Source organism: Sphingomonas sp., from assembly GCF_017304635.1.
Lineage (GTDB): Bacteria > Pseudomonadota > Alphaproteobacteria > Sphingomonadales > Sphingomonadaceae > Sphingomonas.
Genome location: NZ_JAFKMA010000001.1, coordinates 283901 through 341571 on the forward strand (window position 1 = coordinate 283901; position 57671 = coordinate 341571).

The window sequence follows — 57671 nt, forward strand, 5'->3', positions numbered from 1 at the left end:
CGGGATCGACGAGAAGCGCGTGCAAGAAGGTCGCGTTGGTACGTAACGGCCAAATCTGCGCATCGGCGACCAAGCGGGCCAAACCGAGCGCAGCCGAGCGGCGGTCAGGTGCATGGCAAATGATCTTGGCGATCATCGGGTCATAGAAGGGTGAAACCGTATCGTCCTGCTGGACACCGGTTTCGATGCGGCCGGTGCCGGGATAGTCGTTCTCGTGCTCGATGCCGCGCACCTCGTCGCGCCAGCGCGTCGGACGGATGCGGTTGGTGAGTTTGAAGCGATCGAGTCTCCCCACCGAAGGGAGGAAGCCGTTTTCGGGATTTTCCGCATACAGCCGCGCTTCCATTGCCCAGCCGTGGATGCTCAGCTCGTCCTGCCGCTTGGGCAGGGGCTCGCCCGATGCCACCCGCAGTTGCCACTCGACGAGGTCCTGCCCGGTGATCTCCTCGGTCACCGGATGCTCGACCTGGAGGCGGGTGTTCATCTCCATGAACCAGATGCGGTCGGCGCGCAGGCCCTCGCTCGCGTCGGCGATGAACTCGATCGTGCCCGCACCGACATAGTCGACCGCGCGCGCGGCGTTGACCGCGGCCTGGCAGACAGCGGCGCGCGTCCCCTCGTCCATGCCGGGGGCGGGGGCTTCCTCTATCACCTTCTGGTGGCGGCGTTGCAGTGAGCAGTCGCGCTCGAACAGGTGGACGACGTTGCCGTGGGTGTCGCCGAACACCTGCACCTCGATATGGCGCGGGCTCAGGATGTATTTCTCGATCAGCACGCGGTCGTCGCCGAAGCTCGCCGCCGCCTCGCGCTGGCACGAAGCGAGCGCGTCGCGGAACTCCTCGCCCGCATCGACGCGCCGCATGCCCTTGCCGCCGCCGCCCGCGACCGCCTTGATGAGCACCGGGTAGCCGATCTTGTCGGCTTCCGCCTTCAGGTGATCGGGCCGCTGGTCCTCGCCGAGATAGCCCGGCGTCACCGGCACGCCGGCGGCGATCATCCGTTCCTTGGCGGCGTCCTTCAGGCCCATCGCGCGGATGCTGGCGGGGTTGGGGCCGACCCAGATCAGCTCCGCATCCTTCACCGCCTGCGCGAAGTCTGCATTCTCGCTCAGGAAGCCATAGCCGGGATGGATCGCCTCGGCCACCGTCGCCTTGGCCGCGGCGATGATCTTGTCGCCGACCAGATAGGATTCGAGCGCCGGGGAGGGGCCGATATGCACCGCCTCGTCGGCCTGGCGGACGTGCAGCGCGTTCGCGTCGGCATCCGAATAGACCGCGACGGTGCGGATGCCCATCGCGCGGGCGGTGCGGATGATGCGGCAGGCGATCTCGCCGCGATTGGCGATGAGGAGCGAATGGATCATGCGGCGGTCTCGTCTGGGCGTCTCAACACAAGGATACGATCGGATGCTGGCTGGCGGCGATCAGGACCTTGCCCTTGTCGTCGGTCAGGCGGGTGAGATGGACGCCGCGGTAGCGGGCGGCGGCGACGGCAGCGTCGATGCCGCCGTGCCGTGCGATCGAGCTTTCCAGCCGCTGGCTCATCGTCGCTGATCCGTCGGCCACCGCGTCGAGCCACGCATCGATCCAGTCCTTCCCGTCGCTCATCGCCTCATCCCTGGCACCCGGTCGTCCGTTGCGACCACGTCACGTTGAGGACCTTCCACGCGCCACCCTCCCGCACCAGGTCGAACAGGTCATAGCCGCAATGTTCCGGCGCGCCGTTCTTCATCACGGTGTAGCGCGCCCAGACGAACGCGACGTCGCCGTCGATCTCGATCGCGGGGTCGAACAGGCGCTCCTCGTAGCGGTTGCCGTCGGGCTTGAGCCGGCTCGCGAAATCGGACCAGCTCAGGTGGCGGACGCCGCGGCGGCCATCGGGCGCCTCGAGCGCGACCGCGACGACCCCTTCCGGTCGGGTCGCAGCCAGCACGGCGCCGCCGTTATTGGTCTCCAGCGCCTTCAGGATCGCCGTGACCGGCGCCATCACCTGTCCCTCTTCGCTGGTCGGCGGGGGGAGAGGGGTGGCCCGGGGCAGCGGCGCGACCGGCGTGGTCTGGGCGAGCGCGAGCAGGAAGGGCAGCGGCGCGACCGGCGTGGTCTGGGCGAGGGCGAGCAGGAAGGGCAGCATCATCATGGTCTCCATCACATCCGGAACACGCCGAAGCTCTGGCGCTCCGGGATGGGTGCGTTGAGCGTGGCGGCGAGGGCGAGGCCGAGCACGTCGCGAGTCTGCGCGGGGTCGATGATGCCGTCGTCCCACAGCCGCGCGGTCGCGTGCCAGGGCGAGCCTTGCGCTTCGTAATCGTCGCGGATTGGTTGCTTGAACGCTTCGGTCTGCTCCGGCGTCCACGTCGCCGCGTCGCGGTGGACCGTCGCCAGCACTGATGCGGCCTGCTCGCCGCCCATCACGCTGATCCGGCTGTTGGGCCAAGTGAACAGGAAGCGGGGGCTATAGGCGCGACCCGCCATGCCGTAATTGCCCGCGCCGAAGCTGCCGCCGATCAGCACGGTGATCTTGGGCACGGTCGCCGTCGCGACCGCAGTGACGAGCTTGGCGCCGTGCTTGGCGATCCCCTCCGCTTCGTATTTGCCGCCGACCATGAAGCCGGAGATGTTCTGGAGGAAGAGGAGCGGGATACGGCGTTGCTGCGCGAGTTCGATGAAGTGTGCGCCCTTGACCGCGCTTTCGCTGAACAGCACGCCGTTATTGGCCAGGATCGCGACCGGCATGCCCCAGATGTGCGCAAAACCGCAGACCAGCGAACTGCCGTAGAGCGCCTTGAACTCCTGGAACTCCGACCCGTCGACCAGCCGCGCGATGATCTCGTGCACGTCGTAGGGCGCACGGACATCCTGCGGGATGATGCCGTAGAGATCGTCGGCGGCGAACTTCGGTGGGCGTGCCTCGCGCAGATTGACGTCGGCGCCGGTCTGCTGCGGTAGCATCGAGACGATGTCGCGGACGATGGTCAGCGCATGTTCGTCATTCTCGGCCAGATGATCGACCACGCCCGACTTGCGTGCGTGCAGGTCGCCGCCGCCCAGATCCTCGGCCGAGATCACCTCGCCGGTCGCGGCCTGGACTAGCGGCGGGCCGGCGAGGAAGATCGTGCCCTGGTTGCGGACGATCACGCTCTCGTCGCTCATCGCCGGGACGTACGCGCCGCCCGCGGTGCAGCTGCCCATGACGCAGGCGATCTGCGGGATGCCCTTCGCCGACATGTTGGCCTGGTTGAAGAAGATGCGCCCGAAATGGTCGCGGTCGGGGAATACCTCCGCCTGATGCGGCAGGTTGGCGCCGCCCGAATCGACCAGGTAGATGCACGGCAGCCGGTTCTGTTCGGCTATCTCCTGCGCGCGCAGGTGCTTCTTGACCGTCATCGGGTAATAGGTGCCGCCCTTCACCGTGGCGTCGTTGCAGGCGATCATCACCTGCCGCCCCGACACACGGCCGATCCCGGCGATGATGCCCGCGCCCGGCACTTCGCCGTCATAGAGGTCGCAGGCAGCGAGCTGCCCGATCTCCAGGAACGGCGAGCCGGGATCGAGCAACCGCTCGACCCGGTCGCGCGGGAGCAGCTTGCCGCGCGCGGTATGGCGCTCGCGCGACTTCGCGTTCCCGCCCAGCGCCGCCGTCGCGACGTCTGTCCGCAGCCGCGCGGCAAGTGCCTGATTGTGCGCGACATTGGCGCGGAACTGCTCGCTGTCGGATGACAGCTTGGTGTCGAGGACGGGAGCGCTCATGCCCGCCTGCCTAGCCCCGCGGTGCGGCCAAGGGAAGCGCTGGTACCGATCGGCACGTTGGTGTAGCCAATCGGTCATACACCGATAGGAAGAGGTCACCGATGAAGCGTTCCATCCTTGCCGCCATGCTGCTCGCCACCACCGCCGGAGGCGTCGCGGTCTGGCAGGCGCCGGCGATCGCGCAAAGCGTCGGCGGCACCATGTCGGGCGTCGACCAGACGCTCATTGACCGCGCCGCCAGGCCCGGCGACGATTTCAACCAATATGCCAACGGCACGTGGCTGAAGACGGCGGAAATCCCCGCCGATCGCTCGTCGGTCGGGGTCGGGCTCGACGTTTCGAAGGTCGCCGAGGCGCGCAACGCCGACATCATCAGGAATGCGGGCGCCGCGCGCGCCAAGCCCGGCAGCGACCTGCAACGGATCGCCGATTACTATGCGGCCTATCAGAACACCGCCGCGATCGACGCGCGGGGCCTCGTGCCGGTGCAGCCGATGCTGGCGAAGATCGCCGCGATCTCGACTCGCAGCCAGCTGTCGGCGGCGATCGGCGGGGCGATGCTGGCCGACACCGATCCGTTCAACAACAACAATTACGCGTCGACTAACGACCTGTTCGGGCTGTTCGTCAGCCAGGATCTCAACCGCCCGACGGTCAACGTGCCGTATTTGATGCAGGGCGGGCTGGGGCTGCCCGATCGCGACTATTACCTGTCCGACAGGAAGGAGATGGCGCAGATCCGCGACGCCTATAAGGCGTATCTGGTGGGTCTGTTCACGCTGGCGGGGATGAGCGATCCGCAGGCGCGCGCGAACCGCGTCTTCGCGCTGGAAACGAAGATCGCCGCGGCACAGACCGACATCGTGACCGCGCAGGACGCGCACAAGGGCGACAATCCGTGGAAGCGCGCGGACTTCGCGACCAAGGCGCCGGGGATCGACTGGGCCGCGTTCTGGACCGCCGCGGAACTGCCGCGCCAGCAGGATTTCATCGTCTGGAACCCGGAAACCACCACGAAATTGTCGGCGCTGGTCGCCAGCGAGCCGATCGGATCGTGGCGCGACTGGATGGCGTTCCACAAGCTCAACGGCCTGACCTCGGTCCTGCCCAAGGCGTTCGACGACGCCTCGTTCGAGTTCAACGGCAAGGAACTGAGCGGCGTGCAGGCGCAGCAACCGCGCGAGCGGCGCTCGATCGCCGCGGTCGGCGGCGCGCTCGGTTACGAGGTCGGCAAGATCTACGCCGCGAAATATTTCCCCGCCTCGTCGAAGGCGGCGATCCAGGCGATGGTCAAAAACATCGTCGCCGCGTTCGACCGCCGCATCGTCGCACTCGACTGGATGAACCCGGCGACCAAGGCGGAAGCACGCAAGAAGCTGTCGGTACTGATTGTCGGCGTCGGCTATCCCGACCGCTGGCCGGTGCGGCCGTTCTTCGCCGTTCGCGCCGACGATCCGGTCGGCAATCTGGAGGGCGCGCGGCGCTCAAGCTATCGCTACGCCATCAACAAGCTCGGCCAGAAGCCCGATCGCGGCGAATGGTGGATGACGCCGCAGACTGTGAACGCGGTCAACCTGCCGTTGCAGAACGCGCTCAACTTCCCGGCGGCGATCCTCAACACGCCGTATTTCGATCCGCGGTTCGACGCGGCGGCGAATTACGGCGCGATCGGCGCGGTGATCGGCCACGAGATCAGCCACAGCTTCGACAATCTGGGCAGCGATTTCGACGCGACCGGCAAGCTCAACAATTGGTGGACGCCGACCGACCTCGCGCGGTTCGAGGCATCGGGCAAGGCGCTGGTCGCGCAGTATAACGCGTACGAGGCGCTGCCCGGGCTGCACCTCAACGGCGAGCAGGAACTGGGCGAGAACATCGCCGACACCGCCGGGCTGACCGCGTCGTACGAAGCGTATCACGCCTCGCTCGGCGGCAAGTCGGCGCCGGTGATCGACGGCTTGACCGGCGACCAGCGCTTCTTCCTGGCCTTCGCGCAGAGCTGGCGGACGAAGATGCGCGAGCGTTCGCTGCGCGCGCGGATCGCGACCGACGTCCATGCGCCGGCACCCTGGCGGATCGAGACGGTGCGCAACCTCGACGCGTGGTACGACGCGTTCGCGGTCAAGCCGGGCGACAAGCGCTACCTGGCGCCGAAAGACCGCGTGCACGTCTGGTGAGCTGAAAACACCCTCTCCCGCCGGGAGAGGGTCGAACCACGCAGCGGCGAGGGGTGAGGGACAAGTCGAAACGCTTTCGACCCAGTCCTCACTCTTCCGGCGCTGCGCGCCTCCCTCCCTCTCCCGATGGGAGAGGGATTTACGCCGCTCCGATCAATTCCCGGCCGATCAGCATCCGCCGGATCTCGTTCGTCCCCGCCCCGATATCGAGCAGCTTGGCGTCGCGCAGGAAACGCTCCACCGGCCAGTCCTTGGTATAGCCGGCACCGCCCAGCGCCTGGACCGCTTCGCCCGCGACCTTGAACGCATTCTCGCTCGCCAGCAGGATCGCGCCGGCCGCGTCGAACCGCGTCGTCTTGCCCGCGTCGCACGCCCGCGCGACCGCGTAGACGTAGGCGCGTGCCGAGTTGAGCGCGACGTACATGTCGGCGACCTTGGCCTGCATCAGCTGGAACGACCCGATCGCCTTGCCGAACTGCTTGCGCTCACGCAGATACGGCACGACCACATCAAGGCACGCCTGCATGATGCCGAGCTGGATGCCGGCGAGCACGGTGCGCTCGTAATCGAGCCCCGACATCAGCACGCCGACCCCGCCGTTCAGCGGACCCATCAAATTCTCCTCGGGCACTTCGCAATCGTCGAACACCAGCTCGGCGGTCGGGCTGCCACGCATGCCCATCTTGTCGATCTTCTGCCCGATCGAGAAACCCGGCATGCCCTTCTCGATCAGGAAGGTGGTGATCCCGCGCGAGCCCTCGCCGGTCTTGGCGTAAACCACCAAGGTATCGGCGTAGGCCGCGTTGGTGATCCAGAACTTCGTCCCGTTGAGCACATAGCGGTCGCCCTTGTGCTCGGCGCGCAGCTTCATCGACACGACGTCGGAGCCGGCATTGGCCTCCGACATCGCCAGGCTCCCGACATGCTCGCCGGAGATCAGCTTGGGGAGGTACTTCGCCTTCTGCTCGGGGCTCGCCCAGCGGCGGATCTGGTTGACGCAGAGATTGGAATGGGCGCCGTAGCTAAGGCCGATCGAGGCACTCGCGCGCGACACTTCCTCGCACGCGATGACATGCTCGAGATAGCCGAGCCCGAGCCCGCCATATTCCTCCTCGACGGTGATGCCGTGCAGTCCGAGCTCACCCATCTGTGGCCACAATTCGGTCGGGAACCAGTCCTCGTGGTCGATCTTCGCGGCGAGCGGTGCGATCCGGTCGGTCGCGAAGCGCTGCGTGGTCTCGCGGATCATGTCGGCGGTCTCGCCGAGCGCGAAGTCGAGGGTGGCGTCCATCATTCTCTCCAAAATCCGCGGCCGTCACCCCGGCCTTGTGCCGGGGTCCACCGTAAGGCACATCCGCTGTGCGTTGCGCTAGAACAACGGTGGATGCCGGGACAAGCCCAGCATGACGGGCAGGGGTATGCATGTCGGGACTTTTTCGTCGCAAGATCATCGTCGAACAACCGCCCGAGCAGCAGCTTGCGCGGACGCTGTCATGGCCGCACCTGGTCGCGCTCGGCGTCGGGGCGATCGTCGGGACGGGCATCCTGACGCTGATCGGAGTGGGTGCCGACCGCGCCGGGCCGGCGGTGTTGCTGAGCTTCGTGGTGGCGGGGGCGATCTGCGCGGCGGCGGCTTTGTGCTATGCCGAAATGGCGACGATGATCCCGGCCTCGGGCAGCGCCTACACCTACAGCTATGCAACGTTGGGGGAGGTGATCGCCTGGGTGGTCGGCTGGTCGCTGATCCTCGAATATTCGCTGGTGGTCGCAACCGTCGCGGTCGGCTGGTCGGGCTATGCGGTCGGGTTCCTCAAGGGGCTCGACATCGTGCTGCCCGACTGGATGACGCATGGGCCGGGACTGGCCGGGAGCCTGAGCGAGGGGACGCTGCACCTGACCACGCCGGGGATCAACGTGCCGGCGATCATCATCATCGCGGTCGTCGCCGGGCTGCTGATGCTCGGCACGCGGGAAAGCGCGCGGATCAACACGGCGCTGGTCGTGCTGAAGATCGTGACGCTGGCGCTGTTCGTCGCGGTCGCGCTGCCGCATTTCGACGCGAGCCACTTGCATCCGTTCGCGCCGCTGGGTTACGGCAGCACGCCCGGCGAGGGCGGGGTGAAGTACGGAATGATGGGCGCGGCGGCGATCATCTTCTTCGCCTTCTACGGCTTCGACGCGATCTCGACCGCGGCGGAGGAAGCCAAGCGGCCCGAGCGCGACCTGGCGATTGGCATCGTCGGATCGATGCTGGCCTGCACCGCGATCTACATGATCGTCGCGGTCGCCGCGGTCGGCGCGCTGAGCTATACCCGTTTCGCCAACAGTCCGGAGCCGCTGGCGCTGATTCTGCGCGAGATCGGGCAGGGCAAGGTGGCGACGATCGTCGCGGCGGCGGCGGCCATCGCGCTGCCGACCGTGATCCTCGGGTTCCTTTATGGGCAGAGCCGGATCTTCCTGGTGATGGCGCGCGACGGCTTCCTGCCGCCCGCTTTGGCGAGGCTGTCGCCGCGTGGCACGCCGGTGCGGATCACGGCGATGACCGCCGTGCTGGTGGCGGTGCTTGCGGCGCTGGTGCCGCTCGACGTGATCGCCAGCCTGGCCAATGCCGGAACGCTGTGCGCGTTCGTCGCTGTGGCGGCGTGCGTGCTGGTCTCGCGCCGCCGCGATCCCGGTGCCCGCCGCCCGTTCCGCACGCCGCTGGCTTTTATCGTCGCGCCGATCGCGATCCTGGGGTGTCTCTACCTCTTTACCAGCCTCCAGACGGTGACTCAGGTCTCGTTCTTCGTCTGGAACGGCATCGGCCTGCTGGTCTATTTCCTCTACGCCCGCCGCCGCGCGATGGTGTGACGCCGCGTCGGAAGGCTGGACGCAGCGCGGGCACGGCGGGGCCAGTATATGGCGCTGCGTCAACATAGGTTATAGATATCGCCACGCTTTTCCGGCTCATCGATGGCGCGCGGGTCCGGGAGATATCGTCATGGCCTTTGCCTCGGCGGCCGAGCCGCTTTGCGAATTTACCGACAAGATCCGGCTGCGCTCGGTGCTGTCGGACGCGGACGTCGCGGCGATCCACGCGCTGCCCGTCGTGCCCTGTCAGGTCGATGCGCACCGCGAGATCGTCCACCTCGGCGAGCGGCTCGATCATTCCTGCCTGGTCGCGGACGGCGTCGTCGCGCGCTTTTCGCAGACGCATGACGGACGGCGACAGCTGTTGGCGCTGTTCATCCGCGGCGACATGGCGGACCTGCCGTCCTTCATGCTGCCCGACGCGCCGGCGCCGATGGTCGCGCTGACCGAGGTCACGCTGTTCCAGATCGCGCATACCGACATCGCCGAGCTGATCGATCACCATCCCAATATCGGGACGGCGCTGTGGCGTGAATCGGTGATCGACACCGCGATCGTCGGGCAGTGGCTGGTCAATGTCGGGCGCAAGTCGGCCCGCGCGCGGCTGGCGCACCTGATCTGCGAGCTGGCGTGGCGATATGCGCGGTCCGAGCCGATCACGGCGGGTCAGCTTCCGATGCCGCTGACACAGGAGCAGATCGCCGACGCGCTCGGGCTGACGTCGGTGCACGTCAACCGCTCGCTAAAGGGGCTGCGCGACGATGGGCTGGTCGTGGTCGGGCGGCAGGAAGCGACGATCCTCGACTGGGACGAACCTGCCGCCGAAGCCGAGTTCGATCCGGCCTATCTCAACCTGCCGCTGGCACCGGCCGAACCGGAGCGCGTCGCGGTCTAGCGTTCCACGAATTACGCTGCCATCGCCAGCAGGGTCTGCGGCCTAACCGGCCTTTCGCAGCGGAGGACGTCGGCGAATTCTTCGGGGATCGACGCGCGGTCGTATCCGGTGACGAAGCGAATCCTCGTGAACTACGAGAGACACGCGCATTCGCTCAATGTAGCTGTTGAAATGGTTGTTCCAGAAATTCGCTGTCCAAAGCTCGGGCTTGTTTTCGGTCCTGCGGACGTCGACATTACCTTAGGGGTTCACGACTGTAATTGAAAAAAATCGTACGGTACCAGTATAGTCTGAAGTCGCGAAAGAGCTCGATCTCATCCTCAGCGCGTCCTTAAATGTCGCCTGCTCACGGAAGATGCGCTTGAGTGCAGGTTTTGCGTCATCATGCAGTCCGCGATGCGCCTGCGCGCTAATGACGGCCGAGGATACCACTGTGACCGCGCCGAGTTTGCCGGAGGTCCAACTTCTGAGAAGGTGGAACCTGTATGAGCAAGACGACGAGCAGATCTGCGCCCGAGGTCCGTGAGCGGTAGGCGACGGTGCCCGCACCGTTCAGAACGGCACAGTTTCGTCAGTTACCGCGAATGGTGACCCCTACGGGAATCGAACCCGTGTTTCAGCCGTGAGAGGGCCGCGTCCTAACCGCTAGACGAAGGGGCCGCGCGAAGCGAAGGCGGGGCACTAGGCGGTGGGTCGCGCAACGTCAAGCGGGTTGCTCTGGATAGGCGTCGGCATCGATAGGTAAGCTGCCGATACGTTAGGCCGATCGTCTACATCCTATCCAAACCGCTCAGCGTTATCGGCATGGCGTCGATAAGCTATACGACAAATTGGGAACCCTGAAGGCGTCTGCGCGTCTTTCCGTTCCTGTAGCGTAACTTTTTTTGGCCATGGGCCGATCGCTGCTACAAAAGGGAAGGGAAAAGCCATGTTGTGGACGATCGTCGTCATCATTCTGATCCTCTGGCTGCTTGGGTTCACCGTGCTGCACGTGGGTAGCCTGATCCACATTCTGCTGGTGGTCGCGCTCGTCGTGATCGTGATCCGCCTGCTGCAGGGCCGAAGCGCACTTTAGGGGAAGACGGGCAGGGCGGCGGTCACGCCGCCGCCTTCGCGCGCTCCTTCAGTTCCGCGTTGAGCATTTCCGCCAGCAGGAACGCGAGTTCGAGGCTTTGGCTCGCGTTCAGGCGCGGGTCGCAATGCGTGTGGTAGCGGTCGGCGAGGCTGAGTTCGGTCACGTCGACCGCGCCGCCGGTGCATTCGGTGACGTTCTGGCCGGTCATCTCGGCATGGATGCCGCCGGCGACCGTGCCCTCCGCCCGATGCACCGCGAAGAACCCGCGCACTTCGGCAAGGATGCGATCGAACGGCCGCGTCTTGTAGCCGTTGGTGGCCTTTACGACGTTGCCGTGCATCGGGTCGCAACTCCACACCACCGGATGCCCTTCGCGCTTCACCGCGCGGACCAGCTTGGGCAGGCCGTCCTCGATCTTGTCGTGGCCATAGCGTGTGATGAGCGTCATCCGCCCCGCCGCGCGGCCCGGGTTGAGCGCGTCGAGCAGGCGCAGCAACAGATCGGGCTCCAGGCTCGGCCCGCACTTGACCCCGATCGGGTTGCCGATCCCGCGCAGGAATTCGACATGCGCGGAGCCGTCGAAGCGCGTGCGGTCGCCGATCCACACCATGTGCGCCGACGTGTCGTACCAGTCGCCGGTCAGCGAATCCTGCCGCGCCATCGCCTGTTCGTAGGGAAGCAGCAGCGCTTCATGGCTGGTGTAAAATTGCGTCTGGCCGAGTTGCGGCACGGTGTCGGGGTTGATCCCGCACGCCTCCATGAACTCGAGCGCCTCGCCGATGCGGTCGGCGGTTTCCTCGTATTTCTTGGCCCAGGGGCTTGAGCCGAGAAAATCGTGCGTCCAGCGATGGACCTGGTGCAGGTTCGCATACCCCCCTTGCGCGAACGCGCGCAGCAGGTTGAGCGTCGCCGCCGATTGCAGATACCCCTGTAGCATGCGTTGCGGATCGGGCACGCGCGCCGCCGGGGTGAAGGCGATGTCGTTGACGTTGTCGCCGCGGTAGGAGGGCAACTCGACGCCGTCGATCGTCTCGGTGTCGGCGCTGCGCGGCTTGGCGAACTGGCCCGCCATGCGGCCGACCTTCACCACCGGCAGCTTCGAGGCATAGGTCAGGACGACCGCCATCTGCAGGATGACGCGGAACGTGTCGCGAATGTTGTTGGGGTGGAATTCGGCGAAACTCTCCGCACAGTCGCCGCCCTGCAACAGGAAGGCCTTGCCCTCCGCCACCTTGGCCAGGTCGGCGGTCAGGTTGCGCGCCTCGCCGGCGAAGACCAACGGCGGATAGCTTGCGAGCTGCTGCGTCGCGGCGTCGAGTGCCGCGGCGTCCGGATAGTTCGGCAGCTGGCGCGCCTCGTGATTCTTCCAGCTGTCGGGGCTCCACGCGGATGCCGCGCCGGCGGCGGCCGGGATCGACACGTACCAGTCGGCGTGGTGCGCGATGCCGTTCGCCGCGATCTGGTTGAGTACCTTGGCCGAGGCGCGCTTGCCGTCCTCTTCCCAGCCCTGAACGGTGCTGCCGGCGGTCTCGTACCACGCACCGAACGCAGCGCGGGTGAGGGAACGCTCCTCGCGGAAGCGGCGGATCTTGGCGCCTGCCAGTGTCGTCGTCATGCGGCGCCGTTACCCTGATAAGGTAATTTAGGCAAATGTTTCTCGATGCGTCGTATGAAGCCAGGCGATCTCTGGGTAAATCGACTTAATAGCCGGCGTCGAGATCGACCACATTCTCCATCGGCTCGCCAGCGACGAACGCCGCGATGTTGCGCAGGAACAGTGCCGCGGCGCGCGGGAACATCTTCGTCTGGCTCCGTCCCGACAGGTGCATCGTAATCATGCAATTGGGTGCATCCCATAGCGGATGGTCGGGCGGTAGCGGTTCGGGATGGGTCGGATCGAGGAACGCGCCGGCGATCCTGCGGCCGTGCAGCGCGTCGAGCAACGCGGCTTCCTCGATCATGTCGCCGCGGGCGATGTTGATGAGCCACGCGCTCGGCTTCATCGCCGCCAGTTCAGCGGCGCCGATCATCGCCTTCGTCGCATCGGTCGACGGCGCGGCGAGGATCACCCAGTCGAACTCGCCGAGCCGTGCCTGCCACCGATCGGGTGTCAGCGTGCCGTCGCGGCCCGATCGCGTGACGCCGGTGACCGCCACCCCGAACGCCGCCAGTCGCTCGCCGATCAACGTGCCGATCGCACCCATCCCGACGACCAGCGCCTCCGTCTCGAACAATTCGACCTTGCCGGGCGAGTCGTTCGGCCAGTCGTGGCGGTCCCGCGCGCGGATCACCTCGTCGAACCGTTTGGCGGCGGCGAGCACGCCCATCACGGCATATTCGGCGACCGCCAGCGCATTGATCCCGACGCCATTGGTCAGGATGGTGCCGCGCGCCTTCAGCAGGTCGAGCGGAAAGGCGTCGAGCCCGGCATAGATGGTCGACACCCATTTGAGCCGCTCGCCGTGGCGGATCGCCTGCGCGGTCAGCGCGGTCGGCTGCATGTCGACCCAGGCGATGTCCGCATAGGCGATCATCGCATTGGCGTCGGCGGGGGAGGTGAACCAGGCGGGCTCGACCCCCGCAGGCAGTTGCGGCTCCAGCAACGGGCGCGCGAGCGCGGGCAGGACCGCCTTCACCGCGGCCGATCGCGCCGATGGAGATACGCGAATTCGGCGTCCGACATCATCAGGTAGCGGATCATGTCGATGAACGCCCAGATGCCCGTCGCGATCGCCCCGACCAGCGTGCAGGTCAGCAACAGCATGACGATCCCGCTGCCGATCTGGCCGAGATAGAAACGGTGGACCCCGAAGATGCCGAAGAAAAACGCGAGGAGCGCGGCGACGTACTTGTTGCGGTCGGTTTCCGGGGGCGCTGCCGTCGCGACATGGGTGCCGGGCTGGCGATAGATGCGCCGGGCGTGGCGGTCGTCGGCCTCGAAATCGATCAGCGCGCCGACCGATGGCCCCCCGCGGTCGCTCCAATCCTCCGGCCGGAAGACGTAGCGGCGGCCATCGTCACCCGAAATCTGTCCCTCGCCGGTCGCCGTATCGACCCCCAGCACCTGTCCGCGCATCGTCGTCCCCGATTCTGATCTGGCGGCAATCTAGCGGTGCGGATTCCGCGTTCAAGCGACCTTCACCATCCCGGCGCGCGGCACACCGTGACCACCGCGGCCGCGGCGTCGAGATCGCCCTTGTCGAGTGCCAGCTTGCGCGCGTCGTCGCAGCGGCCCTGGAGGATCAGCCTGGCCGCCGCCTGCGATATCGACTGGTGATCGCTGCCGCCGCTGGCCAGCGGCGAATCGTAGCGGGGCAGGCCGGCCGGCGGGTCGAACGGAAAGCTCGGCTTGCCCTGCGGGTCGACGAAATCGATCCGCGTGACGCCGCGCGCGAACAGCTTCGATGCGATCTTGCGGACGCAGGCGAGGTCGGCGTCGGCGCGCGAGATTACGCGGACGGGCTTGCCGCCCTTCCACTCGGCGGCGCGCGCGTTGAACTCGGCGTCGGTCATCGCGCGGTCGGCGAAGCGGACGGTGCAGGCGTCGCGAGTCGCGACGACGACGACGTCGTCGGGGATCGGTTCGTTCGCCGCCGCTTGCGCGAGCGCCAATAGCAGAGCGATCATAATTGCGGCCTCCAGTCCCAGCCCAGCGGGTCGCCGTCCATCACCTCGACCCCGGCGGCGGCGAGTTCGTCGCGGATCGCGTCGGACCGGGCGAAATCCTCGGCGGCGCGCGCCTCACGGCGTTCGCTCAGGTGTGCAGCGATGGCGGTGGCGTCGATCGCAGCACCGGCCGGCCGGACGCGCAGGTCCTCGCGCGTCAGCGTCGCCAGCCCAAGCCCGAGCACCGCGTCGAAATCGCCGAGCGCGGCCAGCCGGTCGGCGGGTGCGATCCTCTTGTCGGCCAGCAATTCGTCGAGCGCGACGAGCGCCTTCGCCGTGTTGAGGTCATCCGCCACCGCCAGGTCCAGCCGCTCGCGATACGCGTCGCCCGATCCGGCCGACGGGGCAGGCGGGCGATCGCGCAGCTGCGCCACGGTGATCGCCAGCCGCTTGAGCCGGGTCAGCGCCGCCAGCAAATTCTCCTCAGAGAACTCCAGTTCCGACCGGTAATGCGCCTGGAGGCACATCAGGCGATAGGCGAGCGGATGAACCCCGGCGTCGATCAGTGTTTGCAACGTGCGGAACTCGCCGGACGATTTCGACATCTTTCCAGCACGTTCGACCAGGAAGTTGTTATGCATCCACCAGTTCGCCCCGGTGTCGGCGCAGCCACAATGCGCCTGGTTTTGCGCGATCTCGTTGGGGTGGTGGATTTCGCGATGATCGATCCCGCCGGTGTGGATGTCGAACGGCGAGCCGAGATATTTCTCGCTCATCACCGAACATTCGAGATGCCAGCCCGGCGCGCCGCGACCCCAGGGCGAATCCCATTCCATCTGCCGGTTCTCGTGCGCGCCCGACGCGCGCCAGATCGCGAAGTCCTGCGGATGCCGCTTACCGGCGACCGCATTGATCCGCCCCTCGCGCACATCGTCCTGCGCACCCGCCAGCCGGCCGTAATCGGGCACGGTCGAGACGTCGAAATACAGACCCGATTCCAGCTGGTAGCAGTGCTTTGCTGCGATCCGTTCGCCAAAGGCGATCATCTCCGCGATATGATCGGTCGCGAGGGCCCAGCGCGTCGGCGGTTCGATGTTCAGGTCGGCCAGGTTCTGCTTGAACGCCGCCGTATAGTGCGCGGCGATGTCCCAGATGCTCTTCCCGCTGCCCCGCGCTGCCGCTTCCATCTTGTCGTCGCCGGCATCGGCGTCGCTGGTCAGGTGCCCGACATCGGTGATGTTGATGATGTGGGTGAGCGGATACCTTTTCCACCGCAGCACCCGGCTCAGCGTGTCGGTGAAGACGTACGCGCGCAGATTGCCGATATGCGCGTAGTTGTAGACGGTCGGCCCGCACGAATAGACGCGCACGTTCGCCGGATCGATCGGCACGAAGGTTTCGAGGCTCCGCGTCAGGCTGTTGTAGAGGGTGAGAGGGGTGCCGTGCGCCATGCGCGGCGGCTTAGCCAGCGAAGCGGCGGGAGGCAAACCGCGGCGATCGGGCGGCTACCCCCGCTCCGCCATCTTCGGCGTGCCGATCCCGGCGATGCTCGAGACCGCCGCCGCCGTTTCCTACCGACCACGGTCGTGGTAAGCAGCCCGCGCTTTTTGGGGTCGTCGTCACTCGCCGTTTGCAGCGTCAGCCGCGAAGAACTGCTACCCCCGTCAAGTTTGTCAATTTTGAGTAAGGCGTGCCCACGCTTGCCTTTGGTGCCCCACGCTGATAGGGGCGCCGGCCTGACGTCCGGACTTGCGTCCGCTGGCGACCATATCCTTTTGATTCGGAGTTGACGGATTTTATGCAAATCATCGTGCGCGATAACAATGTCGATCAGGCGCTTCGGGCTCTCAAGAAGAAGCTGCAGCGCGAGGGCGTGTATCGCGAGATGAAGCTGCGCCGTCATTACGAGAAGCCCAGCGAGAAGCGCGCCCGCGAGCGTGCCGCCGCCGTCCGCCGCGCCCGCAAGATGGAGCGCAAGCGGATGGAGCGCGACGGCGTCAAGTAAGCCGTCCTCCGCGGGGCTTGCGAGCCGCGGTCCCGCGACCTACCCAGAACAGCGTGTCCGGCCGCGGTCGTCGCGCGGCCCTCTTCCGTCGAGGCCCTTCGCATGACCGTGACCGCCGTTCCGCTTCAGCCCGTCAAGCGCAGCTACCTCACGTGGCTGTGGGTCGCGATCGCCGTGCTGGTCGCCGCGGCGTTCCTGCTGGCGCGGCAGGGTGACGATTTCTGGACGAAGTCGCTGCGCGAATCGGGCATCCAGACCACCGCGTCGGGCCTGCGCTACAAGGTCCTGACCCCCGGCACCGGGCCGCACCCGACCGATTCCGACGTCGCGTTGATCGGCTATGAGGGACGGCTCGCCAACGGCCGCACCTTCGACAAGCAGAAGCAGGCGCCGATGCCGGTCGCGGGCGTGGTGCCCGGCTTCAGCGAAGCGCTGAAGCTGATGAACCAGGGCGAGAAGATCCGCGTCTGGATCCCCGCCAAGCTCGGCTACGGCACCGAGGACCAGCGCGATCGCCAGGGCGTCGTGGTTATCCCGGGCAATTCCGACCTGGTGTTCGACATCGACATGATGGCCTTCATCTCGCAGCAGCAGTACCAGCAGTTCATGATGCAGCAGCAGATGATGGGCGGCGCGGGTGGTCCGGGCGGCCCAGGTGGTGCGCCCGGCGGCGCGCCGGGTGGCGCTCCCGGTGGCGAGCAGGCGCCGTCGTCGCGGCAGTAAGCCGGCGGCAGGCGCCCTTGCGCCGCGCCGCACAGAGTGACAGGCGGGCGGCATGACGCCCGCCCAATCCAGCCTGATCGACGACGTCCGCGCGCGGTTCGGCGCCAAGGCGGCGATCGTCGATCGCGATGCGATTGCTCCGTGGGAAACCGACTGGCGCGGCAAATATCACGGCCATGCGCCCGCGATCTTGTCTCCCGCCGATCGTGACGAGGCAGCGGCGATCGTCGCGATGGCTCATGCCACCAACGTCGCACTGGTGCCGCAGGGCGGCAACACCTCGATGGTCGGCGGGGCGACCCCGCCCGTCGATGGCAGCGCGCTGATCCTGTCGACGCGACGCATGAACCGCATCCGGTCGCTGGATGCCGATGCCGGACTGGCGGTGGCCGAGGCCGGCGTGATCCTGTCCAACCTGCACGATGCGGCGCTCGCCGCCGGGCGCCGCTTTCCGCTGACGCTGGGCGCGCGGGGCAGCGCGACGATCGGCGGGCTGGTGTCGACCAATGCCGGCGGTACGCAAGTGCTGCGCTGGGGAACGATGCGCGGATTGGTCGCGGGCGTCGAAGCGGTGTTGCCGGACGGGTCGCTCTACGAGGGGCTGGCGGCACTCAAGAAGGACAATCGCGGCTACGACCTCAACCAGCTGCTGATCGGCGCCGAGGGCACGCTGGGGCTGGTCACGGCCGCGACGCTGCGGCTGGCGCCGGCGATCCACGGTCGCACGGTCGCCTGGGCGGGGCTGGACAGCCCGCATGCCGCCTTGACGCTGCTCCGCCGGTTGCAGGCCGCGACCGATGCGGTCGAGAGCTTCGAGATCCTGTCGGGCGACTCGCTGGGGCGAGTGCTGCGTCACATCCCCGCGACTCGCGCGCCGCTGGCAAGCGAGCACCGATGGCATGTGCTGATCGAGGCGGTGGCGGCGAATGCCGATGACGAGCCGCCCGCCGCCTTGCTCGAACGCCTGCTCGCGCCGGCGCTGGCGGAAGGGGTGGCCGGCGACGCCGTCATCGCCGCCAGCGAGGCACAGGCCGAGGCGCTGTGGAAGATCCGCGAATCGCTGCCTGAGGCGGAGCGCGCCGCCGGGCCGGCGTCGCAGCACGACGTATCGGTACCAGTCGCCGCCATGCCCGATTTCATGATCGACGCCGCCCGCACGGTCGAGGCGCGCTTTCCCGGCACCACTGCGACGGCGTTCGGGCACCTCGGCGACGGCAACGTCCACTTCCACGTTCGCGCCCCCGCGGGGACGAGCAAGGAAGCGTGGGAGGAGGGCGACGCCCCGGCGGCGACGCGGCTCGTCCACGACCTCGTGGTGGCGGCGGGCGGCTCGATCTCCGCCGAGCACGGTATCGGCCAGATGAAACGCGCCGAGCTCGAACGCCTCACGCCGCCCGCCCGCCTCGCCGCGTTGCGCGCGGTCCGGCACGCGCTGGATCCGGCGGGGCTGTTCAATCCGGGAAAGCTGGTGACTTAATGCTTCGGTACCGCCCCGACTTATAGGTCCTCAAGAACCGAGCTTGGTCGACAAAGCTTTCGTAAATTGAGCCGATCTGGCAACGGGCCGCGGAGTGCCGGGACTGCGGCGACAGAGGTCGATCAATCTGTAGGGAATGAGGTTTTTCCATGAATGTCTTCATATCGCTTGCATACGGAATATTGCATGAGCTCTGATCGGACGCCAAAGGTCTCGGTTATCGGTCTTGGCTATATCGGCTTGCCGACGGCCGCGGTGATTGCTGCCGCTGGCTGCGAAGTGCTAGGGATTGACGTCAATCCGGATGTCGTTGCGACTGTCGCCGATGGCCGTATCCACATTGAAGAAGCTGACCTCGACGAGGCCGTATCGACGGCCGTTCGTAACGGTCGCCTACGCGCCGCCATCGCGCCACAGCCGGCGGATGTCTTCCTTATCGCAGTTCCCACGCCGTTCGGTGCGGGATATGTACCTGATATCAGCTATGTTTTGGCGGCTACGCGTGGCATTGCACCTGTCATTAAGCAGGGGGATATCGTCATTGTCGAATCGACATCTCCTGTCGGAACGACCGAACAAGTGCGCGATCTGCTGATGGAACTTCGCCCCGATCTGGTATTGCCAGCGGCGGCTCATGCCGAGGCCGACATCGCGGTCTGCTATTGCCCGGAACGCGTTCTCCCCGGACGAATCATGGTCGAATTGGTCGCCAATGATCGTTGCATCGGTGGAATCACGCCCGCATGCGCCGAACGAGCGGCGACCTTCTATCGTCGGTTCGTCAAAGGCGAGTGCGTGGTCACGACCGCGCGAACTGCCGAAATGGTCAAGCTTACTGAAAACGCGTTTCGCGATGTGAACATCGCCTTCGCAAACGAATTATCGCGCGTCTGCGATACGAGCACAATTGATGTCTGGGACGTAATCGGTCTGGCCAATCGGCATCCGCGGGTGAACATCCTCAACCCTGGGCCAGGCGTGGGAGGGCATTGTATCGCCGTCGACCCCTGGTTCATCGTGCATGCCGATCCCCAGAACACGCCGCTCATCCGAACTGCGCGCGAGGTGAATGACGGCAAGATCGAATATGTTATTGAAAAAGCTAGCGCGATGGCAATCGCCCAGCCTGGGGCACGGATTGCTTGTTGCGGGCTCGCATTTAAGGCGAATATCGACGATCTGCGCGAGAGCCCAGCGCTCAAGATCGCGACCAGACTTGCTCGTGATTTCGGCGATCGCGTCGATATCGTGGAACCGTATATTACGTCGTTACCAAGATCGCTCGCCGGATCGGGCGCTGTGCTAGTTGATCTGGACGACGCGCTCCGACGTTGCGACATCGTATTGTTGTTAGTTGACCACGATCAGTTTAAGTCCGTCTCGTCCACGGATCGGACTGGCAAGTCATGTTATGACACGCGCGGCATCTGGCGCGATTAGTACGCTAATACCACGACTCCCGCCGTCGAAACAAACGATGTGAAGCGCGTGAAGCCGGAGCGGTCGAGCGCGTTTTGCTGAATGGCGACGACACTTGTGGACAGGCCACTTGAAGCAGTTTCGCGAACGAAAAAGACTAGACCGCTCGTCAGATCAAGCATGATATCTCCTGCTTTGATCGGCGCTGTGGTGGCCGGCAGGGTAAATCGCCATTCTGGTGCCGCATATTGGACTTGCTCGAACGCTGCCTTATCGAGATTGCGGATGCGCTCTTCGCCGCGAGTGGCAGCCGGGCTATACACTGTCGCGCTATTCGCGATGGTCTCGATCGTCCGTTTCGTCGGGTCGGTGTAGCGGAGGTCTGCATCAGCAACGGGTAACGTGAGGCCTGCGGTAATGAGTCCTCCAGCCATCGATCGCAGCGCTTCGGTGCGCCAAGGTTCCTGTGGCTTCCCTGCAATCGGATCGATTAAGGCATCGGTGAAGCGTGTTGCGGCCAGTAATGTCAAAACTGGTCCGAAATCGGCGAAACGGCATCGTTCGAACCGTATGCGACCTTGCGCTCCCCCTGGGCCATAGCCTGAATTCTGCTCGCACCCCAACAGGAACCGCGGGATCCCGCGTGGCCCGACAAGCTGAAAACCGAGCTGGCAGTCGACAAATGCCAGAGCGGAATCGGCCGTACTCCCAGCGCCGAGTGTTCCGAGGCGATAGACCGCCTCGCAATATAGGTTTTCGAAGATCGCGGGCCCAACGGTCGCAAGCCCGTTGCTGAAATTGAAAATGCCGATCGCATTGCTGACCGATAGTAAGGTCACTCGTCCTTGCAGGCACCCATTACGGGCGCCGTGTGCGGCGGTATCGATTACCGTGTGCAAGCCATTCGCGGTGCAAGTATGCAATTCGACTGCGCGTGACTGCGAATTACCGATGCTCCACCCGTGGACGCAACTGTTGGCCGAGCAATCACGAAATCGTATGAAATCGCCATTGCCGTCGCTTGCGCAAGGCTGAACAGCGAAAGCGGTATTGAAGCCGCGTACGGCTACCCTTTCGATCGCCAGTTCAGTGCTTGCGAACTCCTGACCGTAGTGATCGGCAGTTCCGAGCCAGCGCGGCACGTCGCTTTCGACGTCGTACCCATTCGGCGGACGTTTGCCGCGAAAAGGATCGATGGCGATGCCGGCATATGGCGCATATCGGCTTTCGGCTTGGCGCGGCGTTGCTGGGTTGGACCACGTCGACAAAGATACGTCGTCGACCGATGGCGTTCGCCCGAGTTGGCCGAGGCCGTTGGAATCGATCCAATGACCGCTGCTCCCGAATATCCCGAGATCGCGGACGCCGCCGCGCAGGATGCCGCTGAGTGCAAGCGCTGGCCCGGCATCGTGATCCGCAAACAGCTTGGTACCAGCAAACCCGGGGCCGAACGGAACACCTTCGCCGACGATCGTGACGCTATGATAATCGGTGTTTCGGCCGACATATATCGGGCGCGTAGTCCGATAGGCGCCGCCGCCGATGCGGATGACCGCAGTCTTGCGATCCCAGAACAAGCTCCAGTCGACCAACGCTTGCAACGCGACCGTGTCGTCTGTTCCTCGATACAGCCCGGAGACGGCGTCATAGGTCGCGTCGCCGACTGCGCCGAAATGTCCCGCGGTCGGATCGGTCTCGTTCAGCACGAACCATCTACCGTCTGCACTGCGAGCGCGAAAGCGACTTTCAAACTGTCGGACCTTTTCGGTCGCGTATTCAATATCGGACTTCTCCACGCCGCGCGACCGCAAGCTGGCAAGCAGCGCTTGACCCGCGATCGAGACGTCCTCCTGTCCGCGGTCGACCACATAGGCCGCCGCATAGCGGCCCACCGCTGCATAACCCGCGCTGTATACCCGTTGCACATTCGGACCGAAATGCGCGGCCGCGAATTCCTTGAACAGGACGGTGGAAGGTGGTGGTGTCGAGTTCGATTGGCCAGCCGCCACCAGCAGGGGCGCGCTGCCGACGAAACCGATCAACGCACGCCTGTCTATCACCGCAAGAAGCCCAGCGGGGGGAGTCGGCGATGCAGTTTGATATGGCGGGCGTTGAACATAGATGGACAAGCAGTTAGCTGATCGCTTGCCGCCCGATCCAGGGGCATATTGGCGAGAATCGAGTAATTGTGCAGCGTTATGTCCATGTTCCGCGTGCAACCCCGTTTGCGCGGATTCGCGTGCAGCTCCCCCTTGGCCTGCTGCTAGCATGCTTCCTACCTTTTTTCGTCCGCATCGCGTTCGGTGGCGAACCAGCTTCCAACGTAATTACCCTGACTCTGATAGTCAGCATCGCAGGACTGATTCTTGGATATTATTTCATACGCAGTATGGCAGTTTTCCCAGCAATAGAGGTAAGTTTTTACGTTATTCCATCGTTTATTGCTTCCTATCTGTTGTGCATAAGCTTTCTTATCATCTCAAGGATGGATTACAGTCGGTCCATTCTATTTGCAAGTTTCGTAATTGCCGTCATATTTTATATAATAATATTTGGATGGTTGAAGCGGCTTGGTCGAAAACGTATCGGTGTTGTACCGTTCGGCAGAACCGAGGAATTGCTTGATATAGCTGGGATTGAGTGGATTAACTTGATAAATCCACAGGATGTATACGATTCGTTTGATGTTCTCGTGGCCGATTTTCATGCCGACATTCCCAAAGACTGGGAGCGCGTCCTTGCGGACAGGTCGTTACAGGGCGGAATAATTTTCCACGTCAAGCAACTCGGCGAATCGTTGACCGGCCGCGTTCAGCTCGAACACCTCAGCGAGAATAATTTCGGATCGCTCGTTCCGCTTCAGCCCTATGTGAAGTTGAAGGTGCTGCTGGATTTTCTCGTTGCGCTAGCCGTGCTGCCCGTCGCGATAGTGGTGATTGGTATCGTCGTGGTCGCGGTGAAGCTGGACAGTCGTGGACCTGCAATCTTTCGGCAGGAGCGCATCGGTTATCGTGGCCGGCCGTTCACGGTCTACAAGATCCGCTCGATGATCGACAGCGCGAGTGAGTCGGGCAGCCGGCGCCAGTCAATGACGATTCAGGGGGATGCCCGCATCACGCGCGTAGGTCGGTTTATTCGTCGGACGCGGTTGGACGAGTTGCCCCAAATTTTCAACATTTTGCGCGGTGAAATGAGCTGGATCGGCCCCCGGCCTGAGGCCTTGTCCCTGTCGGAATGGTATGAAGCCGAGCTTCCTTTCTATCGCTATAGGCATATCGTTCGACCCGGCCTGACAGGCTGGGCACAGGTGAATCAGGGCCACGTTGCCGAAATCGCCGAAGTCAGGGAGAAGCTGCAGAACGACTTTTTTTATATCAAGTTCTTCTCGCCTTGGCTTGATATGCTGATCGTGCTGAAGACGATCGCTGCGGTGCTTACCGGCTTCGGCGCGCGCTGAGCGGCGGCCATCACTTGGCGAATTGCTGGACAGCAGCGGCGGACTGGGGCATCCGCGCCTTCTCTCAATCTGGATACCTAGCTTAATGCGTTTTGATCGCCATCTACTCGTTCGCCTATTCGGATTTCGCGGCGCGTTTCTCCACGGCGATACGTTGGTCGCCGATCGCTGGCGGTTCCTTCGTCGGCACTTGCCGCTCACGCGTAACGGTGAAACGCTCCTTGACGTCGGGTGTGGTTCGGGATTGTTCACGATTGGCGCGGCGAAGCGCGGATATCAGGCGACCGGGCTCAGTTGGGACGAGCGAAACCAGCAGACTGCGCAAACCAGGGCGCAGATCTGTGGCGTCCCCGGAACTTCGTTTCCGATCCAGGACTTGCGCGACCTCGATCGCAGGGACGATCTGAAAGAGCGTTTCGATGTCGTGCTTAATTGCGAAAATATCGAGCATATCCTGAACGATGACAAATTGATGCGCGATATTGCCGGCTGTCTTAAGCCCGGCGGCCGGTTGCTCTTCACGTCACCGTTTTATTATTACCACGCCTTGTCTAGCGCGGATTATGGACCATTCTCGACAGAGGAGGACGGCGGACATGTGCGTCGTGGCTATACGATCGGCATGTTGCGCGAACTGTGCGACTTGTCCGGTTTGATGATCGAGGAAGTGACGACCTGCAGTGGTTTTTTCAGCCAGCAGGTCTGCAAGGTCCACCGTCTGTTCCTCGGAGCGGGGTGGCTGGCGATCATACCGCTGCGCTGGATGCCGCGCTTGTTTGATTCTGTACTGATGCGGTTCGGCTTGCGTGGCTATTCGATCTGCATGGTCGCCTATAAGCCTCGTTTCGGCTCTAGCGAGAGCCAAGTGAAGACAGCTAACGCCGCGCAAATCGACGTGGCCAACATATGACCCGCAAGCGCGCCATCATTACCGGCATTACCGGCCAGGACGGATCGTACTTGGCCGAGTTACTTTTGCAAAAGGGATACGAGGTCCACGGTATCCGCCGACGCTCGTCGTCGTTCAATACCGAGCGCATCGATCACCTATACGAGGATCCGCACGCACCCGATGTGCGCATGTTTCTCCACTACGGTGATCTGACCGATGCGAGTGCGTTGAGCCGGATCATCGCGGTCGTCGAACCCGATGAGGTCTACAACCTGGCGGCGCAGAGCCATGTCGCGGTGAGTTTCGAAACGCCCGAATACACAGCGAATGCCGATGCGGTCGGCACGATGCGGATATTGGAGGCGATACGGTTGCTCGGCATGGCGGAGAAGACGCGGTTCTATCAAGCGTCTACGTCGGAACTGTACGGCATGGTGCAAGAGGTACCGCAAACCGAGCGAACGCCCTTTTATCCGCGCAGTCCGTATGCCGTGGCGAAGCTGTATGCTTACTGGGCGACTGTGAACTATCGCGAGGCGTATGCGATGCACGCGTCGAACGGCATCTTGTTCAACCACGAGAGTCCGCGGCGCGGCGAGACGTTCGTAACGCGCAAGATCACACGCGCCGTGTCTGCGATCGTCCATGGAATGCAGGACTGCCTGTATCTCGGGAATTTGGATGCGCAGCGCGATTGGGGACACGCGCGCGATTATGTCGAGGGGATGTGGCGCATGCTGCAGCAGCCGAGTGGCGGCGACTACGTCTTGGCGACCGGCGAAACACATAGCGTACGCGAATTCACCGAGCGCGCATTCGCTTGCGCTGGCGTCGAGATCGCTTGGTCCGGTAGCGGCATTTCGGAGATAGGTCGCTGCACCGATACCGGCAAAACTGTCGTACAGATCGATAAGCGCTATTTCCGTCCGACGGAGGTCGATTTGTTGATCGGCGATGCTAGTAAGGCGCGAGCCGACTTGGGCTGGACCCCGGCCGTCACGTTCGAAGAGTTGGTCCGCGACATGGTGGAGGCCGACCTGAAAGCCGTTGCACGGGCAGGGTGACCGCTATGCCGACGCGTCGCCCGTTGCGGATTCTATATCTGTTGTCGGATGGTTTTGGCGGCCATGGCGGTATCGCGACCTACAACCGCGATGTCCTAACTGCGTTGTGTGCAGACCCAGACTTAACGGAGGTTGTCGCGCTGCCTCGTCTGGTGTCTCGCGACATGGAGCCATTGCCGGCAAAGTTGCGGTACGAGGTTTCCGCCGCGCTGGGCATGTCCGCCTATCTGAGAGCACTTGTAGCGGCATTGCGCCAAGGCCCATTCGACCTCGTCTATTGCGCGCATGTCAATCTCGCGCCGCTCGCTCGCGTCGCTGCATGGTGGAGCCGCGCGCCATGGTTGCTTGCGATCTACGGCATTGATGCATGGAAGCCGAGCAGTCGGCGGTCGGTCGACCGAGCGGTACGACATGCGAACCACATTTTTTCTATCAGCCAAGTGACGCTAGACCGATTCCTTGGTTGGAGTGCCTACGACCGCGCTCGGACCAGCTTGATGCCGAACGCTATCCACCTCGATCAATTTGGTTCCGGAACCCGTGATCCGGCGCTGGAGCGGCGATATGGCCTGGCCAAAAAGCGTGTCCTGATGACGTTCGGACGCATGGACGCATCGGAACGCTACAAGGGCTTCGATGAGGTTCTCGATCTGCTGCCCGCCCTAGATCCAGACATCGTGTATCTGTTGGCCGGGGACGGTAACGACCGTGCGCGGCTCGAAGCGAAAGCCGTCGAGCTTGGCGTTGCGGATCGCGCGATTTTTGCCGGTTATATCGAGGAATCGGAAAAGGCCGCGACCTATCGACTCGCGGACCTGTACGTCATGCCGAGTTCAGGCGAGGGTTTCGGCTTCGTTCTGATCGAGGCGTTGGCCTGCGGTACGCCGGCACTCGGAAGTCGGATCGACGGCGGGCGAGAGGCGCTTCTAGGTGGTGAACTCGGCATCCTCGTCGATCCTACCGATCGCGGCGCGTTGCATGATGCAATCGTCCACGGCCTGATGCAGCCGCGGGGCGTCCCTCCCCGATTATCCTACTTCGCTTTCCCAGAATTCACGCGACGACTGCAAGCGCTCGTTCATCGCGTCGCAGAGCGCCGATGACGCGCGTACTGATCGTCGGTATCGGAGGGCAAGATGGCGTCTACCTCGCCCGACACTTGGTCGACTTGGGCGATCAGGTATGGGGCACGAGCCGGGCGGTCGGCACGCCCTCCAATCTGGTCCGACTTGACGTCGCCGACTGCGTGACCCTTCGCCGCTGCGATCTACAAACGGCGAGCGCGTTGGCGACGGTGGTCGAAGCTGCCCAGCCGGAAGAAATCTACTATCTGGCGGCGCAGAGCTCGGTCTCGCAGTCATTCGTCTCTCCCTCGGGTGCGATGTCTGCGACTGTCGGCTTTGCCCATTTACTGGAGGTGACGAGAGGCTCATCCGTCCGCATCTTGGAGGCGTCTTCGATCGATTGCTTCGGGGAAGCGCCAGCCGACCGGCCGATTACCGAGGAAACCGCTTTCGCGCCGCGTAGCCCGTATGCGACCGCGAAAATTGCCCAGTCCACATTGGCTCGGCTGGCTCGCGATGAGGCGGGCGGCCGATTTGTCGCTACAGCCTACTTAGGAAATCACGAATCCCCTTTGCGCGACGGCCGTTTCGTCACGCGCAAGATCGTCGACGCCGCGCGGCGTATCGCGGAGGGATCGACGGAAATACTGGAACTCGGCGACGTTGCGGTGATCCGGGACTGGGGTTGGGCGCCGGATTACGTTGCGGCGATGCGCGCAATCCTGCAGCATGATCGACCCGACAGCTTTGTCATAGCAACGGGCCGCAGCGAGCCGCTATCGTATTTCGTGTCGCGGGTTTTCGCGACATTCGGTCTGGATTGGCAGCTGTACGTTCGGGCGAACGTTTTTCCAGCACGCCCGCTCGAGGTCCGCACGCAACACGTCGATCCCACTAAAGCGGCTGCGGAGCTAAATTGGCGTGCTGCGCACGACATCGATGCCGTGGCCGAGTTGCTGGGTGTCAAATCAGCGGATTAACTTTGCGGCTGACGCCAGATTGGCATCAAGCCAGGCTGGCGTCGACGGAATTGCCAACCGGTCGAGCGGCGCACGAAATACAGATTCTCGCCAAATGCAAAACCATCGAAGTCGCTGTCCAACAGTCGTGACACGACGCGGATCGATGCGCCAGCTTGCTCTGAGTCGTTGCATTCGAAGATAATGGCATTGACCCGCGAAAGAACATCTTGGGACATATTCCCCATGACTTCGCCTTCCGCACCCTCGATATCCATCTTGAGGATATCGATCCGCTCCAATCCCTCCTGCTGCATCAGGTCGGCCAAGGATAGAGCATCGACGAGATTGGCATCCGGATCGCCGTCCGGCGTCGCGACCGAGTGCGCCTGCGTCGTCTCGCCCTGGATGAAGGCAACGGGCCCGGTCGATTTCCAAAGTGCTTTTCTCAGTGCCACGGCATTGCCGAGCTCTTTGAGATTCTTTGCGAAAATATCAAAATTCGACCGGTCGATCTCGAACCCGAAAATGCGTGCGTCTGGATAATGCGCTCGCGCTAGTGTCGAGAAACAGCCGATATTGCCGCCGGCGTCGACGATCGTCTCGATCCGACGATTGGAGTGCGTTTCGAAATATCCTTGGTCGACCGTGAAGAAGTGCAAGACGCCGTAATCGGCGATCCCACGATAATGGAAACGCACGCCGCTGGGCTTCGTTTTAAAGCTATGATCGCCGGCAAATCGCGCGATAATGGCTTGGTGATAGGCTGCCGAGAAGCCCCAATCCGCCCAAGTCGCGGCAAAGCGCGTAGCGGCCGCCAGTGATCTAACAAATAGACGCATCGTTTATCCGTTTAAGTCGTTAGGTTCGGCCCGGCCGTGGCCGATCCGAAATTTCAGTGGGCGACCGGCAGGTCGATAAATCGCCGACACCATAGCTCAATGGCACCGACGGCGAGCAAGGAATAGGCGCCATCGACCTTTCCCGACAGCGTCGCATCCCGCAACTGTTGGACGGCGACGGTATCGAAAAGTCCGCGGCTGTTGATAGTCGCCGCGCTGGTCAGGTCGGCGATCATTTCCCGCATTGGTCCTTTGAGCCACGCTCGCAAGGGAACGCCGAAGCCAGTCTTGGGACGGTAGATGACCTCGCGGGGGAGTATCGGTTCCATCGCTCGGCGAAATACCCATTTCGTCGTGCCGCGACGTAGTTTGTATCGCGTCGGAACGGTAGCAGCAAACGCCATTAGGTCACGGTCCAACAGCGGCACACGAATCTCCACGCCATGGGCCATGCCGGTTTTGTCGGTATAGTTTAGATTGTGGTCTGTCAGAAAGAAGCGCTGATCGACGCGCAACAGGCGCTCGAGTGCATTTGTATTCGGCTGTCCGCGCAAGGTTGTAATCAGCGGTTCGCGCACTTGTTCGATCAGATGCGGCGAACTTTTGTGCATCACTCGACCGACATCCTCGAGTGGCAGCCATTCAAAGTAGCTCGCCAGTCGCTCGTCGCTGGAGCGGCTCGCAGCCTGGGCGATCTTGCGTAAGCGCCGGGTCAGGGGTCGATCCACAGGCAGTAGTTCAGCCGTGCTGGCACCCGCGCGACGAAGGAATGAGGGCGTCGCGTCGATCCACGTTTCCAGTTGCGCGGCTTGATGACGACGATATCCCGTAAAGATGTCGTCGCCACCGGTTCCGCTCAATAAGACCTTTATACCGTTCGCGCGCGCCAGCGCAGCGATGTGCAGATTATTCAACGCCGCAGGATCCGCCTCAGGTTCGTCGAGCAACCAAATGAGTTGCTCGAACTCATTTGCCATTGAGGCATCCACCTTAACCGTATGCAGGTCTACATCGAGGTGACGCGCCACCGATTGCGCGTAGGGCAAATCCGCGACGAGTTCGGCGGCATCGTCTCCAGTTCCGCCGTAATCTATCGTAAAGCACTGCAAGCGTGTGTTTGAGCACTCGCGGGCGAAGGCAACGACCGCACTCGAATCCAAGCCGCCGGACAGGAAAGCGCCGACGTCGACATCGGACACCATCTGCCGGTGGACGGCTTGACGTACCAGATCCGTAGTGCGCGCAATCAAGTGGTCCGTGTTGCCGGCAGGGTCAGAAGAATAGTTTGGCAACGTATAGAACGAGCCCGTCTCGCAACCGCCCACCGTGTTCCATCGCGCCCAGGTACCGGGTGAGAGTTTGCGTACCGACTGAAACATCGTCCGCTCGCCGGGCGACCACAGGTAGGAAATGTAGGCCGCGGCGGCGACCGGGTCGGTGGTCCGATCCATCCCGGGGATTGCGAGCATTGCCTTGATTTCGCTGGCAAAGGCAATTCCGCGGGAATCGCGATATACATATAGTGGTTTCACTCCGAGACCGTCACGCGCCAAGATGAGCGTTTGATCGTGCCCGTCCCAGATCGCCAGGGCGAAGATGCCGTTCAGTTTTCGGAAAAAATCGGTCCCATATCTTGCGTAACCCTCGATTAAGACTTCAGTGTCGGATTCGCCCCGGAACTTAGCGTCTGCCAAGAGATCGCGTCTCAACTCGCGATAATTGTAGATTTCTCCATTGTAGACAATGGTATATCGCCCACTGGCATCTGTCATCGGCTGGTGACCGGCGGTACTGAGATCGATGACCGACAATCGCGCATGGGCGAGCGCCACGCGACTAGTATCCGCGAAGATGCCATGACCGTCCGGACCGCGATGCGCGATCGCGGATGCCATGCGCGCCGCCACGTGCGGCGAGTAATCGGCGAGATAGCCGGCTATCCCGCACATGGTCTGCCGTCCATCAGGAGAACTTGGTGGCGGTATACAGCCGCATCGTCTTCAGACGATCCGCACCACCAGGTAGCAAGCCCATCAGCCCGGACGCGGGCGGATTGCCGAATACGACATCGCTGTCCAGGCCTAGGCCAGCACGATCCAGCGACATGCGGAGTTGATCGCTGTCGAAATTGGCCTTGACTAGGCCGAAATAGCGCGGACGCCCAGTCAGACGGTGTAGTACCTTTTCCACTGACCGGTACCAGCTCCGCTGATTGGGCATCGAAAAGATCAGCGTTCCGCTCGGTCGGAGCATATGCGCGATGATCTTGAGCGTTCCGGGAAGGTCATCGAGATATTCGAGGACGCTCGAACATAATACGACGTCGAACCGACGGTCCATTTCTTGCGCAACATTCTCAATCAGATGCCGTTCGAAGAACGCGTTGGATAGCCCGCGTCGTTCGGCGTCCGAATTACACAGCGCGATCATGCTGGCGCTACCGTCGATTCCGATAACTGTCTTGGCATATTCGGCAGCGGCGAACGAGAAAATGCCCGAGCCGCAGCCTAGGTCGAGAACATCACTGTCCGCAGTCACATGCGCGCGGATTGCTGTTGCCCAGATGACGGCGCGCTCCTGAAAGGCGGCGGACACGCGATAGCGGCTGGCGAACGCCTCCGCACGCGCGTCATGAAAATGGACGACATCAGGAGCCGTCTGAAGATCGGCGCGCCGAGCCAAGGAATTGGTCTACCAGCGCAGCGCCGCCACGATACCGATGCTCGGTAGGCGTGGTGAGGACACGATTTTCGAGCGCACGATACCAGATCCTCTAACGACCGTAAGAATAATCGTAGCCATAGCCTTCGCCATAGCCATACCCTTCGCGCTTCGCATCGAACTTCGTGAGCACTGCCCCCAGCACCGATGCTCCGACCGCGTTGAGCCTGGCAATCGCCCGTTTGGCCTGAGTCGCGCGGGTGCGGCCAGTTTCGAGAATGAAAATCGTAGCCTCTGCCGAACTGCCGAGCAGCGGCGCGTCGGCCAGGCCAAGTACTGGCGGGCCGTCCACCACGACGTGATCGAATTCCGCGAGTGCTCGCGTAAGCAAGCGTCGCACGGTTTCACCGGTCAACAACTCAGCCGGATTCGGCGGAATGTGACCGGCGGTCACCACGAACAGGGTCGGAACTTCGGTGTGGTGGGCAACCTCCGCCAAATCCTTCTCGCCGACTAAGACGTTGCTGAGACCGGCTTCGTTTTCCAGACCGAACATGCGGTGGTTCGACGGGTTACGCATATCGGCATCGATCAGAAGTACCTTCTTGCCGACGCGCGCGATGCTCGTTGCCAGCGAGACCGCAGTCGTCGATTTCCCCTCCGATGGCTGGGTGCTAGTGACGAAAATCGATCGCGGCAGGCCATGTGTGGTGATGAACTGCATGGCGGTGAAAACCGAGAAATATGCCTCCGATACGGCTGCCTTGCGATCGCGAAGGACTTCCATCGCCGACTGGTCCTTGTCGAGCAACGGAATAGTGCCGAGCAGCGGGACACCGAGCTTGCTTTGAAACTCTTCGGGCAGAACGGCGGCTTCCGCGAGCTGTTCGAGGATGAGTGCCATCGCGCAGCCCAACGCCGCACCGATCAGCAGGGCGAGCAGGATGTTGAGACGCAGGCTGGGTTTGAATGGACTGTTCGGTATTGTCGCCGCATCGACTATCGACACGTTATTGGTGCCGACGCCGGCGGCAACGCCGGTTTCCTTATATTGCTGCAATAGCGCATCATAGAGCGCGCGGTTGGTGTCCACATCGCGCTCGTAGATATTGTACTGAATGCTCCGACGACGGAGGTCGATTACATTGGATTTCAAACTATCGACACGAGTCTGCAACTCGCGTTCTGTCTGTAGCGCTTCCCGGTATGCCGACTCCACCGAACTCGACACACGACCGGTTTCCGACCGGATTTGCTTGTCCAATTCGTCGATTTGGCGACGCAACGCGACCTGGCTCGGATAATCGGGGCCCAGCGTGGCGGATTGCTTCTGATATTCGGCCTGGAGCATCGCTCGCTGCTCGCGCAGGCTGCTGATTGCGCTGTTCGTCGAGACTTCCGACAGACCAGATCCGCCTGTGCGCTTGGCCTCCTGATAGCGACTCTCGGCCTGAACCCGCTTCGCGCGCGCGTCGATCAGTGCCGCGTTCAATCCGACGAGGTCGGACGCGGTGATCGACGATCCTTCGGTTGTGCCGGAGGGTTGACCAGGCTGGCTCGTGCTCCCCCCGATCGAGATGATGCCTTGTTGGCCAGCGTAAGCGACCGCCTTTGCTTCCGAATCCTCAAGCTTGCGGCGGGTTTGCTCGAGCCGATCTTGCAGAAAGTTCCGGGCATACGCCGTGGCGTCGAAACGCCTTGCCAAGCTCGTGCGAATGAAATTGTCCGCCAGCGAATTCGCGATCCGCATGGCCATTTGCGGGTCGGGGCTATTGTAACGAACATTGACGATCGACGACAGCCGTACAGGAATGACCTCGGTGTTGGCGAGAACGATACCGGTCGCCGCGATCTCACGTTCCCGCCGCGAAGCCCCGGCGAGCTTGCCGGCGTCCTTGCCAGTGTAATTGGTGAGGAAGTCGGTATTGTCCGCCAACTTCAAGTCGCGAACGACGCCTTCGGCAAGCGATCGGCTCTGCAGCAGCGTGTATTGTGTCTGGTAGAATTCCTGGTCGACGGCCGGTGCCTCGCGCGTGTCATTCAGGTTGACCACCTTGTCCGCCTGCCGCGCGATCTCGAGTGTTACGGTCGCGCTGTACTGGCGTTGTGTCATGAATGCGGCGACAAGACCGATCAAGAGGCAGGCCGCGATTACCCCGAGCACGACCCAGCGTCGTTTAAGGAGAATTCGCCAATAGCGCCGCAGTACCGATTCCTGATCCTCGATAGCGACGTCCGAAGGAACCGGTGTATCGATATGCGACAACGCGCGACGAGCGACCGGAGATTGCTCCGAAGACGGGCTGTATACGATGTTGCTCACCAAATTTTCCTAGAATCGCTCGCTTGATTGTTACTGGCTCAGCGCAGCAGCGTGAAGACGCCGAAGGCGGGCAGGGTCTGGATCGTGTCCTTGAAAATGCGGCGGCCGAGACTTTCACCAACGATGATCTTGTCGTTGCCGAATACTTCGGGGTCATGCATCGCGCCCTCGCGGATGTCCTTGAGGCTGAACAGGGCAGCGAACTGCTTGCCGTCGACGTCACGGAAAATGACAACTTCGTTCAAGCGCGCATATTCGTCGGTGCCACGCGCCATCGCAATGACTTGCTGCAACGTGGTCTTGCCCATGACTGGATAGACGCCCGGTTGACGCACCGCGCCATCGACAGTGACCAGCTGACTGCGAGCTTCGGTCAACTGAACCGACACCTGCGGATTGTTGACATAGCGTCCACGAAGGCGATCGGTAATCACCGTCGCCAGTTGCGACGTCGTCAGCCCCGCCGCTCGGACGTCGCCAACCAACGGCACCGAAAAATTACCTGCGGCGTCGATCATGCCGGAACGGCTCAACTCTTTCGCGCCGAATACGTCGACCGATATGCTGTCGTACGGACCGATCAGATAGGGGCGGTTCTGGATCGGGATGTTCGCGGACGTCGGTTCGGGAAGCGTCGAAGCCACACCGACCACCATAGGCTTCTTCTTGGAGAATCCCCCGTAGCTCGTACAACCGGCACAAGCGAGCAACGCGAGTGCTGTCGCCGCAACTGAAACACGCATTTGGATTGGCCTCATGTCAAAACGTCGGGAATCCCAGATCGGGATTCGAACATCGCTATGCCGTCTATCGTTGAATGACCTTGTCGAAAAGTCCCTCGTTGTCGCGTGGCGGACTGGCAACTGTGATTCGGTTAGGTCGATAGCAGCAAAAAGTCACGCCAATGCCGCCGTTTTGCTCTCGGCCATTCGGCTCGAGAGCACGATTTCGAGCAGGCGTAAGATTGGATAGGCGATAATCGATATGACCATCGGCGCCAGGACGGAATTGACGAACGAGCCATCGACCGAAAAGCCGATCTTGAAGGCGATAAGGACGAACGGCATCATGAACCAGTCGCGTTGGCGAACGACGCCGTAGGAAATCCGACTGACCAGCATGGCATAAATTCCGATCAACGGGCAGATCAGCAGCAAACCGACATAGCCCATATTCCAGTAGGCGTCGGCGATGACGGTACCGCTGACCGCGCTACCCTCGAACCCTGTCAGTGCATAATAGAGATCGTTACCGCTTTGCGTAACGATCGGTTTGTCGGGCCAGATGAACCGAGGCACCAGCGCGATTGCGGCATTAGCGATCGAATTGTCTGGCATACGTCGATCATACTGGTAGATTTCAAAGGCCGCCACGTTCACGTAGCTCAATCGCACGAGCGCTTCGTCGGAGCCGGTGCGAGTTCCCTCGCTATGGATACCCTTAGTATAGTCGATGTAATCGGCAATGCGCTCGCTCAGCGTACCGCCTTCGGTATCGCCGTATTTCTGCGTTTGCAGAATGCGTGCATTGGCAACCATAGGTTGCAACAGCGCAAGGCTACCCAATAACGCAATAGTGATTAGAACTGCCCGTACAATCGAGAAACGGTCGACCAGCAGGGCGATGCCGATAAACAACATCGGCAATAGCACCATCGTTTTGTTGAGGGCGATCAACCCTAAAACCACGTTGATCAGGACCAATGCCGCGATCAACAGTGCGCCGTACGTGCCGCGCTTAATCGCCCACAGGGCCACCAGGAACATCCCGACCAAGTTCGTGGCGTCTAATACCGTGCGGACACTCCCGGCAATGGTCACATGCCACAGCCCTAATAAATTGGCGATGTCGACGAGGATGATGTTGGCGAGACCAGCCGCCAAGAAGATAAGACCGATCCCAAGCGTGTGCTGACCGATCGCGGAGACACGCGGTCGGCGCGTGAACGCTTTTCGTGCTGCAAGATTGGTCCCAAATGCCGAGGCGATAATGAGGAAGGTGCCAGTACTCCAGATCAGGTTGGTCTTGGCGGCTTCTTCCGGCGTGAATGGATAGAGTGACAGGAGATAATCGCGGGTCGCATCGCGCACGATATACGGCAGCAGACCTCCGATGCCGATGACGACGAGCGTTGCTAGACGTAGGGCGAATAAAGGCGTCCAGATCGTCTCCGGCATGACGCGTGCCATACGCCAATTCGCGACTCCCATGATGACCGCCATCGCCACGGGCGCACCAAAATCGACGAACATATAGCCACCGGCTATCCAGAAAGCCCAATTCAGAACGACGAGGGCAAACAACGCCACCAGTTCCAGTGGATGCGGAGCCAACGTGTCGAACGCATTCGATCGTCCTGCAGTCACCATATGAAGGTCAGAATGTGCCATCACGCTCTTCTGTAAAGGAGGCGGGCCGGCATCGCCAAGACCAGAGATCGCTGTCGCGGGGGCAATGCATAGAGCAAGACGGGAACGCCGGCGACCACGCTCCATACCGCCAGTTTGAGGACAGCGACGACGGGGCTCGGCGATACGATCAGCAGCTTGAGCGTCAACCCGACCAGCGACGCCCAGAAAATGCACACGAACAGGATCATCAACGAATCGAGCGCAAGGCGCCCGATCGGCACGCGGAACTTGCTTGCGACCAGCATCGTAATGACCAGCCCGACACCGACGATCTCCCCGATTGCCAATCCAAGTACAAGTCCATCGATACCCAGTACGCGACCCAAAGCGACAGCGAGCGGTAGGCCAAGGATCAACTGAATGCCTGTGCCGATCCCTTGCGCGCGCGGCGCTCCGGCATAGATCGAAAGCATCGTCATCGGTGCGACCGGTGCCACGATGATGACCGGCAGCAACAAAAGTGCGAGAGTCGATCGTGATCCCAAATCGGGCGTGCCGGTCCACAATGCGATAACCGTCTCACCGAATATCGTGATACCTGCTGCGGCCAGTGCCGCGAGCGCGACATTCAAGCGGGCGATCGCGAACACGCTCTTGACCAGCCGCTCGCTATCGCGTCGCGGATCAATCGTGGCCAGTTCCACACCGACCGCAGCGGAGAAGGTGGCGGCGACGGTCCGGCTGAAATTGACCAAGGTTCGCTGAACCGCCAACCCAGCCAGGCCGGCCCCGGCGAATCCCAGCCATGCCGCGATCAGGATCGGTAGGCCAGCCAACAGATAGGTGTTGACCTGCACTGCGCTGTACCACCGCAATTCGCCAGCTGCGGCGAGCACTTGGCGGCGGCGCGGTTTACGGAGGCGCAAGCGGATGTCGGTGTGGCGCCTGCGAACCAATGACAGACTCCAGATCGTGCCGAACAGCAATTCGGCGATTAGATAGACCGATGCTACGGCCAGAGGCCCCCCGCCCAGCAGCGTCGTCACAATGGCGCCAACGATGCCGGCCCCGGTTGCGCGCACGTCGGTCAGGATGACCAGGTGATATTCGCCACGCCCGCGCAGTACCTGGGTAAATCCACCGCGAACAATGCGGAGCATCTGATAGCAGCACAATACGACCAGCACGACGTCCAGACCGGTCGCGTGCAAACGCAGGGCGTGCCCGATGTCGAATAGGGCGACCGATCCCGCGACGACGGCCAGAACGATCGCCGATAATCCCAGATAGAAACCGAGCCCGAGTTCGAAGAGCAGCTGGAACGCTCGCCGATGGCCGCGCCGTTCGGCTTTGACCAGCATGTTGCCGAGATAGATTTGGAAGCCGAGTTCGATCATTACAAGCAGGCTCGCCGTGGACCACAGTGTAGTCCAATCCGAGAAGCCGTTGACCTTCCAGGCGCGAACGAAAACACCAGTCAGTACGATGCGGTCGAGGATCGAAATGGCGAAGCTTAACGTCTGGCTGACGAAGTTGCGCGCCGAGCGACGGAGCAGGCTCATGGCCGGCCAGCTTCGGTCAGGTCGCGTTCGATGTGCTCGTGATAACGTTCCGCGTAGGCCCGCCACGACAAGCGGTCGCGATCGGCCGGCGGCAGCATACCGCCCGCGCGTCCGATTTGGATCGCCCGTCGCATGGCTGCGGCCAAGGCGGTCGCATCTTCGACCGGGACTTCGATGATGCGGTTAGCCAAAGCTGGCGTGTACGCCAAGTCGCGCCCGCCGGTCTGATCGGTGCAAACCAGCGGCAGGCCACTTGCCAATGCCTGGATCTGAACCAAAGCGAGCCCTTCTTCGCGTGAGGCGATCGCGAACGCGTCGGCCTGCTCGTAGAATTCCCGGAGCCGATGTTGATCGACCGGGTCAACATGTTCGAAGCGGGGGTCGTTCGGGAACGGAAAGTCGCCGCGTCCTCCGATATGAATGAACCGAATCTCCGGCGTTAGCCGTAATGCTTCGACCAACACGTCCACACCCTTGCGTCGGAGCCAGCCGCCGCTGAAGACGACCGTCGGCGCGCCCTTACGTGGTGCCGTGTGCTGCGGAAAGTCGTTCAGGTCAACGCCGTACGGGTTGATCATAAGCTTGCCGATGGACGCACGATCGTGATCGAAACTACGGCGCACGTGCTCAGCCGGGATCATGATGCGATCCGCCATAGCGTAGCTTCTTCGCTCGCGGTCGATCGCAAACGGACTAGGGCCCTCTGCATCTTGTTCAGCCAGGATCGCAGCCTGTACGTCGATGTGTTTGCTGCCGCGCTCGACGAAGATCCGCGCACCGTAGCGCTCGCGTGCCGTCTGTGCCGCTTCGACGATCAACCCCGACATGCCGATGAACACGTCACATGGTTCCAACTTCGCACGAATCGCCCGGTTGAGCGAATGGGCATGCCAGCGCTCAAGCGTCCCGGGGGCCGCCTTGGGAGCGAGGCGTTGCCATGCGATCAGCGGTGCCATTGCCGGAAAAACGCTGCGACAAAATCGGCTGTCTAGTCCGAACTGTTCGGCGCGACGGTTGGGCAGGAGTGAGTAGAATGTGACGTCCATTCCAAGCGACACAAGTTCGCGCGCGAGGTCCAGTACATGAAAGCGACCATTTGTCGCGATCGCAATACGCAAGCGGCTTTTGGTCATCCCAACAGCGCCGCAATATGACCATGCATCACCGCGACGACATCGTCGATGCTGTACGGCGACGTTTGGGCACGGCGCCGTCCGGCGTCGGCCAGTTCCCGCCGCCTGCCGTCTTCGGCGAGCAGCGCTGTCGCCTGGGCCAGCATTTCGTCTCGCGTCGAGAACCCTGCATATTCCGTTCCGTCGACGAAATGCGCGTCATGCTCGGCGGTCTTTTCGGCGAGCATTGGGCGCGCCATTGCGGGAATTTCGATGCTGCGCTGGGTGATCTGGTCGCGATTCATCTTACGCAGGAAGCACATGGCGATCTTGCCGTGATGCATTGCCCGCGCATAGTCGTCGTCGATCACGGCGGGACGCACCGTGACTCCGTCGTCCTCTAAAACGCGCCATCCCTTGCTCAAGCGGCTCGCAGTATTGCCATGGACAAGCACGCGCATGCCCGTCCGAGCCAATGCCCGAAGGTCATCTTCGCGTTCCTTTTCGTGCGTTCCAACGAAAACGATATCGAATGCCTCGAAATCGGCACCGACCTCTGCGCTAGTCAATGGTCGGTGGATTGCGGGATTATACATGTTCCCGACGAGAATGGGCCGATGGACGCCGCGCTCGCGCAGTTCCTCGACATTGAACGTTTTGGTAGTGAAGAACAGGTCCCATAGCGGCAGGCTCCGAACCAGCCATTTCGAACTGTTGTGCGGGGCGACGATGTCATCGGGTGATGAGAATACGAGTTTGGCACCAAGCGAAGCGATTTCCGTCAATGTCTTGGGTCGAATGCCGCGGGCATTGTCGACGAAAACGATATCGGGCTGAACGTTCCTGACCATCGCGAGTAACGCTGCATTTTCGCCGCCGAAATCGACCGACATGCCGAGCCGACGTAACAGGCTGGCGGCATTAAGACGCAGGAAGCCTCGCAGTCGTGGGATTGCACTCCGATGGACCTCGACACCCGGCAGACGCGCAAACGCCTCGGCGCGCTGACGTGCGTGATGGCCGAGCCCCATGTCGCCGTGATAAACGAGCTTCATATGGTGGCGGTGCTGTATCCGACCGAGACCAATGCCGCCCGCAGTCCGGCGAGGTTTTCGGCATAGCTCCACCGATCGATGATCTGACGGCTTCGCTCGCCATAGCGCCGGCGCAGCGCCTGGTCGCATACCAGCGGCCGCAACGCATCGACCAGACCGCCGACGTCGCGCGCATTGAAAATGGCTCCGTTTTCTCCCGGGCGGACCAAATCACCAACGCATCCGATCTCTTCGCTCCCGACGACCGGCAGGCCAGCGCACATGGCTTCGTTGAAGATCAGACCCCAGGGTTCGTCTTCGGACGGCAAAACGAATACGTCCGCCGCGGCGAAAGCGGCCGGCAACTCGGTCTGGTTGACGAAGCCCGCGAAATGGACGGGGAGGGTAGGTTCGGACCTCGCCTGCTGTTGAAGCGCGGCATTCAACTCGCCGGTCCCGACGAACAGCAATTCCACCGGCCGCCCTTCTCGCGCCAGGATCTGGCAAGCCGCGAGCAGATCGTCGGGATGTTTGCGATGCGTTAGCTTGGACGCGTAGAGCATAACGGTGCCATCGGACGACAGGCCGAGAGCGGCGCGTTTCGAGGCCCGTTCCGTTGCCGTCAAAGCGCTTGCTGTGACGAAGCGGTCGTTGTCGACAGTGTAGGGGTAAAAGTGGATTTTGGCATCGGCAATGCCTAACGACCGATAGAACGCCGCATTCTTCGTTCCAATCGCCAGAAAGCCGGCCATCTGCGAGAACAAGGTTTTGAGCGTCGCCGGACGCAGTCGGGATTTGATACCGCTGCGCGGCAGGCCAAGATGCGTCTCGGCTTTGTAGAAGACCGGAATGCCGGCCGCGCGAGCCGCAGCCAAGGCGATCAGATTGGCAGCGTAATTGTGTCCGTGCAGTACCAGAGCATCGAGATCCAGGCGAAGAATAGCGCTGCCGATCGCCGGAGATGCCAAGGAAAAGAAGCCGTACGGTTCGGCGGTTCCGACATTTCTTCCAACAAAATGATGTTCGTACCCCGCAAGCAGATCGATGTCCCAGCGGATTGCCTGTCCGAACTGTTTGTCGACCGCGCCGCGTAGACTAAAATCGGTCAGATAAATCGCAACCGGTTCTATGTCGGGCGATCGGTTCAGATATGCGTAGAGCGGCGCAGCATATTGGATCGGGTGCGAGTTGAGAAATCCGACCCGCGTGCGGTGGTCGTCCCGCGCATGACGTGGTCGAGCTGACATTATTCCAATCTCTATCTAGCGGAGACGAACGGCGTCGACTTGCGGAGCGGCATTAGCCTGCATCGCCAACGGATTGCGAGCGACCCATAGCTTCGAACAGGCATTTCGCAAGTGCTGCCGTATCTTCCGCCGGGTTCAATCGACGTTCGATATAACTACGCACACGCTGGCGTTGTGCGGCTCGATCGGTGGGCGAACTGTTCGCCAGCACGCGAACGGCGACGACAAAATCTTGGGGACGATCCAGCGGAATGTCCCAGCCTATGCCGTTTGTCGCCAGACCACGCCATGGTGTCTGGTCGCTGAGCAGAACAGGCGTGCCCGCGCTCATCGCATCGACGATCGCATGGCCAAAATTCTCACCCATCGTCGGCAGCAGAAACAGGTCTGCGCCAGCCAGCGTTGCCACGACATTGTTCTGCGCGATCGCCCCGTGGACGTTGACGCTCAGTGTTGGTGGGGCGCCCGCGATCGCAACCTTGCATTCCGTCCAATACGCCTCGTCGGTTACAGGGCCGTAAATGTCGAAATCGATCGGGATTCCAGCACGTCCGAGAATATCGAGCGCCAAGGTGAGGTTCTTCTTGCGATCGATCCGGCTGAGAAAGGCGACGCGCAGACGCCCACCCGCGATCTCGTCGCCGCGTGGCGGCATCGGGGCGAGCGGTCGAATATTGGGACCGAGCAGGATAGGTCCGGTGCCGATCAAGGCGCGCCGCAGATATTCGCCTTCCTCGAGCGTCGTCGCCTGGATTGCGACGTCGGTAAGCAGCCCGCCGAATCGCGCCACCTTGAGAAACAAGGACTTTCGGCCGTGCTTCAGGGCAAACGCGCCTGGCGAGAACTCGCCGCGGGGTGCCACCATCATGGGGCGCCGCGGGATCAACCCGAGCCGGCGCTGTACCAACGCCGGCACGGTCAGTTCCATGTCGAACATTCCGTTCGAGACCAGCAGGTCATACGGCGTTGTCGCCAGCAATCGGCGCAGTCCAGTAGCGCCGAACGCGTCGCGCGACAAAGCGATACGATCAACACCGTGCAGCGTCGTCCATTGCCCGGTCGGCTCGCTGCCGAGTCGCATCGAGACGATGCGGAAGCGAAATAGATCGGAAAGGGCGTCGACCATGCGCAGAAGGCTCTGGTTGGGGCCGGTCGCATCGAATCCTGGCTGGAAGACGCCGAGCAACGTCAATATGACGGGTCTGTTATCGAAAACCATTCAGATTTCCGATGGGGTCAACACGATCTTGTACCGCTCGGCCAGATGGGCACGAAATGCATCGAGACCATGCTCTGCGATGTAACGCCGCCCTTCATCGACTTTGGCGTCCATCAACATGAAGTTCCAATATCCCTGCAAGAAATGGAATACGAACCCGCGGCGACCATCCAGGAAGCCGAGCCGCAAAAAATATCGTTGCAGGAAATATAGGGTAGCGCGAAGGTATAACGGGCTACGCGCATAGATGCTATTGCGCATGAATCTTTTTCGTTGGGCTCGGGCATTCAACTGTTCGGCTGTCGCATTGCGCGGGATAAGCTCGTATTCCAGGTTAAGGAATTCGACCATCTGTCGCGTCGTATAGCTGTTATGCTTATCGGTCCACCACGTCAGGTCGCGAAGATTGTCGTCAACCAGATCCCCGGTTTTCAACCAGATCGTCCTGCCGTGAAGCATAGCGACGTGTTCATCCATCCAACGTTGTTCGACATGCGCCGCGCCGGCGCGCCAGAGGCGAGTCAGAACTGTCTTGTAATAACCACCCCAACGTATCCACCGGCCCTGAAAATAAACCTTGCGGCGCATTTCGATGCCGGTGACGTCAGGCGGGAGTCCGGGAAGGGTGGCACTGATTTCCGCAATCAACTGGTCTTCGAGGTATTCATCGGCATCGACCCGCAAAACCCAACCTTGCGTCACTGCCGCTTGTTCGAGACCCCATGCGAACTGAGCCGCATGGTTGACGAAGGCATGCTGATAAACCTCAGCGCCAGCCGCACGCGCGATGGCGACGGTGTCATCTGTCGAGAAGCTGTCGATCACCACGAGTCGATCCGCGAGCGGCCGCAGCCGTGCCAGGCAGCGGCCGAGATGAACGGACTCGTTGAAGGTAAGCACGACAGCGGTGATCGACGTCATGGCAACCACCTTAAGCCGCAACCTTGCGGCCGAACACGCGCCATGGCTGTTCGACATACCGGTAAGTCATTTCGGATGTCGCGATCACGAAAGCTAAATACACCAGTGCGGCGGCATTGCCGACCAGGATCGATTCGCCCTGATGCAGACGACGCAAAACGAAGTCGATCGACGTTACGATCGGAGTATGGACCATATAGATGGAATAGGATCGTTTGCCGAGGTGTTCGAGTGGCTTGATCTCCAATATGCGTCGTACAATCGACCCATGGTCGGCCGCCATGAGTCCGATGAGGAGGGCGAAGACAAAAGGGACAAAATAGCCAATCCACTGGTTTGATCCCGTACGTGCGATCATGGTGAGTGCGCACGCGATGACAGCCAACTGCGACCAACCGGCGATCGACGGCGGGAGGGAGAATGTCGATTTGCGGTCGATCACCATCTGCACGAGCACGCCGAGTGCAAAGCTTGCGATACACCGGATGAAGCTGTGCGCGAAAACGCCTTCAACGCCGAGCGGACCGTTGAGCCATGCCAGCAACGCCATCCCGGCAATCGCAAGGAACGACCATACCGACCACTGCAGGCGGTGGCGACAGCCCAACGCGATCAGGGCAAATGTGCAATATGCGAACCATTCGGTGCTGATGCTCCAGCTGGGCGCGTTCAGGATCTGTCGGTTTGTGAACCCCATCGCTTGTAACAGCGTAAGGTTGAGCGGCACGAGCCATGACCAATCTTTTGTGACCGTTGCCGGGCCTATCTCGCTTCCCGGCGTGCCGACTAGGTTGCGCGCAGCGATCAACGCAGCCATTGCCAACAGGGTAACGAGATGAAGCGGATAGAGGCGGAAGAAGCGTCGTATCAGGAAACGTTTTACCGACCCTAAGCTCTGCAAGCGATCACGATAGTTCATCGCGATCACGAAGCCTGACAGAACGAAGAAGAAATCGACGAACAACCAGGCCTCAGGGATGAACGGCACGGCCTTCAGCGATGTCGGCCACGGAATATGAACGATCGTCACCAGAATGGCGCACAGGAAGCGAAGCGATTCCAGATTCCAGTAATATCGCCGATCGCCTGCATAAGTACGCAGAGCTGGTACCTCTGACGGGGCGGTCATGCTAACGCGATGGTCGCGCGGCTTACCGAGAGCAGCGTATCAAGATCGATCGGCGCAGGTGCGGCGCCGCGCGCGGCGGCTAAGAAGCGCTTGACGAGCTCGACTTGTCCCTTGTCTTGGCGCGCCCGCCGGCGTTTCGTCTTGCCATTGCGAGAGATTTCGATGCTGCTGAAATCGTCGATCACCACGATCGCGCCGGGCCCGAATATCTCGATGCGTTCCTTGGCGAGCGAGGCATCGCCGACCGTTGCGTACGTGATTGTGGCGACCGAGCCATCGGCAAAGCGTAGTACCGCAACAAGGCTGGCGTCGGGACCCCGTGGGCAGAACCGTGCGACTTCCATTGGAGGCGATCCGGCCACGGCGCTGAGGAAGTCGACGAAGTGACAGACTTCGCCGACGATCCGACCACCGCCTTCATTACTGTGCACCCAGCTTTCGCGCGGGATTGGCCCCGCATTGATGCGATAATTCATTACTAGTGGTGCTTGGCGATCCGCGAACAGCGCTTGCGCTTCGATCGTCATAGGCGCGAACCGGCGATTGAACCCGACGGTTAGGACTGACGAGCTTGCGCGCGCTGCGACCTCGACGCGATCGAGTTGCTCGTCGTTGAGCGCTAGCGGCTTTTCGAGAAAGACGTTCTTCCCGGCTTCTAGCGCTTGCACCGCAAGTGCCGCGTGACTGTCGTGGCGAGTGGCGATGAAGATGTCGCTTATCGCAGAATCCGCGAACACCGTGCCGGGATCGGTTACGGCCCGGGCAAAGCCGAATTTCTCTGCCGCACCATAGGCGCTGATCGACGTCGAGGTGACGACCGCATCCAAGCTGCCTCCACCTGCCGCGCGGTAGGCCGGCAGCAATACCGAACGCGCATAATTGCCGAAGCCAATAAAGGCAGTCGCTCCGGCTTGCGCCGTTTGCCCACGCGTTGTCTCGAATACGGAGATCGCTCGCTCGGGAGGCTTGCGCGTGTCTTCGGGATAATCGAGCATGATCGCGAGATACGGCTCGCTCGTCTCCATCAGTGCGTAAGCGTCCGTGGCGTCGGCGATCGGAAAACGATGTGTAATCAATCGATCGGGCGTCACTCTGCCCTCGGCGACCAGTCGCAGAAATGCTTCCATGTTGCGTTGCTCGGTCCAGCGGACATACGGCAACGGGTAATCGTGACCCTGCTGTTCGTAGGCCGGATCGTACCGGCCGGGTCCGTACGACATCGACAGCCGCAGATCGAGCTCGCGCTTGTAAAAGGGTTCGCGGTCCAGCGCCATGCCGACCATCCCGACGATGACAACGCGGCCCTTCATACGGCTGATCTCGGCGGCTTCGTTCGCGGGAACGTTCGATTTCGTCGAGGCCGTCACGATCACGGCGTCAGCCCCGTTGCCGGCCGTGGCCTGTGCGACGATCGAGGCCAGATCGGTCGAGATCGCAATGTCGGCGCCCATTTCGCGCGCGAGTTCGGCACGGCGTGGGTTGGGATCGAACCCGATCACGACACAGCCATTGGCCTTGAGCAATTGTACGGTGAGCAATCCGATCAGACCAAGCCCGCTGACGACAACGGTCTCGCCCAATGTCGGCGCCGCGACGCGCACGCCCTGCAAGGCGATAGCGCCGAGCGTGACGAACGCTGCGGCGTCATCGCTGACATTGGAAGGGACGCGCACGCAAAGATTCTTGGGAACTGCATTGTACTCGGCGTGATTGGCCGTTCCGGCCCCGGCGCAGGCAACGCGATCGCCGATCGAAAAGCCGCTGCCGTCGCCGGCCTCAATCACGGTACCGGCCAAGCTGTAACCCAACGGGATGGGTGTATCGAGCTTTGCGAAGACCTTGCGGGCAACCGGGGCAAGCCCTTCGGCGCGGACCTTGCGCATGACCTGGCGAACGAGGTCGGGGCGGGCGATCGCTTTACCAGCTAGCGACGATTTCGCCAGGTCGACGATCTGCTTCTCGGTACCGGCGCTGATGAGCGATGTGCTTGTTGCAACCAGTACTCGTCCTGCGCCCACACGCGGTGCCGGCGCATCGATCACACGGAGGACGCCGCTTCGGTAGTTCTGCTCGATCTGCTTCACTGTATCGGTCCGTCTTGCGTGGCAAACGTCAGCGAGGCGGCTACCACATCGCGGGGCCATGCCATCACCAATCGCTTGGTCGGTATCTCAATTCCCATGTCGGGCCACCATACGGCCGGCTCGATATCGAACTCGAACGGACCTGCGATGACGGCGGTCGCCCTGCCACAGGTAATCCGCACTTTGCCAGCGCTAATTGGGTCGGCCGACACCTCTGGAGCGAGTAATAGCGAGGTACGAACGTGGGCGGTAGAAAGGTGGTCGATCTGGTCGTCGATCCGAAACGAGCGGGCGGTCCCGTTGAACCGACGAACGACCTTCGGACCGCGATACCGCACGTATCCATCGTGCGTTCCCGTCACGATCACACGGTCTTCTTCATATCGGTATTCAGTCTCGACCGCAGCGCGGCGCCCGAGACGGAAAGCGCCGAAGAACTCGCCCTGATCCATACCGGCGATCGACAAGGTGTTGTGCGATGCTGCCGTGCGGCTGGTGCGGCGGCGCTCTCCGTCGATATATTCGTAGACGCCTTGATCGACGATCATCCGCCGTCCGGCGACGGACCATTCGAAGCTGAATATGTCGCCATGTCCATGGGCCGGCAGATTATCCGCTGCGATCCGCCCGGCATCGATCATTAACGCGTTACCGGCATCGTCTCTGCAGCCGAAATATCCGGCCGAGGGCAGGGTAAATCGATCGTGAGGCTCGATCCTGCCATTGCCGTCGAAAGCACAGGCTAGTTCTGCCGGGGAATACGCCATGTGCAACCCCGCGTCGCTGAATTGCGCGACCAAGCCGTCCGGATGTGTGAGGTTGGCGACTATCCTGACGGCTGGTTCGAGCAGCTCCGTGATCTCGCTTTGGACGGCAGGTCCCACGACCGCACGGATTTCCAGCAGATCGGCGACGACTTGGCAGTGATAGGACGGCGACAGTTCGAAATGCATACCGTCCGAAAGGAATTGATCCCGTAATGCTTGTCGCAGCAGTACCAGCCCGCGCTTGCTCCACCGTGCCGGTTCAGTGCCGTCGAAATGACAGGCTGCGATCAGTAAGGCTTTGATATTCTTGACGAGATGATTGCCTCCGATATCGCGCTCGAGATGTCGCAGGAGATAACGAATCTGGTGCGCCAACGAATCGAGCAGTCGCGCACAAAAATCACATGGCAATCGGTCACGGCGCACCGACAATTGCTGACACCAAACGACCACGCGGATCGATAGCGCATAGGCATTCCAAGCATCGGCATCGCTGCCACGTCGATAGACCGGGTTCGCGACGATCCAACTGTCGATGAGCGCGACGAAGCTCGTATCGTCCACGCTTTCCAGGAACTCCATGTAATGCAGATTCATCCGCCACAATTGACGTGATCGGGTAGCGGGCACGTGTCCCCAATCAATCGGCAAACGAAGCGGGACGGTCGTCCCTATAAAATGCGTGACCAAGCAATCGCCATCCATGGTTGCCAAGTCGCGGCGTGGGGCGAAGACTGGCGGCGTAAGGCCTGTCGCATGGTCCGGCACGGGAGGATCGCTCGGACGGACGCCGTGACGCTCCAGCGTGCGACGCATGCGTAACAGAATGCGGAACCCGATCTGGCTGGCCGGAACGTGTCGAACGAACGCAAAGGCTTGGCTAAGTCTGTCATATGCCCGCGCGATCATCGGCCCGCTCGATGGTCAGCCACGGCCTGTTCGAGGATGGCAACATACTTTTCCGCGAGACGCCGTCGGTCGTGATGGATTTCGACGAAAAGACGTCCCTTCTCTCCCATTCGACGAGCGCCAGCAGGGTCGTCGGCCAGCATCCGGATCGCTTCGGCGATTGCCTCGGCGTCCTCTGGAGCCACGGCGACGCCCGCGCCGCTTCGTGCCAACAGGCTTTTGGCCTCGCCCTCCACACCTAGGACGATCGGTCGGCACAGCGCCATCGCCTCGAACATCTTCGACGGCAGCACCGCTTCAAATGCTTCCGAGCGACGAAGCAGAACCAAGCTGGCGTCGGAGATTTGCCACATTCCCGGCATATCACTTTTGGGTCGTTGGCCGGTCATGATGACGTTGCCGAGATCGCGTTGCGCCACAGCTTTTGCTAGACTGTCCCGCTCCGCGCCGTCGCCGACCATCAGGATGACGATATCGAGCCGGCCGCGCAGCAACTCGGCGGCATCGAGCAGAGCCGTCAGGCCATGCGCCATGCCGTGCGTCCCAATGTAAGCGGCGATGAACCGCTCGCCCAACCCGAGTTCGGCGCGCAGTCGGCGCCCGGCGTGCTTGGCGGCCTCGACATCGTAAAAGGCAAGGTCGACGCCATTCTCTATAACGTCTACGGTGGCCCCCTTGGGCCGCCATCGCTGGATGTGGCCGACGAACGCTGGCGACAGCGCCACGATCCGGTCCGCGCGGTGATAGGCCCAATGTTCGATCGCTTCGAAAAATCGCGTAATTGGCGAATGTTTCGCGGCGCCGACAGCCACGACACTTTCCGGCCACAGGTCACGTATCTCGAGCACCCAAGGCCGCCGGCGCTGGAAGAACGCTCCGGCGAGCCCGCAAAAAAATTGCGGCGACGTCGAAACTACGATGTCCGCCGACGGGATCCGCCAAGCATTGAGTATCACCGCGATCATGTAGCTGATGAACGACAATGTCCGACGGATCATACCTTTGTTGGCGGACAACAGGATGCCGACACGAATAATGTCGATTCCTTCGATTGTTTCGCGCTGAAACCACCGATTACGGTATCCAGGATAGACGATGCCGTTTGGGTGATTGGGTGCGCAAGTCACGACGGTCACACGATGGCCCATCGCCTTCCACAGACGGACATTCTCCCACGTCCGCGACGCAGGCGCGTTCACTTCGGGCGGAAAATAATGGGTCAGGAACAGGATGTGCATAAGTGGACGTCAAGCGAAGGCTTGGGCGACCTCGCTCGACCACGCGCGCGAATCGAGCCGGCTCGGCGCATCCTGGCGAGGATTGAGCCATTGGCCGATCGGCACCGTGAATCCCGTCCGGGCGCGATCGCTGCAGGCGCGGGGAAGGGGACGCGAGGGGGCTTTCGCCAGTGCGGCCTTACCTGCTCCACTGGCCAGTTTTGCTGTCACCGGAGCGATTTGCCGTAATAGTTCCCAATCGACTAGCGGCGTACGCAACTCGAGCGAGTGCGCCATGCTGGCCCAATCCGAATCGCGCAGCAACTGGTTCCGCATGTAGTTCGAGGTTTCGAGTGCAGCGACGCGGGCGATGTCGCTCTTCGGATCGGGACGCATTGTATCCGCGATACAATCCAGCGGCCGCAGTCTCGTAAGACCTTCGCGGACCACGTCATCGTCAAGTGAAGCCGAAAGTTCAGACGGCAACAACACGGCGCGCCGCAGCAAATATGCGCCCGCCCAACTGCGGCCGAACTGAAGGACGCCTAGTGCCTTCGGGTTGCGCGCTGCCCACCCCGGTACCAGCGTGGTGGCCGCCGAGCGGGCAAGCGGGCCCGCGAACGGTACCGTTCCCATCAAGCGAGCGAGACGACGGGTTCGGGGAACCGATGAGAATGTGCTGTATCCGGCCAGGAGCTCGTCGCCGCCCAAGCCGGACAAAACGACCTTCAATCCAAGCTTGCTTGCTGCTCGGCTGACAAACCAACTGTTGATCCCGTCGATCGAGGGCTGGTCCATCGCGTCGAGAATTTGGGGCAGGGCGTCGGCGAAATCCTGGCGCGTGATCGTCTCGACATGGTGCTCGGCGCCATAGTGACGAGCGACCTCGCTGGCGATCGGCACTTCGTCGGCCGGGGTTCCGATCAACTCCTCAAAGCCGATCGTGATCGCGCGCACGCGTGAAGCGCCCGCATCGCGCATGAGTCCGAGCAAGGCGCCAGAATCGGTGCCCGCTGACAGAAAGGTTCCGACCTCGACATCCGCCACCATATGTGCGCGGACGCTGTCGAGCGCCGCCTGGGCGACGACGGCGTCGACCGGTTCGTGAGCGGCGCGTGCGTCCGACAATCGCGCAGCGATACTGGCCCAGCGAATCGGCTTGCCGGCCCCCCCACCGCCCACTGTCATATGACTACCCGCCGGCAAGGCGCTCACCGCACGATAGATCGTGAATGGTTCTGGCACGGAGCCAAGCAATTGAAAACCGACCAGACCGGCCGGATCACGGTCGTGCGATATACCGCCGCCGGCGATCAACGCCTTGACCGAGGATGCGAATCGAAACGCGCCCGATTCGTTTGAGAAATAGAGCGGTTTGATACCATAGGGGTCGCGCGCCAGAAACAGCGTGTCGTTTCGCCTATCATGGATCGCGAAAGCGAACATTCCGCGCAAGCGATCGAGCATGCCCGCACCATAGCGTGCATAAAGGGCAAGTAGCACCTCCGTGTCGCTGGCCGTGCGGAAGTGGTGGAAGCCGCTCTGCTCAATTTCCGCGCGTAGCGTTTGGTAATTGTAGATTTCACCGTTGAAGACGATCGTCAGGTCGTCCCCGGCAAAGTGCATCGGTTGCAACGCGCGAGCATGGAGGTCGATAATCGCCAAGCGGCGATGTGCCAGGCCGACACGGCGATATGGATGGAGCCAAAGACCAACGCCATCCGGCCCCCTCGCGACCATCCGATCACGAATTCGGATGAGTTCCGTCTCGTCGACTTCGGGGCTCGCGGCGCCATAGGCATAGATTCCTGCAATTCCGCACAAAGTCGTTCAACCCCGTATGTGAGATGCCGCTATTAAGCGAACTTTATGACGACTCAATCGCCGAGCGGTCATTGCGCTCGATGAATCACCACGTCGTCGAACCAGTAATTCAACGGATTGTCGCTACGCTCAGCCAACAAACGGACGCGGATCCCGGGACATCCCGCCGGAACAGTGAAGCGTATCGATTGGAGCGTCCAGCCAGTTCCCAATGGCGTCGGCAGCTCGGCCGGATCAAGAGCGCTCGAATCCTTGACGCAGTAAATTTGCCAGCGCGCCTTGGGGTCGGCATCTTGGGCATCGGAGCGTGCGCGATACGACAGCGCGTAACGACCGGGTGACAGCGCCGTTACCTGTTCCGCCAACACCAATTCGCTCGGAGTATCGATCGTCACGGCGAGGGCCGGATTATGCGCAAACTCGCCTTGGCGTGCGATACTTGCCTCGCCTCCCGCCTGATCCAGGATAGTCCAGTCGAATATGGTGGCGTCACCTCCGGGCTTGTAATCCGCGTCGGGGCGGCCAAAGCCGGAGTCAATCAATGGCTGATCCGCAGCGCGCCGGCCGAACAACTGCTCATGCAGCGTCCAAGCGAGATCAAACTTGCCAGTGTTGACCAATGTCGCCAGCGTCGCACGAGCTTCTGCCGGCGTTGCTCTGGCGTTCGTCGTTTGCAAGGCGGCGAGAATCGCCGCCGTTCCAACCAACTGGTCCGTTGTCACATTGCCGCGTAACTCGAAAAACCAAGGGCGCCAATCGGGCTGTAATGTGAGTCGTTCGACAAGTATCCGGCGCGCCGCTGGTAACGCGGAAAGCGCCCGGAACACGGTAAGCACTTCGGTGCGTGCGCTATCGTTCAAGATCAACGCTTCGCCACGTTCGACCGCATTGGTCATGTCGTTCGTGGTAATTGCACGTTCAAGTGCCCAGCTTTGAGTCGGCGCGTCGCGCCAACCGGCGGCGGCGGCCAGCGTCATCAGGTCGTCATAGCGACGATAATTGCCCATCGCGCCGTTAATCTTTCCCAGCAGGCGCAGTGGGCGTGCCGCGATCGGAGATGCGTGCACCGCATCGAGCGCCCAAGGCAAAGCGCGTGCCGCATCCTTTTTGGCAAACGCGCGTTCTGCCGAATCTGCCAGCGATTGCGGCCCGGCAGTCAGGAACCGCAGGGCCGTTGCGCCGCTCTTGCCGTCAACGGCAGCCGATGCCGAAAACCACATGCAGACTACCGAAAAGGCCGCCACTATTGCTAGCGCCAATACACGGACGGTCGTCGACGAAGCCATCATCGCTTATGCATCTCGCGTCGATCTTCGGCCTCTTTTGATCGTGAGCAGAGCATGACCAGTAGTAAAGCTGTCATTGCCGATATGCTATAATTACGTATCGGGTAGTCAACGATCGAATGTAAAGCAAGGAATAACAGTGCTGCCGCCGATGCTCGACCTAAGTTATCCTGGCGTGTCGTGAACTTGAGGCGTTCTTTCTTAATTGCGTAAAATATGATGATGCTAAGGGCGTAAATGACCACTACACCGCCTATTACACCACCTTCAATAAGTATTTCGAGGTAGTCATTATGCGCGTGATTAAGATAAGTATCAGTTACGAGGTCAAGACTTTCAGCATGACGAAACACGACATCGAAAGTCCCAAATCCCGAGCCAGCCGGGAAATAAGTTGACAACGTGTAGAATAAATCGCCAATCGACTGAATTCGGGTCTCGTGATCCAGGCCGGCAGCGCTTCGAAAGCTTGGCAAATCGACTGAGCCGTAGAATACCGCTATCATTACTGGAGCCAGCAGCACCAACGCGATCAATGTGAGGCGGAACAAGCGATCCCATGAGGCAGCAACGGAAATTGCCAGAATCGCAGCCGGAACAACGAATGCTAGCGCTGCTCGGGAACCGGAGGCCACGATCATCGCCGATAAGAATAAGACAAATGCGGCCGCGCCAGGCAGCGCGAACCGACGAATCTGGCGGTCGATCGTTGGAAACCCGCCGCGGCGGACTTCACGGCAAATGCAACCGGCAAACAACATGGCCGCAGCCAGCAAGTCCACTTGGTGATTGCTGTTGATGAAGAGTCCGGCCGGAGTATCCGCTTGAGCCAGGCGCCAAGGCGCCACCCAGCCGATTCCTACCATCTGCAAACATTGTAAAAGTGCCGATACCGCACCGGCTATCACAACGGCCAGCGCAAGCCCAACCCATGACTGCGAACGTCGCACCGCAACCAAGACGACAGCTGCCGCGGGCAGCAATGCCAAAGCGCATTGCATAGTCGCCCAAGGCAGCAACGATATCGGCATTGACATACGCGACAAGCCCGCTGCGTCTAGCGCCGAGGCTTCAAATGTCCGTCCGGGCAAAGCGGACCAAATATTGAAAGGTAAGGGAATGAGTTGTGCAGCGACGAGCAATACTATGCCGCCAAACAGCACAAGCAGCGATGCTGGCGGCACATTGAATTGGGCCCGCCCCAACAGGCGAGCACTAATTAGCGCCGCGATCAAGCCGGCGGCGCTGATTTCAAGAATCGCGCCAGTTACTGGCTGATGAGCGCCTCCGCCACCAGCCAGCAAGCAGGCCAAAAAAAACATGACGCCGAACCAGTCGGCGCCATGTTTTCTTATAGCCTTCGGCAATCGGTAAGATTGCACCCTAAAAACTAGGGCGACTTCGGCTTGCTGCTGCCGCTGGTCGCTGCGACAATGCCGCCAGCAATCGCAAGCAGAGCGAGCACCGCGACGATCGCGCCCGTGCCATGCAACTGATTTGCATTCTGCTGACCACCGACTTCACGGCGAGCATCATCAGCACTCACCTTCGCCGGCACCGCCTGCGACGCACGCACCGCAGCCGCACTGGCACCGGAGACCGGTACCGTGGCCATAAGAGCGCCAGTCATAGCCAGGCTCGCCATTTTACGAAGCTTCATTAAAGCACTCCCTTTTGAAACTCATGCTTCCAACCCACGGCGCAAGCGGATGTTCCGCCCTCCTGCATCGCCGATTGCAAAGCGACGTGGCGTGGACGACCTATCTACGTTCAATTGCTGCGCGTCAACCCGTGTATCGACGAACTGCCTTTAGATTTGCTTGTTACATTCGTGGTCACTGCACTTTTAGCGATTGCCGGCGCACCTGTAAGACAGGATAAGTATCCACATGCGTAAAGATTTCGTTGCGGGCTTGGTGCTCATTATTTTCGCGTCTGGTGGTGGTCGCATCGTCGCGCCGGCTGGTGCTCAGATGGATGCCGGTATGGGCGCGACGGCAACGGCTTATGCAGATCTGAAAAGAATCGACGCTCAAGTCGATAAGGCGGTTTTTCGGCTCACAGTGGCAAACGCGCCACTGTGTAACGAGTTGGTTTGGCGCATCGGTGCCGTATTGACCGACATCCGTCAATTTCCACCAGCGCAGCGTGAGCTCGTGTCAGCCGCCTTTGCGCTTGATGGCGAGATCGGCGTTGAGACGGTCGAGCCCGAAGGTCCGGCTTGGCAAGCGGGTTTGCAGGACGGAGACGAGATGCTGGCGATAAATGGTCGGCGGATTGCCGACGCTTTGGCCGGCAATAGCTTCCCCGTGGTCACTGCAAATCGTGTCAAGGTCGTCCAGTCCATGATCGACCAATCTGCCTCTGGCGCGATCGACATCGAATATCGAAGGCATGGCGTTGAATATCGTACGCGTATCTTTGCGAAAAGGGGCTGCGCTTCGTCAATTCTGGTTTCGTCAAAATCGAGTAAGGCTGCATCAGCAGATGGTAATAGTATTTTAATATCTACTGGTTTGGTCAGGCTGGCCGATAAAAATGACGATTTAGCGGTCGTCTTGGCTCACGAACTCGCACACAATATCTTGCACCATCGTGCCCGCCTAGACAAAGCAGGCGTCGATCGTGGCCTCGGGAGAATGTTTGGTAAAAGTGGACGGATGATTCGAGAAACGGAGGAAGAGGCCGATCGGTTGAGCCTCTATCTGTTGGCCAATGCGGGCTATGATATGTCGAGTGCGCCGGCATTCTGGCTCGGGCCGGCGCGCCACCTTGATGGAGGCTTGTTGTCGGACGGTACTCATCCCTGCCCCAAGTGCCGGGCCAAGTTAATGGAAGCGGAAATCGCCAAAATCGAGCAAATGCCGAAAGGAGCGATACGGCGACCTGCCGACCTGCCGCTCGATCAGCCCTGATCTCCTGCGGTTTGAAATACACGTTGATTAGTGCCTTCTAATATTAACGTTGTGAGGTGCCCTGTCCGATAGGCGCCGGTATCGATGCCGATCCGGTTGCGTCGAAAGTCAACGTCTGATGAAATGCTGTGGCCATGGACAATCATCTTCGTGAAGTCTGCGTTTGATTTTAAAAAGCTTTCTCTGATCCAGCGTAGGTCGCTTGCCTCTTGATCGGCAAGGGCAACTTTGGGCCGGACGCCCGCATGCACGAAGAAATAGTCGCCGATCTCGACTGACAACTCCAGCTGTGACAGAAACTCGATATGCGATGGCGGAACGCTGTTTATGATTAGCTGGTGAAGTTCGTCCCATGAGCTTCGTTCATATGCTTGTGGATCAATACCATAACTCAGCGCGGTCTCACGACCTCCGACCATAGCGAACTGCTGATTCGCACGATCGTTGCCTTCCAGCACCAACTGGAACAATTCCTCATGGTTGCCGCCTAACGTATGTACGTTGGGCCAAAGGGAGCGAAGTGCGATCAGTACGTCGATCACGTCCGCCGACGCCGGGCCTCTATCCACATAATCGCCGAGAAAAATGATCTGGCGCGCCGCCGGCAGGATGTCCTGCGAATCGCGGTCGATCATCTGAAGAGTTTGTTCGAGAAGATCGGCACGCCCATGGATATCGCCGACGGCGTAGACGCGTATGCCGTCGGGGACCGACGGTTTGACTTGCTCTTTGGTAAATAATCTTTTGAACATAAGGTGATAACGCGACCTCGATCGAGCGGGCTCAGTCGGGCTACTCGCAATTGCGCAATTAATCGATACCTCTGGCGGTCGCGTAATGCTCCTTGTACCAGCGGATGAACGCCGGCACGCCGACGCTGACCGGGGTGTTGGGGGCGTAGCCTGTCAGGCGCTTGAGCAACGCATGCGACGCTTCGGTCGCCGGCACGTCGCCCTGTTGCATCGGCATCAGGTTCAGGATCGCGGGCTTGCCCATCGCGCGTTCGGCCTCGGCGATATAGTCCATCAGCTTGACCGGTTCGCCCTGGCCGATGTTGACCACGCGCCACGGCGCGACCGGGGACAGGCTGTCGCCCTCGACCGGTTCGGTGCCGGGGATCGCGTCGGTCGCCAGGCGGACGACCGATTTGGCCAGATCCTCGACATAGGTGAAGTCGCGAACCATCTCGCCGCGGTTGTAGACGTCGAGCGGCTCGCCACGGTCGATCGCGCGGGCGAACTTGAACAACGCCATGTCGGGCCGGCCCCACGGGCCATAGACGGTGAAGAAGCGGAAGAAGGTCGTCGGCACCCCGAACAGGTGCGCGTAGCTGTGCCCCATCAGCTCGGTCGCGCCCTTGGTAGCGGCATAGAAGGTGAGGGGGGTCGCGACCTTCTGGTCCTCGGTGAATGGCATATTCGTGTTGGCGCCGTAGACCGAGCTGGTCGAGGCGGCGAGCAGGTGGCGCGGCCTGGTCCGCCGCGCGAGCTCGAGCACGTTGAAGGTGCCGATCAGGTTCGACTGCACATAAGCTTCGGGATAGTCGATCGAGTAGCGCACGCCGGCCTGCGCGGCGAGGTGGATGACGACGTCGGGCCGGAACGCTTCCCACTCCGCCGCGAACGCGGTCATGTCGTCGATGGACACGCGCGCGACGCGGAAATTGGCGTGGTTCGACAGGATGTCGTTGCGCCGTTCCTTCAACGCGACGTCGTAATAGGTCGAGAAATTGTCGATCCCCAGCACCTCGTGCCCGGCCTGGAGCAGCTTGCTGGCGACGTGGAAACCGATGAAGCCGGCGGTGCCGGTGACGAGGAATTTCACGAAAGGTTCCTTAGATCGTGGCTCGGATGATCGCGGCGATGCGCTCGGCCGCGTGGCCGTCGCCGAACGGATTGTGGGCGCGCGCCATCGCATCATAGGCGGCCGTGTCGTCGAGCAGGCGCGACACTTGGGCGACGATACGATCCTCGTCGGTGCCGATCAGACGGGCGGTGCCGGCGGCGACGCCCTCGGGCCGTTCGGTCGTGTCGCGCATCACCAGCACCGGCTTGCCGAGCGCGGGCGCCTCCTCCTGCACCCCGCCCGAGTCGGTCAGCGCGAGGTGGCACAGGCCGAGCGCGCGGATGAAATGCGGATAGTCGAGCGGCTCGATCCGCGCGACGTTGGCGCGATCGCCCAGGTTCGCGTTCATCACCGCGCCGACATTGGGATTGGGGTGCATCGGGAACAGCACCGCGACGTCCGGACGCTCGGCGATGCGGGCGATGGCGCGAGCGATATTGGTCATGCCGTCGCCGAAATTCTCCCGTCGGTGCGTCGTCACCAGCACGATGCGCTTGCCCGCGAACCGCGCGGCGATATCGTCCAGCCTAGCGGCGAGCGACGGGTCGGCCGCGATCCGCTCGCCGGTCCAGTGCAGCGCGTCGATCACGGTGTTGCCCGTTACATGGACGGTCGCGGGATCGATATTCTCCGCCGTCAGCGCCGCCGCCGCGGTGTCGGTCGGCGCGTAATGCTGGTCGGCGATCGGCGCGACGATGCGGCGGTTCACTTCCTCCGGCCAGGGCTGGTAGATGTCGCCCGAGCGCAACCCCGCCTCGACATGCCCGACCGGCACTTTGCGGTAATAGGCCGTCAGCGCGCCGACCATCGCGGTCGCGGTGTCGCCCTGCACCAGCACACGGTCGGGCCGCTCCGCGTCCATCACCTCGCCCAGCCCGGTCAGCAACCGCGCCGTCAGCCGGTCGAGCGTCTGCCCCGGCTCCATCAGGTCGAGGTCGATGTCGGGCGTGAGGCCGGCGATCGCCAGCACCTGGTCGAGCAGCCCGCGATGCTGCGCGGTTACGCAGGTCCGCA

48 protein-coding genes and 1 tRNA gene (2 of these 49 running past the window's edge) are annotated in these 57671 nt (G+C 61.8%); 14 read left to right on the plus strand and 35 right to left on the minus strand.

Going from position 1 to position 57671, the window contains the following annotated elements; genetic code table 11:
• The 4 genes in view from J0I47_RS01365 to J0I47_RS01380 are tightly spaced (at most 22 nt apart) and all read right to left on the minus strand, a layout consistent with a single transcriptional unit that may run on beyond the window.
• Positions 1-1363, minus strand: the 5' portion of a protein-coding gene (locus J0I47_RS01365) for an acetyl/propionyl/methylcrotonyl-CoA carboxylase subunit alpha (protein ID WP_294044648.1). It extends 572 nt beyond the left edge of the window; only the first 1363 of its 1935 coding nucleotides appear in the window; its start codon is at positions 1361-1363; its stop codon lies beyond the left edge, outside the window.
• 22 nt (positions 1364-1385) lie between these two features.
• A complete protein-coding gene (locus tag J0I47_RS01370; RefSeq protein WP_294044649.1) occupies positions 1386-1607 on the minus strand; it encodes a hypothetical protein in 222 nt (73 codons plus the stop codon).
• Positions 1608-1611: 4 nt separating this feature from the next.
• Positions 1612-2145 carry a hypothetical protein gene (locus J0I47_RS01375; protein WP_294044650.1) on the minus strand — a complete coding sequence of 178 codons (534 nt, stop codon included), beginning with the start codon at positions 2143-2145 and terminating at the stop codon, positions 1612-1614.
• The gene (locus J0I47_RS01380; RefSeq protein ID WP_294044651.1) at positions 2145-3746 is read right to left on the minus strand and encodes a carboxyl transferase domain-containing protein; all 1602 of its coding nucleotides are present in this window, start codon (positions 3744-3746) and stop codon (positions 2145-2147) included. The genes J0I47_RS01375 and J0I47_RS01380 overlap by 1 nt, the downstream gene beginning before the upstream one ends.
• 101 nt (positions 3747-3847) lie before the next feature.
• On the opposite strand from J0I47_RS01380, the gene J0I47_RS01385 reads away from it, so the two are divergent.
• A complete protein-coding gene (locus J0I47_RS01385; RefSeq protein WP_294044652.1) occupies positions 3848-5923 on the plus strand; it encodes a M13 family metallopeptidase in 2076 nt (691 codons plus the stop codon).
• Positions 5924-6062: 139 nt separating this feature from the next.
• Here the strand turns inward: J0I47_RS01385 and J0I47_RS01390 are convergent, their stop codons facing one another.
• A complete protein-coding gene (locus J0I47_RS01390) occupies positions 6063-7214 on the minus strand; it encodes an isovaleryl-CoA dehydrogenase (protein ID WP_294044653.1) in 1152 nt (383 codons plus the stop codon).
• 131 nt (positions 7215-7345) lie between these two features.
• Between J0I47_RS01390 and J0I47_RS01395 the strand changes: the two genes are divergently transcribed.
• Together J0I47_RS01395 and J0I47_RS01400 are read left to right on the plus strand one after the other, a co-directional pair.
• Positions 7346-8773: an amino acid permease gene (locus tag J0I47_RS01395; RefSeq protein ID WP_294044654.1), complete on the plus strand. Its 1428-nt coding sequence runs from the start codon at positions 7346-7348 to the stop codon at positions 8771-8773.
• Positions 8774-8903: 130 nt separating this feature from the next.
• Positions 8904-9668 (plus strand): Crp/Fnr family transcriptional regulator, encoded by a 765-nt coding sequence (locus J0I47_RS01400; protein WP_294044655.1) that lies wholly within the window; start codon positions 8904-8906, stop codon positions 9666-9668.
• 585 nt (positions 9669-10253) lie between these two features.
• Here the strand turns inward: J0I47_RS01400 and J0I47_RS01405 are convergent.
• A tRNA-Glu gene (locus J0I47_RS01405) sits at positions 10254-10328 on the minus strand.
• Positions 10329-10596: 268 nt separating this feature from the next.
• Here J0I47_RS01405 and J0I47_RS01410 point away from each other — a divergent pair.
• Positions 10597-10743, plus strand: coding sequence for a lmo0937 family membrane protein (locus J0I47_RS01410; protein WP_294044656.1), 147 nt, complete (start codon positions 10597-10599; stop codon positions 10741-10743).
• A 22-nt stretch (positions 10744-10765) separates the two neighbouring features.
• Here J0I47_RS01410 and J0I47_RS01415 read toward each other — a convergent pair whose 3' ends face one another.
• The 5 genes from J0I47_RS01415 to cysS all read right to left on the minus strand — a co-directional run bounded on the left by J0I47_RS01415 (position 10766) and on the right by cysS (position 15800).
• Positions 10766-12358, minus strand: coding sequence for a class II 3-deoxy-7-phosphoheptulonate synthase (locus J0I47_RS01415; RefSeq protein WP_294044657.1), 1593 nt, complete (start codon positions 12356-12358; stop codon positions 10766-10768).
• An 85-nt stretch (positions 12359-12443) separates the two neighbouring features.
• A complete protein-coding gene (locus J0I47_RS01420) occupies positions 12444-13379 on the minus strand; it encodes a D-2-hydroxyacid dehydrogenase (RefSeq protein WP_294044658.1) in 936 nt (311 codons plus the stop codon).
• Positions 13376-13819: a TM2 domain-containing protein gene (locus J0I47_RS01425; protein ID WP_294044659.1), complete on the minus strand. Its 444-nt coding sequence runs from the start codon at positions 13817-13819 to the stop codon at positions 13376-13378. The genes J0I47_RS01420 and J0I47_RS01425 overlap by 4 nt, the downstream gene beginning before the upstream one ends.
• Positions 13820-13881: 62 nt before the next feature.
• Positions 13882-14370 carry a hypothetical protein gene (locus tag J0I47_RS01430; RefSeq protein ID WP_294044660.1) on the minus strand — a complete coding sequence of 163 codons (489 nt, stop codon included), beginning with the start codon at positions 14368-14370 and terminating at the stop codon, positions 13882-13884.
• Entirely contained in the window at positions 14367-15800 is a 1434-nt protein-coding gene (gene cysS / locus J0I47_RS01435; RefSeq protein WP_294044661.1) for a cysteine--tRNA ligase, read from the minus strand. Before cysS ends, J0I47_RS01430 begins: the two co-directional genes overlap by 4 nt.
• A gap of 347 nt (positions 15801-16147) precedes the next feature.
• Here cysS and rpsU point away from each other — a divergent pair, with 347 nt between their 5' ends.
• The 4 genes from rpsU (at position 16148) to wecC (ending at position 19994) form a co-directional block, all read left to right on the plus strand.
• A complete protein-coding gene (gene rpsU, locus J0I47_RS01440; protein WP_260021384.1) occupies positions 16148-16354 on the plus strand; it encodes a 30S ribosomal protein S21 in 207 nt (68 codons plus the stop codon).
• 102 nt (positions 16355-16456) lie between these two features.
• A complete protein-coding gene (locus J0I47_RS01445) occupies positions 16457-17077 on the plus strand; it encodes an FKBP-type peptidyl-prolyl cis-trans isomerase (RefSeq protein WP_294044662.1) in 621 nt (206 codons plus the stop codon).
• A 52-nt stretch (positions 17078-17129) separates the two neighbouring features.
• A complete protein-coding gene (locus J0I47_RS01450; protein ID WP_294044663.1) occupies positions 17130-18554 on the plus strand; it encodes an FAD-binding oxidoreductase in 1425 nt (474 codons plus the stop codon).
• Positions 18555-18740: 186 nt separating this feature from the next.
• Positions 18741-19994, plus strand: coding sequence for a UDP-N-acetyl-D-mannosamine dehydrogenase (gene wecC / locus J0I47_RS01455; protein WP_294044664.1), 1254 nt, complete (start codon positions 18741-18743; stop codon positions 19992-19994).
• Here the strand turns inward: wecC and J0I47_RS01460 are convergent.
• Positions 19991-22015: a hypothetical protein gene (locus tag J0I47_RS01460; protein WP_294044665.1), complete on the minus strand. Its 2025-nt coding sequence runs from the start codon at positions 22013-22015 to the stop codon at positions 19991-19993. The two genes, wecC and J0I47_RS01460, sit on opposite strands and share 4 nt — an antisense overlap.
• Before the next feature lie 146 nt (positions 22016-22161).
• Here J0I47_RS01460 and J0I47_RS01465 point away from each other — a divergent pair, with 146 nt between their 5' ends.
• Genes J0I47_RS01465 through J0I47_RS01485 form a run of 5 tightly spaced genes read left to right on the plus strand, consistent with a single transcriptional unit; the run spans position 22162 to position 27430 of the window.
• Positions 22162-23430: a sugar transferase gene (locus tag J0I47_RS01465; protein ID WP_294044666.1), complete on the plus strand. Its 1269-nt coding sequence runs from the start codon at positions 22162-22164 to the stop codon at positions 23428-23430.
• Positions 23431-23452: 22 nt separating this feature from the next.
• A complete protein-coding gene (locus J0I47_RS01470) occupies positions 23453-24340 on the plus strand; it encodes a methyltransferase domain-containing protein (RefSeq protein WP_294044667.1) in 888 nt (295 codons plus the stop codon).
• The gene (gmd, locus tag J0I47_RS01475) at positions 24337-25386 is read left to right on the plus strand and encodes a GDP-mannose 4,6-dehydratase (protein WP_294044668.1); all 1050 of its coding nucleotides are present in this window, start codon (positions 24337-24339) and stop codon (positions 25384-25386) included. The genes J0I47_RS01470 and gmd overlap by 4 nt, the downstream gene beginning before the upstream one ends.
• Before the next feature lie 5 nt (positions 25387-25391).
• Positions 25392-26489: a glycosyltransferase family 4 protein gene (locus J0I47_RS01480; RefSeq protein WP_294044669.1), complete on the plus strand. Its 1098-nt coding sequence runs from the start codon at positions 25392-25394 to the stop codon at positions 26487-26489.
• A complete protein-coding gene (locus J0I47_RS01485; protein WP_294044670.1) occupies positions 26486-27430 on the plus strand; it encodes a GDP-mannose 4,6-dehydratase in 945 nt (314 codons plus the stop codon). Before J0I47_RS01480 ends, J0I47_RS01485 begins: the two co-directional genes overlap by 4 nt.
• Here J0I47_RS01485 and J0I47_RS01490 read toward each other — a convergent pair.
• The 20 genes from J0I47_RS01490 to J0I47_RS01585 all read right to left on the minus strand — a co-directional run bounded on the left by J0I47_RS01490 (position 27427) and on the right by J0I47_RS01585 (position 53557).
• On the minus strand, positions 27427-28251 hold the full coding sequence (locus J0I47_RS01490; RefSeq protein WP_294044671.1) for an FkbM family methyltransferase: 825 nt from the start codon (positions 28249-28251) through the stop codon (positions 27427-27429). The two genes, J0I47_RS01485 and J0I47_RS01490, sit on opposite strands and share 4 nt — an antisense overlap.
• 53 nt (positions 28252-28304) lie before the next feature.
• Entirely contained in the window at positions 28305-30200 is a 1896-nt protein-coding gene (gene asnB, locus J0I47_RS01495) for an asparagine synthase (glutamine-hydrolyzing) (RefSeq protein WP_294044672.1), read from the minus strand.
• Between the two features lie 13 nt (positions 30201-30213).
• Positions 30214-30933 (minus strand): methyltransferase domain-containing protein, encoded by a 720-nt coding sequence (locus J0I47_RS01500; RefSeq protein ID WP_294044673.1) that lies wholly within the window; start codon positions 30931-30933, stop codon positions 30214-30216.
• Positions 30934-31024: 91 nt separating this feature from the next.
• Entirely contained in the window at positions 31025-33235 is a 2211-nt protein-coding gene (locus tag J0I47_RS01505; protein WP_294044674.1) for a polysaccharide biosynthesis tyrosine autokinase, read from the minus strand.
• 38 nt (positions 33236-33273) lie between these two features.
• Entirely contained in the window at positions 33274-33891 is a 618-nt protein-coding gene (locus J0I47_RS01510; protein WP_294044675.1) for a polysaccharide biosynthesis/export family protein, read from the minus strand.
• A gap of 240 nt (positions 33892-34131) precedes the next feature.
• Positions 34132-35625, minus strand: a complete 1494-nt coding sequence (locus J0I47_RS01515) for a hypothetical protein (protein WP_294044676.1) — start codon at positions 35623-35625, stop codon at positions 34132-34134.
• Positions 35625-37148 carry a hypothetical protein gene (locus tag J0I47_RS01520; protein ID WP_294044677.1) on the minus strand — a complete coding sequence of 508 codons (1524 nt, stop codon included), beginning with the start codon at positions 37146-37148 and terminating at the stop codon, positions 35625-35627. The genes J0I47_RS01515 and J0I47_RS01520 overlap by 1 nt, the downstream gene beginning before the upstream one ends.
• Entirely contained in the window at positions 37145-38281 is a 1137-nt protein-coding gene (locus J0I47_RS01525; RefSeq protein ID WP_294044678.1) for a glycosyltransferase family 4 protein, read from the minus strand. The genes J0I47_RS01520 and J0I47_RS01525 overlap by 4 nt, the downstream gene beginning before the upstream one ends.
• Entirely contained in the window at positions 38278-39315 is a 1038-nt protein-coding gene (locus tag J0I47_RS01530; RefSeq protein WP_294044679.1) for a glycosyltransferase, read from the minus strand. Before J0I47_RS01530 ends, J0I47_RS01525 begins: the two co-directional genes overlap by 4 nt.
• The gene (locus tag J0I47_RS01535) at positions 39312-40541 is read right to left on the minus strand and encodes a glycosyltransferase family 4 protein (protein WP_294044680.1); all 1230 of its coding nucleotides are present in this window, start codon (positions 40539-40541) and stop codon (positions 39312-39314) included. The genes J0I47_RS01530 and J0I47_RS01535 overlap by 4 nt, the downstream gene beginning before the upstream one ends.
• A 52-nt stretch (positions 40542-40593) precedes the next feature.
• Complete coding sequence (locus J0I47_RS01540; RefSeq protein WP_294044681.1) at positions 40594-41760, minus strand: glycosyltransferase; 1167 nt, start codon at positions 41758-41760, stop codon at positions 40594-40596.
• Positions 41761-42681 (minus strand): glycosyltransferase family 2 protein, encoded by a 921-nt coding sequence (locus J0I47_RS01545; RefSeq protein WP_294044682.1) that lies wholly within the window; start codon positions 42679-42681, stop codon positions 41761-41763.
• A 10-nt stretch (positions 42682-42691) separates the two neighbouring features.
• On the minus strand, positions 42692-43810 hold the full coding sequence (locus J0I47_RS01550; RefSeq protein ID WP_294044683.1) for an acyltransferase: 1119 nt from the start codon (positions 43808-43810) through the stop codon (positions 42692-42694).
• The gene (locus J0I47_RS01555) at positions 43807-45894 is read right to left on the minus strand and encodes a bi-domain-containing oxidoreductase (RefSeq protein WP_294044684.1); all 2088 of its coding nucleotides are present in this window, start codon (positions 45892-45894) and stop codon (positions 43807-43809) included. The genes J0I47_RS01550 and J0I47_RS01555 overlap by 4 nt, the downstream gene beginning before the upstream one ends.
• A complete protein-coding gene (locus tag J0I47_RS01560; protein WP_294044685.1) occupies positions 45891-47477 on the minus strand; it encodes an alginate lyase family protein in 1587 nt (528 codons plus the stop codon). Before J0I47_RS01560 ends, J0I47_RS01555 begins: the two co-directional genes overlap by 4 nt.
• Positions 47478-47566: 89 nt before the next feature.
• Positions 47567-48808 (minus strand): glycosyltransferase family 4 protein, encoded by a 1242-nt coding sequence (locus J0I47_RS01565; protein WP_294044686.1) that lies wholly within the window; start codon positions 48806-48808, stop codon positions 47567-47569.
• 9 nt (positions 48809-48817) lie between these two features.
• Positions 48818-50611 (minus strand): asparagine synthase (glutamine-hydrolyzing), encoded by a 1794-nt coding sequence (gene asnB, locus J0I47_RS01570; protein WP_294044687.1) that lies wholly within the window; start codon positions 50609-50611, stop codon positions 48818-48820.
• Between the two features lie 68 nt (positions 50612-50679).
• Complete coding sequence (locus J0I47_RS01575; RefSeq protein WP_294044688.1) at positions 50680-51900, minus strand: hypothetical protein; 1221 nt, start codon at positions 51898-51900, stop codon at positions 50680-50682.
• Positions 51897-53264 carry an O-antigen ligase family protein gene (locus J0I47_RS01580; RefSeq protein WP_294044689.1) on the minus strand — a complete coding sequence of 456 codons (1368 nt, stop codon included), beginning with the start codon at positions 53262-53264 and terminating at the stop codon, positions 51897-51899. The genes J0I47_RS01575 and J0I47_RS01580 overlap by 4 nt, the downstream gene beginning before the upstream one ends.
• 23 nt (positions 53265-53287) lie before the next feature.
• The gene (locus J0I47_RS01585) at positions 53288-53557 is read right to left on the minus strand and encodes a hypothetical protein (RefSeq protein WP_294044690.1); all 270 of its coding nucleotides are present in this window, start codon (positions 53555-53557) and stop codon (positions 53288-53290) included.
• A gap of 229 nt (positions 53558-53786) precedes the next feature.
• On the opposite strand from J0I47_RS01585, the gene J0I47_RS01590 reads away from it, so the two are divergent.
• Positions 53787-54812 carry a M48 family metalloprotease gene (locus J0I47_RS01590; protein WP_294044691.1) on the plus strand — a complete coding sequence of 342 codons (1026 nt, stop codon included), beginning with the start codon at positions 53787-53789 and terminating at the stop codon, positions 54810-54812.
• On the opposite strand, the gene J0I47_RS01595 is transcribed toward J0I47_RS01590, so the two are convergent.
• The 3 genes in view from J0I47_RS01595 to wecB are tightly spaced (at most 58 nt apart) and all read right to left on the minus strand, a layout consistent with a single transcriptional unit that may run on beyond the window.
• Entirely contained in the window at positions 54803-55564 is a 762-nt protein-coding gene (locus tag J0I47_RS01595) for a metallophosphoesterase family protein (protein ID WP_294044692.1), read from the minus strand. The genes J0I47_RS01590 and J0I47_RS01595 overlap by 10 nt on opposite strands.
• Positions 55565-55622: 58 nt before the next feature.
• Positions 55623-56636, minus strand: coding sequence for an NAD-dependent epimerase/dehydratase family protein (locus J0I47_RS01600; protein ID WP_294044693.1), 1014 nt, complete (start codon positions 56634-56636; stop codon positions 55623-55625).
• A gap of 10 nt (positions 56637-56646) precedes the next feature.
• Positions 56647-57671, minus strand: partial view of a UDP-N-acetylglucosamine 2-epimerase (non-hydrolyzing) gene (gene wecB, locus J0I47_RS01605; protein ID WP_294044694.1) — the 3' portion only. The gene runs 103 nt beyond the window's last position; the window shows 1025 of its 1128 coding nt (coding positions 104-1128); the start codon falls outside the window, past its right edge; the stop codon is at positions 56647-56649.

Coding starts and splice junctions, on each gene's coding strand:
- J0I47_RS01590 (WP_294044691.1), top strand. CDS start 53,787: ATGCGTAAAGATTTCGTTGCGGGCTTGGTGCTCATTATTTTCGCGTCT.
- J0I47_RS01565 (WP_294044686.1), bottom strand. CDS start 48,808: ATGCACATCCTGTTCCTGACCCATTATTTTCCGCCCGAAGTGAACGCG.
- J0I47_RS01450 (WP_294044663.1), top strand. CDS start 17,130: ATGACGCCCGCCCAATCCAGCCTGATCGACGACGTCCGCGCGCGGTTC.
- J0I47_RS01430 (WP_294044660.1), bottom strand. CDS start 14,370: ATGATCGCTCTGCTATTGGCGCTCGCGCAAGCGGCGGCGAACGAACCG.
- J0I47_RS01595 (WP_294044692.1), bottom strand. CDS start 55,564: ATGTTCAAAAGATTATTTACCAAAGAGCAAGTCAAACCGTCGGTCCCC.
- J0I47_RS01485 (WP_294044670.1), top strand. CDS start 26,486: ATGACGCGCGTACTGATCGTCGGTATCGGAGGGCAAGATGGCGTCTAC.
- J0I47_RS01445 (WP_294044662.1), top strand. CDS start 16,457: ATGACCGTGACCGCCGTTCCGCTTCAGCCCGTCAAGCGCAGCTACCTC.
- J0I47_RS01375 (WP_294044650.1), bottom strand. CDS start 2,145: ATGGAGACCATGATGATGCTGCCCTTCCTGCTCGCCCTCGCCCAGACC.
- J0I47_RS01390 (WP_294044653.1), bottom strand. CDS start 7,214: ATGGACGCCACCCTCGACTTCGCGCTCGGCGAGACCGCCGACATGATC.
- wecC (WP_294044664.1), top strand. CDS start 18,741: ATGAGCTCTGATCGGACGCCAAAGGTCTCGGTTATCGGTCTTGGCTAT.
- J0I47_RS01425 (WP_294044659.1), bottom strand. CDS start 13,819: ATGCGCGGACAGGTGCTGGGGGTCGATACGGCGACCGGCGAGGGACAG.
- J0I47_RS01575 (WP_294044688.1), bottom strand. CDS start 51,900: ATGATGGCTTCGTCGACGACCGTCCGTGTATTGGCGCTAGCAATAGTG.
- J0I47_RS01525 (WP_294044678.1), bottom strand. CDS start 38,281: ATGACCAAAAGCCGCTTGCGTATTGCGATCGCGACAAATGGTCGCTTT.
- J0I47_RS01560 (WP_294044685.1), bottom strand. CDS start 47,477: ATGCGTCGCACGCTGGAGCGTCACGGCGTCCGTCCGAGCGATCCTCCC.
- J0I47_RS01520 (WP_294044677.1), bottom strand. CDS start 37,148: ATGAGCCTGCTCCGTCGCTCGGCGCGCAACTTCGTCAGCCAGACGTTA.
- J0I47_RS01550 (WP_294044683.1), bottom strand. CDS start 43,810: ATGACCGCCCCGTCAGAGGTACCAGCTCTGCGTACTTATGCAGGCGAT.
- asnB (WP_294044672.1), bottom strand. CDS start 30,200: ATGTGCGGGATAGCCGGCTATCTCGCCGATTACTCGCCGCACGTGGCG.
- J0I47_RS01370 (WP_294044649.1), bottom strand. CDS start 1,607: ATGAGCGACGGGAAGGACTGGATCGATGCGTGGCTCGACGCGGTGGCC.
- J0I47_RS01535 (WP_294044680.1), bottom strand. CDS start 40,541: ATGTCAGCTCGACCACGTCATGCGCGGGACGACCACCGCACGCGGGTC.
- rpsU (WP_260021384.1), top strand. CDS start 16,148: ATGCAAATCATCGTGCGCGATAACAATGTCGATCAGGCGCTTCGGGCT.
- J0I47_RS01480 (WP_294044669.1), top strand. CDS start 25,392: ATGCCGACGCGTCGCCCGTTGCGGATTCTATATCTGTTGTCGGATGGT.
- J0I47_RS01410 (WP_294044656.1), top strand. CDS start 10,597: ATGTTGTGGACGATCGTCGTCATCATTCTGATCCTCTGGCTGCTTGGG.
- J0I47_RS01515 (WP_294044676.1), bottom strand. CDS start 35,625: ATGGCACATTCTGACCTTCATATGGTGACTGCAGGACGATCGAATGCG.
- gmd (WP_294044668.1), top strand. CDS start 24,337: ATGACCCGCAAGCGCGCCATCATTACCGGCATTACCGGCCAGGACGGA.
- J0I47_RS01385 (WP_294044652.1), top strand. CDS start 3,848: ATGAAGCGTTCCATCCTTGCCGCCATGCTGCTCGCCACCACCGCCGGA.
- J0I47_RS01490 (WP_294044671.1), bottom strand. CDS start 28,251: ATGCGTCTATTTGTTAGATCACTGGCGGCCGCTACGCGCTTTGCCGCG.
- J0I47_RS01380 (WP_294044651.1), bottom strand. CDS start 3,746: ATGAGCGCTCCCGTCCTCGACACCAAGCTGTCATCCGACAGCGAGCAG.
- J0I47_RS01585 (WP_294044690.1), bottom strand. CDS start 53,557: ATGAAGCTTCGTAAAATGGCGAGCCTGGCTATGACTGGCGCTCTTATG.
- J0I47_RS01510 (WP_294044675.1), bottom strand. CDS start 33,891: ATGGTGGTCGGTGTGGCTTCGACGCTTCCCGAACCGACGTCCGCGAAC.
- J0I47_RS01545 (WP_294044682.1), bottom strand. CDS start 42,681: ATGACGTCGATCACCGCTGTCGTGCTTACCTTCAACGAGTCCGTTCAT.
- J0I47_RS01400 (WP_294044655.1), top strand. CDS start 8,904: ATGGCCTTTGCCTCGGCGGCCGAGCCGCTTTGCGAATTTACCGACAAG.
- J0I47_RS01415 (WP_294044657.1), bottom strand. CDS start 12,358: ATGACGACGACACTGGCAGGCGCCAAGATCCGCCGCTTCCGCGAGGAG.
- J0I47_RS01530 (WP_294044679.1), bottom strand. CDS start 39,315: ATGAAGCTCGTTTATCACGGCGACATGGGGCTCGGCCATCACGCACGT.
- J0I47_RS01395 (WP_294044654.1), top strand. CDS start 7,346: ATGTCGGGACTTTTTCGTCGCAAGATCATCGTCGAACAACCGCCCGAG.
- J0I47_RS01540 (WP_294044681.1), bottom strand. CDS start 41,760: ATGGTTTTCGATAACAGACCCGTCATATTGACGTTGCTCGGCGTCTTC.
- cysS (WP_294044661.1), bottom strand. CDS start 15,800: ATGGCGCACGGCACCCCTCTCACCCTCTACAACAGCCTGACGCGGAGC.